Annotated in this window: 58 protein-coding genes, 2 pseudogenes, 2 riboswitches and 1 other annotated feature (1 of these 63 only partly in view); of the genes and pseudogenes, 35 read left to right on the forward strand and 25 right to left on the reverse strand. The window is 39.8% G+C overall.

The window, feature by feature from the left end; genetic code table 11:
* Positions 1 to 1,414 carry the 3' portion of an aminotransferase class V-fold PLP-dependent enzyme gene (locus tag V6B33_RS10255; RefSeq protein WP_334217641.1) on the forward strand. Its footprint begins 209 nt before the window's first position, so only the last 1,414 of its 1,623 coding nucleotides appear in the window; its start codon lies beyond the left edge, outside the window; it ends in the stop codon at positions 1,412 to 1,414.
* Positions 1,415 to 3,265, forward strand: a complete 1,851-nt coding sequence (locus V6B33_RS10260) for an LTA synthase family protein (protein WP_334217642.1) — start codon at positions 1,415 to 1,417, stop codon at positions 3,263 to 3,265.
* 116 nt (positions 3,266 to 3,381) lie between these two features.
* Here V6B33_RS10260 and V6B33_RS10265 read toward each other — a convergent pair whose 3' ends face one another.
* Together V6B33_RS10265 and V6B33_RS10270 are read right to left on the reverse strand one after the other, a co-directional pair.
* Complete coding sequence (locus V6B33_RS10265) at positions 3,382 to 4,626, reverse strand: ATP-binding protein (RefSeq protein WP_334217643.1); 1,245 nt, start codon at positions 4,624 to 4,626, stop codon at positions 3,382 to 3,384.
* 163 nt (positions 4,627 to 4,789) lie between these two features.
* Positions 4,790 to 5,782, reverse strand: coding sequence for a DMT family transporter (locus V6B33_RS10270; RefSeq protein ID WP_334217644.1), 993 nt, complete (start codon positions 5,780 to 5,782; stop codon positions 4,790 to 4,792).
* Positions 5,783 to 6,043: 261 nt separating this feature from the next.
* Here V6B33_RS10270 and V6B33_RS10275 point away from each other — a divergent pair, with 261 nt between their 5' ends.
* A complete protein-coding gene (locus tag V6B33_RS10275) occupies positions 6,044 to 8,137 on the forward strand; it encodes a peptidoglycan D,D-transpeptidase FtsI family protein (RefSeq protein ID WP_334217645.1) in 2,094 nt (697 codons plus the stop codon).
* Positions 8,138 to 8,152: 15 nt separating this feature from the next.
* On the opposite strand, the gene V6B33_RS10280 is transcribed toward V6B33_RS10275, so the two are convergent.
* Positions 8,153 to 8,833, reverse strand: coding sequence for a YdcF family protein (locus V6B33_RS10280; protein ID WP_334217646.1), 681 nt, complete (start codon positions 8,831 to 8,833; stop codon positions 8,153 to 8,155).
* Positions 8,834 to 9,115: 282 nt separating this feature from the next.
* Positions 9,116 to 9,339, forward strand: a binding site (T-box leader).
* Positions 9,340 to 9,697: 358 nt separating this feature from the next.
* Between V6B33_RS10280 and thrS the strand changes: the two genes are divergently transcribed.
* Positions 9,698 to 10,900, forward strand: coding sequence for a threonine--tRNA ligase (thrS, locus tag V6B33_RS10285; protein WP_334217647.1), 1,203 nt, complete (start codon positions 9,698 to 9,700; stop codon positions 10,898 to 10,900).
* Between the two features lie 201 nt (positions 10,901 to 11,101).
* On the opposite strand, the gene V6B33_RS10290 is transcribed toward thrS, so the two are convergent.
* Positions 11,102 to 11,326, reverse strand: coding sequence for a hypothetical protein (locus tag V6B33_RS10290; RefSeq protein WP_334217648.1), 225 nt, complete (start codon positions 11,324 to 11,326; stop codon positions 11,102 to 11,104).
* 192 nt (positions 11,327 to 11,518) lie between these two features.
* Between V6B33_RS10290 and pssA the strand changes: the two genes are divergently transcribed.
* Positions 11,519 to 12,205 (forward strand): CDP-diacylglycerol--serine O-phosphatidyltransferase, encoded by a 687-nt coding sequence (gene pssA, locus V6B33_RS10295; RefSeq protein ID WP_334217649.1) that lies wholly within the window; start codon positions 11,519 to 11,521, stop codon positions 12,203 to 12,205.
* A 20-nt stretch (positions 12,206 to 12,225) separates the two neighbouring features.
* Here pssA and V6B33_RS10300 read toward each other — a convergent pair whose 3' ends face one another.
* The 3 genes from V6B33_RS10300 to V6B33_RS10310 all read right to left on the reverse strand — a co-directional run bounded on the left by V6B33_RS10300 (position 12,226) and on the right by V6B33_RS10310 (position 14,327).
* Positions 12,226 to 12,693, reverse strand: a complete 468-nt coding sequence (locus V6B33_RS10300) for a hypothetical protein (RefSeq protein ID WP_334217650.1) — start codon at positions 12,691 to 12,693, stop codon at positions 12,226 to 12,228.
* A gap of 109 nt (positions 12,694 to 12,802) precedes the next feature.
* Positions 12,803 to 13,960: a chromate transporter gene (locus V6B33_RS10305; protein ID WP_334217722.1), complete on the reverse strand. Its 1,158-nt coding sequence runs from the start codon at positions 13,958 to 13,960 to the stop codon at positions 12,803 to 12,805.
* Positions 13,961 to 14,018: 58 nt separating this feature from the next.
* Positions 14,019 to 14,327, reverse strand: a complete 309-nt coding sequence (locus V6B33_RS10310; RefSeq protein ID WP_334217651.1) for a PadR family transcriptional regulator — start codon at positions 14,325 to 14,327, stop codon at positions 14,019 to 14,021.
* A 334-nt stretch (positions 14,328 to 14,661) separates the two neighbouring features.
* On the opposite strand from V6B33_RS10310, the gene V6B33_RS10315 reads away from it, so the two are divergent.
* Both V6B33_RS10315 and V6B33_RS10320 read left to right on the forward strand, forming a co-directional pair.
* Positions 14,662 to 15,609, forward strand: coding sequence for an esterase/lipase family protein (locus tag V6B33_RS10315; protein WP_334217652.1), 948 nt, complete (start codon positions 14,662 to 14,664; stop codon positions 15,607 to 15,609).
* On the forward strand, positions 15,609 to 16,616 hold the full coding sequence (locus V6B33_RS10320) for a M14 family metallopeptidase (RefSeq protein WP_334217653.1): 1,008 nt from the start codon (positions 15,609 to 15,611) through the stop codon (positions 16,614 to 16,616). Before V6B33_RS10315 ends, V6B33_RS10320 begins: the two co-directional genes overlap by 1 nt.
* Before the next feature lie 66 nt (positions 16,617 to 16,682).
* Here V6B33_RS10320 and V6B33_RS10325 read toward each other — a convergent pair whose 3' ends face one another.
* Complete coding sequence (locus tag V6B33_RS10325) at positions 16,683 to 17,099, reverse strand: universal stress protein (protein ID WP_334217654.1); 417 nt, start codon at positions 17,097 to 17,099, stop codon at positions 16,683 to 16,685.
* Positions 17,100 to 17,364: 265 nt separating this feature from the next.
* Here V6B33_RS10325 and V6B33_RS10330 point away from each other — a divergent pair, with 265 nt between their 5' ends.
* Positions 17,365 to 18,846, forward strand: coding sequence for a SulP family inorganic anion transporter (locus V6B33_RS10330; RefSeq protein WP_334217655.1), 1,482 nt, complete (start codon positions 17,365 to 17,367; stop codon positions 18,844 to 18,846).
* A 49-nt stretch (positions 18,847 to 18,895) separates the two neighbouring features.
* Here V6B33_RS10330 and V6B33_RS10335 read toward each other — a convergent pair whose 3' ends face one another.
* The 3 genes from V6B33_RS10335 to thiC all read right to left on the reverse strand — a co-directional run bounded on the left by V6B33_RS10335 (position 18,896) and on the right by thiC (position 23,126).
* On the reverse strand, positions 18,896 to 20,524 hold the full coding sequence (locus tag V6B33_RS10335; protein WP_334217656.1) for a M4 family metallopeptidase: 1,629 nt from the start codon (positions 20,522 to 20,524) through the stop codon (positions 18,896 to 18,898).
* Between the two features lie 626 nt (positions 20,525 to 21,150).
* Positions 21,151 to 21,318 carry a serine protease gene (locus V6B33_RS10345; RefSeq protein WP_334217657.1) on the reverse strand — a complete coding sequence of 56 codons (168 nt, stop codon included), beginning with the start codon at positions 21,316 to 21,318 and terminating at the stop codon, positions 21,151 to 21,153.
* Between the two features lie 23 nt (positions 21,319 to 21,341).
* Positions 21,342 to 23,126, reverse strand: a complete 1,785-nt coding sequence (thiC, locus tag V6B33_RS10350; protein WP_334217658.1) for a phosphomethylpyrimidine synthase ThiC — start codon at positions 23,124 to 23,126, stop codon at positions 21,342 to 21,344.
* Between the two features lie 139 nt (positions 23,127 to 23,265).
* Positions 23,266 to 23,380: riboswitch (TPP riboswitch) on the reverse strand.
* Positions 23,381 to 23,481: 101 nt separating this feature from the next.
* On the opposite strand from thiC, the gene V6B33_RS10355 reads away from it, so the two are divergent.
* Entirely contained in the window at positions 23,482 to 23,766 is a 285-nt protein-coding gene (locus V6B33_RS10355) for a hypothetical protein (protein WP_334217659.1), read from the forward strand.
* Between the two features lie 73 nt (positions 23,767 to 23,839).
* Here the strand turns inward: V6B33_RS10355 and V6B33_RS10360 are convergent, their stop codons facing one another.
* The gene (locus V6B33_RS10360) at positions 23,840 to 25,054 is read right to left on the reverse strand and encodes a S8 family peptidase (RefSeq protein ID WP_334217660.1); all 1,215 of its coding nucleotides are present in this window, start codon (positions 25,052 to 25,054) and stop codon (positions 23,840 to 23,842) included.
* 435 nt (positions 25,055 to 25,489) lie between these two features.
* Between V6B33_RS10360 and V6B33_RS10365 the strand changes: the two genes are divergently transcribed.
* Both V6B33_RS10365 and V6B33_RS10370 read left to right on the forward strand, forming a co-directional pair.
* Entirely contained in the window at positions 25,490 to 26,164 is a 675-nt protein-coding gene (locus V6B33_RS10365) for a Type 1 glutamine amidotransferase-like domain-containing protein (RefSeq protein ID WP_334217661.1), read from the forward strand.
* Between the two features lie 104 nt (positions 26,165 to 26,268).
* Positions 26,269 to 26,613 carry a hypothetical protein gene (locus V6B33_RS10370; RefSeq protein ID WP_334217662.1) on the forward strand — a complete coding sequence of 115 codons (345 nt, stop codon included), beginning with the start codon at positions 26,269 to 26,271 and terminating at the stop codon, positions 26,611 to 26,613.
* A 136-nt stretch (positions 26,614 to 26,749) separates the two neighbouring features.
* Here V6B33_RS10370 and V6B33_RS10375 read toward each other — a convergent pair whose 3' ends face one another.
* Positions 26,750 to 27,583 carry an STAS domain-containing protein gene (locus V6B33_RS10375; RefSeq protein WP_334217663.1) on the reverse strand — a complete coding sequence of 278 codons (834 nt, stop codon included), beginning with the start codon at positions 27,581 to 27,583 and terminating at the stop codon, positions 26,750 to 26,752.
* A gap of 146 nt (positions 27,584 to 27,729) precedes the next feature.
* On the opposite strand from V6B33_RS10375, the gene V6B33_RS10380 reads away from it, so the two are divergent.
* A complete protein-coding gene (locus V6B33_RS10380; RefSeq protein WP_334217664.1) occupies positions 27,730 to 28,305 on the forward strand; it encodes a GNAT family N-acetyltransferase in 576 nt (191 codons plus the stop codon).
* A gap of 230 nt (positions 28,306 to 28,535) precedes the next feature.
* Here V6B33_RS10380 and V6B33_RS10385 read toward each other — a convergent pair.
* Positions 28,536 to 29,083, reverse strand: a pseudogene (locus V6B33_RS10385) (GNAT family N-acetyltransferase).
* A gap of 286 nt (positions 29,084 to 29,369) precedes the next feature.
* Between V6B33_RS10385 and V6B33_RS10390 the strand changes: the two are divergent.
* The 9 genes from V6B33_RS10390 to V6B33_RS10430 all read left to right on the forward strand — a co-directional run bounded on the left by V6B33_RS10390 (position 29,370) and on the right by V6B33_RS10430 (position 35,790).
* Complete coding sequence (locus V6B33_RS10390; RefSeq protein WP_334217665.1) at positions 29,370 to 29,633, forward strand: CD3324 family protein; 264 nt, start codon at positions 29,370 to 29,372, stop codon at positions 29,631 to 29,633.
* 170 nt (positions 29,634 to 29,803) lie between these two features.
* The gene (locus V6B33_RS10395) at positions 29,804 to 30,442 is read left to right on the forward strand and encodes a FusB/FusC family EF-G-binding protein (RefSeq protein WP_334217666.1); all 639 of its coding nucleotides are present in this window, start codon (positions 29,804 to 29,806) and stop codon (positions 30,440 to 30,442) included.
* Between the two features lie 174 nt (positions 30,443 to 30,616).
* Positions 30,617 to 31,693 carry a 23S rRNA (adenine(2503)-C(2))-methyltransferase RlmN gene (rlmN, locus tag V6B33_RS10400; RefSeq protein WP_334217667.1) on the forward strand — a complete coding sequence of 359 codons (1,077 nt, stop codon included), beginning with the start codon at positions 30,617 to 30,619 and terminating at the stop codon, positions 31,691 to 31,693.
* A gap of 168 nt (positions 31,694 to 31,861) precedes the next feature.
* Positions 31,862 to 32,323 (forward strand): DUF2975 domain-containing protein, encoded by a 462-nt coding sequence (locus tag V6B33_RS10405; RefSeq protein WP_334217668.1) that lies wholly within the window; start codon positions 31,862 to 31,864, stop codon positions 32,321 to 32,323.
* 48 nt (positions 32,324 to 32,371) lie between these two features.
* Positions 32,372 to 33,058: an HAD family hydrolase gene (locus V6B33_RS10410; protein ID WP_334217669.1), complete on the forward strand. Its 687-nt coding sequence runs from the start codon at positions 32,372 to 32,374 to the stop codon at positions 33,056 to 33,058.
* 22 nt (positions 33,059 to 33,080) lie between these two features.
* Positions 33,081 to 33,347 (forward strand): hypothetical protein, encoded by a 267-nt coding sequence (locus V6B33_RS10415; RefSeq protein WP_334217670.1) that lies wholly within the window; start codon positions 33,081 to 33,083, stop codon positions 33,345 to 33,347.
* Positions 33,344 to 33,580, forward strand: a complete 237-nt coding sequence (locus V6B33_RS10420; protein ID WP_334217671.1) for a hypothetical protein — start codon at positions 33,344 to 33,346, stop codon at positions 33,578 to 33,580. The genes V6B33_RS10415 and V6B33_RS10420 overlap by 4 nt, the downstream gene beginning before the upstream one ends.
* Positions 33,581 to 33,852: 272 nt before the next feature.
* Positions 33,853 to 35,133 carry an NAD(FAD)-utilizing dehydrogenase gene (locus tag V6B33_RS10425; protein ID WP_334217723.1) on the forward strand — a complete coding sequence of 427 codons (1,281 nt, stop codon included), beginning with the start codon at positions 33,853 to 33,855 and terminating at the stop codon, positions 35,131 to 35,133.
* 69 nt (positions 35,134 to 35,202) lie between these two features.
* Positions 35,203 to 35,790, forward strand: coding sequence for a kinase (locus V6B33_RS10430; protein ID WP_334217672.1), 588 nt, complete (start codon positions 35,203 to 35,205; stop codon positions 35,788 to 35,790).
* Positions 35,791 to 35,869: 79 nt separating this feature from the next.
* Here the strand turns inward: V6B33_RS10430 and V6B33_RS10435 are convergent, their stop codons facing one another.
* Positions 35,870 to 36,298, reverse strand: coding sequence for a GNAT family N-acetyltransferase (locus V6B33_RS10435; protein WP_334217673.1), 429 nt, complete (start codon positions 36,296 to 36,298; stop codon positions 35,870 to 35,872).
* 21 nt (positions 36,299 to 36,319) lie between these two features.
* Positions 36,320 to 36,739, reverse strand: a complete 420-nt coding sequence (locus V6B33_RS10440; protein WP_334217674.1) for a VOC family protein — start codon at positions 36,737 to 36,739, stop codon at positions 36,320 to 36,322.
* A gap of 90 nt (positions 36,740 to 36,829) precedes the next feature.
* Between V6B33_RS10440 and V6B33_RS10445 the strand changes: the two genes are divergently transcribed.
* The 5 genes from V6B33_RS10445 to V6B33_RS10465 all read left to right on the forward strand — a co-directional run bounded on the left by V6B33_RS10445 (position 36,830) and on the right by V6B33_RS10465 (position 40,970).
* Positions 36,830 to 37,483, forward strand: a complete 654-nt coding sequence (locus tag V6B33_RS10445; RefSeq protein ID WP_334217675.1) for an RNA polymerase sigma factor — start codon at positions 36,830 to 36,832, stop codon at positions 37,481 to 37,483.
* A 153-nt stretch (positions 37,484 to 37,636) separates the two neighbouring features.
* Entirely contained in the window at positions 37,637 to 38,290 is a 654-nt protein-coding gene (locus tag V6B33_RS10450) for an ABC transporter permease (RefSeq protein WP_334217676.1), read from the forward strand.
* A 16-nt stretch (positions 38,291 to 38,306) separates the two neighbouring features.
* On the forward strand, positions 38,307 to 39,299 hold the full coding sequence (locus tag V6B33_RS10455) for an ABC transporter ATP-binding protein (RefSeq protein WP_334217677.1): 993 nt from the start codon (positions 38,307 to 38,309) through the stop codon (positions 39,297 to 39,299).
* 4 nt (positions 39,300 to 39,303) lie between these two features.
* Positions 39,304 to 40,041 carry an ABC transporter permease gene (locus V6B33_RS10460; RefSeq protein ID WP_334217678.1) on the forward strand — a complete coding sequence of 246 codons (738 nt, stop codon included), beginning with the start codon at positions 39,304 to 39,306 and terminating at the stop codon, positions 40,039 to 40,041.
* Between the two features lie 20 nt (positions 40,042 to 40,061).
* Complete coding sequence (locus V6B33_RS10465; RefSeq protein WP_334217679.1) at positions 40,062 to 40,970, forward strand: glycine betaine ABC transporter substrate-binding protein; 909 nt, start codon at positions 40,062 to 40,064, stop codon at positions 40,968 to 40,970.
* 148 nt (positions 40,971 to 41,118) lie between these two features.
* Here the strand turns inward: V6B33_RS10465 and V6B33_RS10470 are convergent, their stop codons facing one another.
* Complete coding sequence (locus V6B33_RS10470; RefSeq protein WP_334217680.1) at positions 41,119 to 41,388, reverse strand: hypothetical protein; 270 nt, start codon at positions 41,386 to 41,388, stop codon at positions 41,119 to 41,121.
* Between the two features lie 208 nt (positions 41,389 to 41,596).
* Here V6B33_RS10470 and V6B33_RS10475 point away from each other — a divergent pair, with 208 nt between their 5' ends.
* From V6B33_RS10475 to V6B33_RS22055, 3 genes are all read left to right on the forward strand, one after another.
* Entirely contained in the window at positions 41,597 to 42,487 is an 891-nt protein-coding gene (locus tag V6B33_RS10475; protein ID WP_334217681.1) for a diacylglycerol/lipid kinase family protein, read from the forward strand.
* 95 nt (positions 42,488 to 42,582) lie between these two features.
* The gene (locus V6B33_RS10480; protein WP_334217682.1) at positions 42,583 to 42,774 is read left to right on the forward strand and encodes a hypothetical protein; all 192 of its coding nucleotides are present in this window, start codon (positions 42,583 to 42,585) and stop codon (positions 42,772 to 42,774) included.
* 120 nt (positions 42,775 to 42,894) lie between these two features.
* Entirely contained in the window at positions 42,895 to 42,978 is an 84-nt protein-coding gene (locus V6B33_RS22055; protein WP_442915515.1) for a hypothetical protein, read from the forward strand.
* Here the strand turns inward: V6B33_RS22055 and V6B33_RS10485 are convergent.
* Positions 42,968 to 43,204 (reverse strand): annotated as a pseudogene (locus V6B33_RS10485) (glycosyltransferase); the annotation flags it as partial. The gene V6B33_RS22055 and the pseudogene V6B33_RS10485 overlap by 11 nt on opposite strands.
* Positions 43,205 to 43,847: 643 nt before the next feature.
* On the opposite strand from V6B33_RS10485, the gene mgtE reads away from it, so the two are divergent.
* A complete protein-coding gene (gene mgtE, locus V6B33_RS10490) occupies positions 43,848 to 45,206 on the forward strand; it encodes a magnesium transporter (protein WP_334217683.1) in 1,359 nt (452 codons plus the stop codon).
* Positions 45,207 to 45,253: 47 nt separating this feature from the next.
* On the opposite strand, the gene V6B33_RS10495 is transcribed toward mgtE, so the two are convergent.
* Positions 45,254 to 45,493, reverse strand: coding sequence for a hypothetical protein (locus tag V6B33_RS10495; RefSeq protein ID WP_334217684.1), 240 nt, complete (start codon positions 45,491 to 45,493; stop codon positions 45,254 to 45,256).
* A gap of 680 nt (positions 45,494 to 46,173) precedes the next feature.
* Here V6B33_RS10495 and spoIIP point away from each other — a divergent pair.
* Both spoIIP and V6B33_RS10505 read left to right on the forward strand, forming a co-directional pair.
* Positions 46,174 to 47,334: a stage II sporulation protein P gene (spoIIP, locus tag V6B33_RS10500; protein ID WP_334217685.1), complete on the forward strand. Its 1,161-nt coding sequence runs from the start codon at positions 46,174 to 46,176 to the stop codon at positions 47,332 to 47,334.
* A gap of 194 nt (positions 47,335 to 47,528) precedes the next feature.
* Positions 47,529 to 47,855, forward strand: coding sequence for a four-helix bundle copper-binding protein (locus tag V6B33_RS10505; RefSeq protein WP_334217686.1), 327 nt, complete (start codon positions 47,529 to 47,531; stop codon positions 47,853 to 47,855).
* A 33-nt stretch (positions 47,856 to 47,888) separates the two neighbouring features.
* On the opposite strand, the gene V6B33_RS10510 is transcribed toward V6B33_RS10505, so the two are convergent.
* Entirely contained in the window at positions 47,889 to 48,110 is a 222-nt protein-coding gene (locus V6B33_RS10510) for a Fur-regulated basic protein FbpA (protein WP_334217687.1), read from the reverse strand.
* Between the two features lie 111 nt (positions 48,111 to 48,221).
* A riboswitch (SAM riboswitch) is annotated at positions 48,222 to 48,331 on the reverse strand.
* A 222-nt stretch (positions 48,332 to 48,553) separates the two neighbouring features.
* On the opposite strand from V6B33_RS10510, the gene V6B33_RS10515 reads away from it, so the two are divergent.
* Entirely contained in the window at positions 48,554 to 49,945 is a 1,392-nt protein-coding gene (locus tag V6B33_RS10515) for a protoporphyrinogen oxidase (RefSeq protein ID WP_334217688.1), read from the forward strand.
* 118 nt (positions 49,946 to 50,063) lie between these two features.
* Complete coding sequence (locus tag V6B33_RS10520) at positions 50,064 to 50,537, forward strand: YndM family protein (RefSeq protein ID WP_334217689.1); 474 nt, start codon at positions 50,064 to 50,066, stop codon at positions 50,535 to 50,537.
* Positions 50,538 to 50,736: 199 nt separating this feature from the next.
* Here V6B33_RS10520 and V6B33_RS10525 read toward each other — a convergent pair whose 3' ends face one another.
* From V6B33_RS10525 to V6B33_RS10540, 4 genes are all read right to left on the reverse strand, one after another.
* Entirely contained in the window at positions 50,737 to 51,579 is an 843-nt protein-coding gene (locus V6B33_RS10525) for a dimethylarginine dimethylaminohydrolase family protein (RefSeq protein ID WP_334217690.1), read from the reverse strand.
* A 74-nt stretch (positions 51,580 to 51,653) separates the two neighbouring features.
* Entirely contained in the window at positions 51,654 to 52,670 is a 1,017-nt protein-coding gene (locus tag V6B33_RS10530) for a DUF3231 family protein (protein WP_334217691.1), read from the reverse strand.
* 66 nt (positions 52,671 to 52,736) lie between these two features.
* The gene (locus V6B33_RS10535; protein WP_442915501.1) at positions 52,737 to 54,101 is read right to left on the reverse strand and encodes an amino acid permease; all 1,365 of its coding nucleotides are present in this window, start codon (positions 54,099 to 54,101) and stop codon (positions 52,737 to 52,739) included.
* A gap of 21 nt (positions 54,102 to 54,122) precedes the next feature.
* Positions 54,123 to 55,367: an MFS transporter gene (locus tag V6B33_RS10540; protein ID WP_334217692.1), complete on the reverse strand. Its 1,245-nt coding sequence runs from the start codon at positions 55,365 to 55,367 to the stop codon at positions 54,123 to 54,125.
* 164 nt (positions 55,368 to 55,531) lie between these two features.
* Between V6B33_RS10540 and V6B33_RS10545 the strand changes: the two genes are divergently transcribed.
* Positions 55,532 to 55,936 carry a hypothetical protein gene (locus V6B33_RS10545; RefSeq protein ID WP_334217693.1) on the forward strand — a complete coding sequence of 135 codons (405 nt, stop codon included), beginning with the start codon at positions 55,532 to 55,534 and terminating at the stop codon, positions 55,934 to 55,936.
* A gap of 44 nt (positions 55,937 to 55,980) precedes the next feature.
* Here V6B33_RS10545 and V6B33_RS10550 read toward each other — a convergent pair whose 3' ends face one another.
* The gene (locus tag V6B33_RS10550; protein WP_334217725.1) at positions 55,981 to 57,645 is read right to left on the reverse strand and encodes a ribonuclease J; all 1,665 of its coding nucleotides are present in this window, start codon (positions 57,643 to 57,645) and stop codon (positions 55,981 to 55,983) included.
* Positions 57,646 to 57,671 lie beyond the last annotated feature (26 nt).

Here is a 57,671-nt window from a genome sequence, read left to right on the forward strand (position 1 = left end):
TCGTCCTTTTTCCCTTGACCATAAGCTTCATAACCTGGACGAATATATTCCTTCGGACAGTGTCCCATGCGAAGTTCGCCTTTTATCCGTCAGGGAAGAGTACAGAAGTACCCGTGTCTTTTATGGTTTATGCGAAAGACTGGTACATTACTGTCTCGAGATGGGTTATAATCTTGCATTGATTTCAGGTACCGTAAGGCAACTAAAACTGTATAGAAGAATTGGCTTTAAGCCCTTTGCATCACTCGTTGGGACAGAGGATGCACAATTTCAACCGATGTACTTGACTAAAGAGAGCTTTCTACAATCAACAAAGGCGTTTCAGCGGTTGATGCTTTCTGCCACAGTTCAACCACATCCCCGGGATGAGAGGAAGCTGAAGCACTCTTTCCTTCCCGGTCCGGTGCCTATGCATCCCAAAGTGGAAGAAGCATTCAGGATAGAACCATTTTCACATAGGGACATTTCATTTATTCAGGAAGTCAACGAACTGAAGCAGCAATTATGCGGGATGACCAAATCGAAGTACTGTGAAATTGTGGTAGGGACGGGCACGTTAACGAATGATATGGTTGCTCAGCAGCTCAGACTCATTAAAGGCGGAGGACTGATACTCTCAAACGGTGAATTCGGGAACCGATTAATCGATCATGCTGAAAGATCCGGATTGTCTTTCCATACACTTTCTAAGAATTGGGGAGAAGAGATAACCACTGCAGAAATCGATTCTGCCTTAAAAGCATACTCGCCTAAGTGGATTTGGACCGTCCACTGTGAAACATCCACAGGTTATTTATACGACCTCGCTGAAATTCTTTCTCTTGCGAAGGCAAATGGTGCGGAACTATGTGTGGATGCATGCAGTTCGTTTGGAATCGTACCTGTTCATTTTCAAGATGTTTATCTGGCAACCTCGGTGAGTGGAAAAGGGGCCGGATCGTATCCAGGTCTCGGAATCATATTTCATCGTGAAGAAATATGTTCCCACCAGTCCATCCCAAGATACCTGGATATCGGTTTATACTCAGAAAAGGGGAGTATTCCTTTCACTCATTCATCAAACTTGATCAGAGCATTGAAAGAAGCCCTTGCGCATCTCGATTTTAGAAGAAACCAGGCAATATCTTTTAAAGTCAGAAAAAAGTTCAACGAGTGGGGTATCACGGTGATGGGGAATGAAGGATTCTCACCCGGAGTGATTACAATTGAAACTCCCCGTGGTGTCTCAAGCAGGATCATCGGTGATGAATGTAAAGCAAGAGGTCTCTTACTAAGCTATGAAAGTGATTATCTTCTTGAAAGGAATTGGATCCAACTCGCTTTGATGGGCAATCACAGGGAGGAAGTTATGACAGAAGCATTGGGAGTACTTAAAGAAATACTTGAACCTGTCAAGGAAGCCAGGTATGTGTAAATGGATAAATTGAAACATTTACGGCAGAAAGTGAGCAAATTCAGGATGGTTGGAGCCGTATTGCTTCTTCTTTGGCTAAAGACGATCATCGTCATGGCTGCAGGTTTTAATATCACGATACAATCCTTTCTTGATGTTCTGCTGCTTCTGATTAATTCACTTGGTTCATTGATGATTGCGTTGGGATTCAGTTTTTATTTCCGTAAAAGAATCCATTCTTTCAGTCTAATAATGGCGATTGTGATTATTACTGGTGTGCTTTACGCGGATTTGCTTTACTTCAGATTTTATTCAGATTTCGTCACACTGCCTATTCTGTTTCAATTTAAGAATGTAGGGGGGATTGGACCAAGTACATTCGAATTGATGAGTCCCTGGGATTTGTTATTATTCACAGATCTCATTATTGCGGGATGGTTTCTTAAGAAGAAAAGAAAGCTGCCAACGATCACCTCAAAAGACAAATCCGCTTATTTGACCATCGCGTTTTTTATCGTTCTGATTTCTGTCGCAGCAGGACTGGTAAGGAGTCCATACTTATTTCAGGAAGCATATGACCGCGAACAGATGGTCACGGCGATCGGGCCCTATAATTATCATGTGTTCGATATTGGATATGTTCTGGGGGTTAATCTGAACCCATTGATTGCTTCGAAGACGGATACGGATTCGCCGGTTAACTATACAAAGTCAAAAAAGAATGACCAGTCAGATTTGTTCGGAATCGCTGAGGGAAAGAATGTCATTCTGATCAGTATGGAATCGACACAGAATTTTGTCATCAACAACAAGGTGGACGGAAAAGACATTACACCTTTCTTGAATTCACTTGTGGAAGACAGCTTTTATTTTGATCAGATTTATGATCAGACCGCACAAGGGAAAACATCTGACTCGGAATTCATGATCGATACTGGACTTTATCCGCTTGCCAGCGGCTCTGTATTCGTCAGGAAGCCCGAAAATACGTTTAAAAGTATGCCTCACATTTTAAAGAAAAAAGATGATTACTATTCTGCCGTCTTCCATGGAAATGAGGCATCTTTCTGGAACAGGGATATCATGTATGAGTCATTGGGATATGACCGCTTCTACTCTAAGAAAGATTATGAAGTGACTGAAGAAAACTCCGTAAATTACGGAATAAAAGATCTCCCGTTCTTCACCCAGTCCGTTTCTTATCTGAAAGATCTGCCGCAGCCATTCTATACGCGCTTTATAACGTTGACCAATCATTTTCCCTTTTTATTGGAAGAGGAAGATCAACTTATTCCACAGGCTGAAACAGAGGTGGATGTTGTCAATCGGTATGTCACGACAGTGCGTTATGAAGATGATGCAATCAAACGTTTTTTTGAAAAATTAAAAGATCAGGGTATTTATGACGATTCCATATTCGTATTGTACGGTGATCATTATGGAATATCTGAAAAGTATGAACCGGGAGTGTTTGAATTATTGGGAATGGAAGATACACCACTGAACCATTTACAGCTGCAACAGGTACCGCTGATCATCCATGTACCCGGAGTAAAAGGGAAGACCATTTCTTCAATCGGCGGTGAAATCGATATCCGTCCGACGATTCTTCATTTACTAGGTAAGAAATCCGGTGAGAATCTTTCTTTTGGACATAACTTGTTTACAAGAGTACCGAATCATCCGGTGATATTCCGGGACGGAGGATTTGTTACAGAGAAATATATGTATAAAGACAACATCTGTTACAACAGAAAGAGTGGGCAGCCTGTACTTGGAAATCAGTGCAATCCCTATAAAGAAATCGCCAGAAAAGAACTGGGAATGTCTGATGATATCATTTACGGCGATTTATTAAGATTTTTAGAATAATGTATGGTGATATACTTACCATAATATTGTTATGTAAACTCCATGAAGTAATACTCTTTTATAAGGAATAAAGAAAAGCTCAGTTCAATACCTGAGCTTTTTCTTTATTCTGCTGATTAAATCAGAGGAAATGATATTTTTACAAGCGTCCCTTTATCGGGTTCGCTTTCATATTCAATCATTCCATCCATTTCCCGTATGATTTTATTTGTCACCATACTGCCCAATCCAGTCCCTTTTGTCTTGGTAGTATAAAAAGGAAGCCCAATTTTTTTCAACTCATCTTGACTCATGCCTTTTCCGTTATCGGTAATCAAGATTTCGAGCATATTTGAAGAGGGGATGGATTTTATAACTATATCTACAGTACCTTTATTTTCTATTGATTCGATTCCATTCTTAATCACATTCATAATGGCTTGTTTTAAATACTGTTCATCACCGGTAATCCAGTGCCTGCCGGTTTCCGAGTAAGTAATCGAAACACCAGAGTACGAAGCGAAAGGCCTGAGCAGTGCAACACAGTCCTGCATCACTTCTTCCACATTCAGGTCAGAAAGCTGGAACTTCCCGGGTTTCGCCACGCTTAAATAATCAGTGATGATTTTATTCGTCCGATCTAATTCCTCGAGAATGAGAGGGGAATATTTTTTGAGTTGCTCATCGTTAGTGTTTTCAGAAAGATGCTGGATAAATCCCCTTACAGTTGCTAGCGGATTCCTGATCTCATGCGCAATTGAAGCAGCCATTTGACCGGCCATATTGAGTTTATCAAGATACACCATTTCTTCTATCTGTTTATTCGTCTTTATGAGATGTTCTATAATGAAGACCATGGCAATGAAAGTAAGATAGAACACACTGAAGTAGATAAAATAGAATGATGTATACAGAAGAGGTACAAATAAATAAATGCTCACAGTATAAATAAAAGAATAGACGATGAAAATGAGTGAACTCCACAATAGTTTGGAAGTTGACTCAAGAAATGTTTTACGGAATATGATAGCGACAAGGAACGCCAGAATGGAAACAGACAGACCGGTAAACACAAATGTGCCTCCCAGGATCCCCCTGTAAAAAAGGACGAGAAGAAGGACCAGTGACCCCGAAATCCAACCCGCATATAGGGTGACAATCAAAATTGCAATCATCCTCAAGTCAAAATGAGTATCTCCAAGCGTTTCTATAGGGTAAAGCATGCATAAAAAAGCTCCAAATGCACCAATCAGGCCATATGTTATTTTATGCTTCAAATTAAGCAGCTGATTAATTTTAAATGGAAAAAGAGTATTAGCATTGTAAGTTAACGACAGAAGGATTGTAATATTTACTAATAATGTTTTGATAAGTATAACCAAATGAAAGCCTCCAAAAATCTATAAACATGACCTAATTGTAATCTTAAACCTTCATAAGATACCAAATTAATCCGGTAATTACAAGTGAAAAAGATACAAATATCGACTTTATTGGAAATTCACCAGATAGTAAGTCCTTCTGTTGTCCTTAATGCACTTTGTACTAAGGATTTAAATGTTTATTTGTTAAAGGAACTGCAGACTGTTTACGTGTTTCTTTCATTTTAGTTTGATTAAAACTATGAAGGACCATTCCAGTAATGATGATTCCAAGTCCAATCAAACTGATTCCGTCGGGGAGTGGTGATGACAATAAAACGATTTCCCCTGCCATTACAAAAAGGACCTGTGTTGATTGAGTTGCTTCAACCGAAGCAAGTTTCCCCTGATGATGGCTTACCCGATCAGTTGCGAGGAAGAATAAAACCGTCGCAATAATCCCTGAGCTTATAGCAACAATGAAGGATTGAAGTACCTGATCAGCAGACGGGATTCCAGCATGGATATAGCCGGCAGATGCAATGATCAGCCAAAAAGGTATAGTGACAATCGTCATACCGAATACCCTTTGAAATGTATCCATTCTTCCACCGCACACTTCCATCATCTTTCTATTGCCAAGCGGATATGCAAATGCTGCGATCATGACCGGTAAAGAACTGAAAATCATTGTTTTCATTGAAAGAGATTGAGCATTGGGAATGTGGATAAACACAATACCAATCAGAATAAAGAGAGAAATAATAAGCGAGCTTAGAGGTATTTTATGCCGTACCGGCATAACCCCTGAAGATGTTTGGACCTTCTCGACGAATAATGGACCAAGCAGTGTCCCTGCCACTATGGTCAACTGCCATGTGCCGGCAACGAGCCAACCGGGACCAAACGCAGCTGCATAAGTAATAGGTGCATAAAATAACACAAATCCCACGAAACTCCATCCAATCCAAGGAATTGGGTTTTTGATGATTTCAATTAATACCTGTTTCATATTTCTCCTGGCAAGTATGATCAGGAAAAGAAATGGCACCATGAATAGAAACCGTAAAGACGAGCTCCAAAGCCAACTTCCGCCTGAAAGTTCCATCGACCTGTTCAAGATAAATGTAACAGCAAAAAACATAGAAGCGATAATCCCTAACACCAATTCCCTCATTTACCTCATCCCTTTATACATATATTGTTAATATATTAAACTTAAATTGCAAAATAGTATACTTTATTTTATGAAAATTGTAAAAAAATCAAGAAGAAGTGCACCAGCTACCTGCTGAAATCGATCATAAATATTGAAGAATCAAAAAACATTCATTAAATATTCACAGGTGTATCACTTGGGATTTAAGTGTTTTTTTGTTTAAATTTAATTGAGCAATTATTTATCAATTAATACTAATTTAAGTGTGGTGCAATAGAAATGTCAGGAAGGAAAAAAGATAAGAAAGTTCTTCCCAACAGAATGAAGATCATGTTTATTACAGTCTTCTTTTTGTTCAGTATTCTCATTGTGAGACTGGGGGAGATACAAATCGTCAAAGGGGAATCTTATGAGAGAATCGTCATTCAGAAAGAAAATACAGTGGTGAACAGTGATGTTCCCCGGGGGAAGATTTATGATCGTAACGGCAAACTGATAGTAGGAAATGCTCCAAAGAGGGCGATTACTTATACGAGGACAAACGGAGTCACCGATGAAGAGATGCTTGATACCGCGGGGAGACTCGCAAAAATGATTAATAAAGACTTTGGCGACCTTACGGACCGTGACAAGAAAGACTTTTGGATTAAATCGAACCCGGAAAAAGCAAAAGCCAAAGTGCTGTCTTCTGAAAAAAGTAGAATCGAAGAAAAAGACAATTTATCAAGGGAAGAAAAAGACAAAAGGATTTACGAATTAAAATTAGATCGAATAACAGAAAAGGATTTAACATCATTGGACACTGAAGACTTGGAAGTGCTGGCTATTTATAATGAGATGATCAGCGGTTACAGTATGACGATGCAGACTATAAAGAACGAAAATGTATCGATCAGGGAGTTTGCACGAGTGAGTGAACATTTAGATGAACTTAAGGGAGTAAATGCCGTCACCGATTGGTCACGTACATACGAATATGATCAAACACTACAATCTGTTTTGGGCAATGTATCATCTTCCCGTGAAGGAATTCCGAAAGAGAGCCTTGAAGAGTACCTTGCTAAAGGGTACAGCAGGAATGACCGTGTAGGTACAAGTTATCTGGAACTTCAATATGAGCAGATTCTAAACGGGAAAGAAAAGAGAATCAAGAATTTCCTAAAGGATGGCAAGATAACAAAGACAGAAGTTGTTCAGCAAGGTAAGCAAGGCAAAGATATGGTGTTGAGTATCGATATGGAATTGCAGAGGGAAATAGAGAAGATTGTCCGGCAAGAATTGAGGAAACATGCAGGGTCGGAAAACTCACCTTATCTGGATCGTGCTTTTGTCGTCATGATGGATCCGAATACCGGTGAAATCAAAGCGTTGGTCGGACAAAGAATGATTGACAAAGATAACGGAGAAATAGAGTTTCAAGATTATTCTCTTGGAACATTCACCTCTTCATACGAATCAGGCTCAGTTGTGAAAGGGGCGACGTTATTGACAGGATATATGACCAACAGTATAGAGCCAGGTGAAATGATCGTCGATGAACCCTTGTTTATTAAAGGAACCCCGAAAAAAGCATCGTGGTTTAATGAATACGGACAGAACACAGGTCCGATAAGCGATTTATTCGCATTAGAGAAATCATCGAATTCATATATGTGGAAGGTAGCTCTGCGCATCGCTAAAACCCGATATGTGCCACAAGCTCCCATACACTTTAATACAGATGCATTCAGGCTATTCAGGGAACACTTTGCCCAATTGGGACTTGGTGTACCTACGGGCATCGATTTGCCGGGTGAATCATCAGGCTTCGAGGGAACGGCAGAACGTCCAGGTCTCCTCCTTGACTTTGCCATAGGTCAATATGATACGTACACACCTATGCAACTGGCTCAATATGTTTCTACCATAGCCAATGGAGGAAAAAGGATACAGCCCCATATACTCAAAGAAATACGTGAACCGGCCAGGCAAACAGGAGATCCCGGTAATCTCATTTACAAAAAAGAGCCAGTTATCCTCAATCATATAGATGCTTCTGAACGGGAGTTGGATCAAGTACAGAAAGGTTTCTACCGTGTTTTTCATGGAGCAGAAGGAACGGCCAATCTGTTTAAAGATGCACCTTATAATGCAGCAGGTAAGTCGGGGACAGCTGAATCTTTTTATAAGGGGGAGAACATGGAAAAATCAAAAGCAACTTATAACACAACACTTATCGGTTACGCGCCCTTCGAACATCCAGAAATCGCTTTCTCTACAGTAGTGCCATGGTCACATCAGACACATGACCCGTATATCAATAAAACGATCTCGAAGCGTGTAATGGATAAGTATTTCCAATTAAAAAAGGAAAGAGCAAAAATTGATAATTAATGGTCAGCATCGGGGTTAACCCTGATGCTGATATTTATTTTGAGAGAGTACTAATTCATTAGAAAGGGGGACAAGATGACCCAAATTACCGTAATGAAGGATTCTTAAGTATTCCGCCCAAACCCTGTTCCTTCCAATTTCAGTGTTCATCCAACAGCTGCGGGAAACCACTGTATCACGGTATTTTGTATCAAAAGAATAAGGAATAAACGCCATTCCTTCAGGAAAGTGTTTCATGAGTGTTCTGATCTGGCGGCCAGCGGCATGACTTTTACAGATGACCAGAAGTGAATTGATGGACGTAAAGTCGATGATGTCTTTTGCGCAAATTACATTTTCGAGTGAATTCCTGGATTGGTCCTCGTATATGATTTCCTCTTCGGGGATTCCTGCCTCTAACAGATAAGAAATGATGACGGAAGCCTCCGTAACATTTGGTGATCTCCTGCCTTCCCATTCAGGGTGGGCAATCGCAGTCACGCTTCTTCCTCCAGTCACGATAATTTTTCGGGCGAGATTTCGGTTGTAGGCATCAATTGCATTTTCCCAATGTCCGGGATGGGTGCCTGAAAAAACAAAAATCGCATCGCATTTCCTGACTGTATTCCTTTCACTGAACGTCAGTGCGGTTATGTAATCCAATTGTTCTTGATTTAATTCAGGCATTTCTATTTCTTTATGAATGATTGGTTTCATTGTTTTCCTCCTGAAATTTATTTGCAGTAAGAATCGTGAAAGACTTCATTGAACTTATGTAATCGGTCTGAATTAACGCCATGAGTTTTTCCAAATTATTCCTCGATCAATTAAATATATTACAATATTGTTATGTATTGTTCAATATATTTTTAAAAAATATTACGTTTTATGCATGTTTGTGCATTTTTTGAGGCAAGATTGACATTTTGGACTCCTTGACATTTAGATAATTATTCCATATAATTCATTTAACGATTCAGAAAATATTGAATATATTAGTATAAAGCTGTGAAGAGGACATGAATGATTCTAACTTACTTTCCAGAGAACAGGGTCTAAGGCTGTGAGCCCTGAAGAAAAGAGAATGATTTACCCCCTTGGAGCTTTCATGGTGAAGGCTGCAGTATCCATGACCGGTTAATACCGTTATCTTACTTAAAGCGAAGAGAGTCGTTTGACTCCTTCGGAATTAGGGTGGAACCACGACCGCACTCGTCCCTTGTATTGGGATGAGTGCGGTCTTTTGTTTTTTCAATATTGGCTAAAGAATCAAGGATGTTTCAATGAATCAGTATTGAAAAAAATATATATAGTGCTATGAAGAGGATATGAATGATTCTAACTTACTTTCCAGAGAACAGGGTCTAAGGCTGTGAGCCCTGAAGAAAAGAGAATGATTTACCACCTTGGAGCTATTATGGTGAATGGTTCAGTATCCATGATCGGGTAAAACCGTTATCTTACTTAGAGCGGAGAGGGTCATTTGACTTCTTCGGAATTAGGTTGGAACCACGACCGTACACGTCCCTTGCATAGGGGCGGGTGCGGTCTTTTTTATATAATAATCAGGAGGGATGAACTATGTCGGCATCATTTGATTCAGAAAAAAGAAATCATCGAAAACTCGGTACTCAGTTGGAGTTGTTTATCTCGATGGAGGAAGCCCCGGGAATGCCTTTTTTCCTGCCGAAAGGGATGGTAATCAGAGATGAACTTGAAAAGTTCTGGAAGAAGGAGCATAGAAAAGCAGGGTATCAGGAAATTAAGACACCAATCATGATGAAACAGGAATTATGGGAGCAATCCGGACACTGGAAGCATTATCATGAAAGTATGTATTTTTCAAATGTTGATGATCAATCTTATGCGATTAAGCCGATGAATTGCCCGGGAGCAGTGTTGATTTATAATAGCAGGAGAAGAAGCTATCGTGAGCTTCCGATCCGGTATGGGGAACTGGGGTTGGTACATCGGCATGAGCTTTCAGGTTCTTTAAGCGGATTGCTAAGAGTCAGGTCTTTCACTCAGGATGATGCTCATCTATTCGTACTTGAGGATCAGGTCCAAAAAGAGCTGCATAACGTCCTTGATTTGATTGATGTCTTTTATTCCAAGTTTGGATTTCGATATAAGATTGAATTATCCACAAGGCCAGAGGAATATATGGGATCCATTGCTATGTGGGATAAAGCTGAAGAAGATTTGAAAAGAGTTTTACAGGATCGAAATGCAGACTATCAAATTAATGAAGGAGATGGTTCATTTTATGGACCGAAGATCGATTTCCACCTTGTGGATTCCATTGGCCGAAGTTGGCAGTGCGGTACAGTTCAACTTGATTTCCAGATGCCCGAAAAATTCAACTGTGAATATATAGGAGAAGACAATAAAGTTCACAGGCCAATCATGATTCACCGTGCGATATACGGTTCTATTGAGCGTTTCATGGCTATCCTCATTGAACATTATGAAGGGGAATTTCCGATGTGGCTTGCTCCGGTTCAGGTAAAAGTGCTGCCGATATCTCAGGCACAAATGGACTACGCTCTCCAAGTGAAGAACCTCTTGGAAAATAAAGGTCTTAGAGTGGAAATCGATGACCGGGATGAGAAAATCGGGTACAAAATCAGGAATGCTCAGATGGCAAAAACACCTTATTTAATGGTGGTTGGAAAGAAAGAAATGGAGGAAGGAAAGGTGTCCTTGAGAAATCGTAAAGGGATTTCAGAGGTTCTAATTTTGGAAAATGCCATTCAATTCATAATTGACGAAATGCGGAAGTAGAATGATCAGGGATTATCTGCGAAGATTTTTCTTTACGATGTCTTCACGAAGCCGGTTAAAAGACTAAGTTTTATTTTGTAGAGGCAGTAATGAAGAAATTATCATAAATGGATAACAACCAACCTTGACACCAATCACTCACTGTCAATCCTGCTTGGGAATGTGATGGATAAAGAAAAACCCGCTTTGATGGCGGGTTTTTTATAGGATATTGGAGTTTTTCTTCGGTTCATCCAGTGTCATCTGCTTAAGTTCAAGCTTCATTTTTTCAGTTTCGATGACAAAGTTTTCATGTTTCAATTGTTCGAGCTTCAATTGATCCTCAACTATTCGTTGTTTGATTTTTGATTGTTTGTGAATATGATCTGTAAAAATAGCAATGATAGGAATGGAAAAAATCATAATAACGGCAATGGTCCCGGTCATTTTTTGCCTCCTTGCTTCATTTAAATTATTTCATATTTATACTTAATAGTAAAATTATAACAAAATTCGAACAGCTAGTATAGCTGTAGTTATGACAATCAGTAATTTGTATAAATTTATGTCATATACATTTATGAAGGCAGAAAACATGGTATTCTATAAATACTATTAGATATAGACTGGAGAATACATATGCGACTTACTAAGAAAATACCTAATATGCTTACATTGGGCAACTTATACTGTGGTTTCTTATCTATCGGCTTTGCTGCCAACGGTCAATTCAAAAATGCAGCTGTATTGATCATTATCGGCATGATGCTCGATAGTATGGACGGAAGGTTAGCAAGGATGCTGAATGCAGACAGTACATTGGGAAAGGAATTGGACTCGCTCGCTGATATCGTAACATTTGGAGTGGCTCCTTCATTCCTGGTTTATTATACTTCCTTCCACCAATTTGGGTTATTGGGCTTTTTTGTGGCAGGATTGCTTCCATTATTCGGCGCGTATCGCCTGGCCCGTTTTAACACGAGCCCTCCTAAGTCATCCCTGCAATATTTTATAGGGGTCCCGATTACAGCGGCCGGCGGGATACTAGCCATATTGACTTTATTCGGTGATCGTATACCCAATATTGTTACATCTGTAATTTTTACTGCAATGTGTTTTTTGATGGTAAGCAGGATCCGTATTCCAAGTTTTAAAGAAATCCCTCTTCCAAAATACGGCACGATCGTCACGCTTTTTATCGGTGCACTATTGTATGTCATTTATAAAGGAACATATGAACAGTTTCCTTATTTGATTTATATCGCTGCTCCGCTGTATTTTGCATATGTGGCATATCGGTTTATCAAAAGAGGGAAGCATGAATAATGAAAAAACTCCTATGCTTATTAATTGGGAGATGGTGTGAAAACTTTTTCCTGCCATTTGTGATAGAAATAAATGATGAAAGAAATGCTGAAAATGACAAGCAAATACTGCCAAGGGGAAATGTTTTTGTATTCTGCGATGCCTAATACGTTTAATAACGGCAGGGCGACATAGCACATAAATGCGTCCATAATAAAATTAATGAGGATAAACAGAGTAAAACGATGATATGTAAATCGAAAAATCCAAAACGTCCCCACTGCAAAAATTCCATATGCGAAGCTCACATCGATCATATAGCCCCAGGGAGCTATATATTCATGGATTTCCCACCAGTCGTAAGTATATGCTATCTGGAAGATGATGGTCATCAACAAGCAGGTTAAGAACGTGACAGGCATAAACCGTCTGATCGTATCTTGTTTTGCAAAGAATAAAGTGAACCAGGGAAGTAAAAAGCCGATAAACAAAAGAATTCTCGCAGTCATGTTTAAAAACTCCAATGTGTTTGATAGTCTTTATTCTTTCGTTATGATTAAAGAGTATACATATTAATTACGATAGAAATGTCCGGGAATCTTCTTTCCCGGACATTATTTATACCATCATTTCCATCAGTATGCCGCCAGCCGCTCCGATGACGACCACGACCCACGGAGGAAACTTCCATATGACCAACATGCTGAATAATACAGAGGCAAACGCAAAGTCGCTCGGTGCCTTGATGGAGCTGGTCCAGATCGGATGATAAAAGGCAGCAATCAAAATGCCGACAACACCTGCATTCACCCCCATCAGAGCCCCTTTAATCTTAGGGTTCCTTCTTAAACTGTTCCAAAAAGGCAGTGCACCCAATATGAGCAGGAAAGCCGGCAGGAAGATAGCGAATGTCGCAATCAAACCGCCTTGCCATCCATTCAATACAGCTCCCAAATACGCAGCAAAAGTAAACAGCGGTCCCGGCACTGCTTGAGCCGCCCCATAACCTGCGAGAAATGCTTCTTCTGTTAACCAGCCGCTCGGCACGAATTCACGTTCCAAGAGTGGAAGAACCACATGGCCGCCTCCAAACACCAATGAACCCGAACGATAAAAGCTGTCAAACATAGCAATCCAATTCAGCGAGGTCACTTCCCTGACTACTGGAAGCAAAATCAGTAGACTGAAAAACAATGATAAACATACTGCGGCAAACCGTTTCGATACAGGAAAGGAAAGCGACGGATGTTCCTCTGCCTTTTGATTCTTAAATAGTACAAATCCGATAAATGCGGCAATCAGAATAATACCAATCTGAGTGAAGGCAGTCTGCCATACAAGGGTGCCGACTAATGCAAGAAGAGCGATTGCTTTTCTTTTTGAGTCAGGAGTCAACTTTGCTGCCATTCCCAAAATGGCATGAGCTACGACTGCAACTGCTACAATTTTCAATCCGCGTATCCAGCCTGCATCACCAAGATTCATTTCGTTTAATAAAATGGCAAAGATGATAAGTGCAATGACCGATGGAAGCGTAAAGCCTATAAAAGAGACGATTCCGCCCAAAACGCCCGCACGCATGACACCAATGCCAATACCGACTTGGCTGCTTGCCGGACCGGGAAGGAACTGACAAAGCGCAACGAGATCGGCGTAACTCTTTTCATCCATCCATTTTCTTCTTCTAATATATTCCTCATGAAAATATCCTAAGTGCGCGACAGGTCCCCCGAAGGATGACAATCCCAGCCTGGAAGATACCAATAATATTTCCATGAGTGATTTGATCTTCTGAGATGGCGACTTTGTTTTCAATTTATTCACCTTCTTTATCCTAATCTTTGATTTCCTTGAATAGCTCAAATGCTTTTTCACGAGCTTCTTTCAAGATGACGTTTCCTTTTTGAGTGGTACTGTAATACTTTCTGATTTTCCCTTCCACATTTCGGTCTTCTCTAATCAGTAATCCATCTCTTTCCATGGAGTGGAGAATCGGATAAAGCGTACCTGAGCTTATGGTATACCCGTGCTCCCTTAATTCCTCAAGCATCCACGACCCAAAGATAGGTTCTTCATTTGCATGATGAAGGACATGTATATGAATGAAGCCAAGAAATAGCTTCCTGAGAACTTTATCTTCCATAGGTTCACCCCGCTTTACAATATTGGTTTTCGATATCGAAACTCGATATCGGTATTTTATAATAGAAGTATAACATGGATTATCGAGATTTCAAGAAGAAGGGGATAGGTTTACACATTCTTAACATTGCAGTTTGAGGAAGGGGACTTACTCAGGAATTTCTGCATATAAACCTAAAGGATACCTAGGAAGAAACTATTACTCTTGATGTGAAGGGATTTCTGTAGATTTCTTTTCTTAGTACAATATTATCAAGTTATGAACATCGGGAATACATGTGGTATTCAGCTAATATACTTTACAGGTTTTATTCTTATTGAAAAGGAGAGAGGCTATGTATAAGAAGCTTTGGCCAATGGTTGTCGTCCTATTCTTATTGTTTCCTTCTTTGGGGGCAGCCGGGGATTTCGGGAAAGACGATCCATCCGGTGTTCCCGGACAATGGTATGTGGGTACCACTCCGTCATATATAGCACCTTCTAAACACCCGGTTTTATTTGTTCATGGGTTGAATTCGTCGTCCCATACATGGTGGAACGAAAATAATATGTATAATACCGCATATCAAAATGGCTATGAAACAGCGTTTATCGACCTTTATCCGACAAAAACGATGTGGGATAACGGAGCACTATTAGCCGGGAAGATCCGTGATATGTACAATTACTTCGGAGAGAAGGTCGTCATAGTCGCCCACAGTAAAGGCGGCATAGATACGCAATCGGCGATTGTTCATTATGGAGCATATCCATATGTTGCACGTGTGATTACGCTGTCTTCCCCGCACAAAGGATCAGAGCTCGCGGACCTTGCGTATAGCAGCTGGGCTGGGTGGCTAGCAGGGATTCTTGGGAGTAAAAGTGACGCAGCCTATTCTCTTCAGACAGGCTATATGACATATTTCCGGGAACAAACGGATACTCACAGCAATGTCGGAAGAGTCCCTTTCTATACATTTTCAGGTACAAAGTGGGGAAGCTTCGGCAGTTCACTATATTGGGGCGGTTTGTACTTAAGCTCGTACGGAAGCAATGACGGCGCTGTCACCGTAAACAGTTCCCGCCTTCCATATGCAACTCATCTGGGCACAAACACTTGGAACCACTCAACGATCAAAGAAGGTTCATCCACATTCAATCTGTTTAAGAATTATTTGAATGAGAGCACACCGGTAAGTAATGGTTTCAGTGTTCAGAATAATGATTCGATCAAAGGTTCTGCTTCAACATATATCCGTGGCGGTGCATACAATGGATCAAAGGAACAGTATCTGGAGTATTGATGGCATCCGGGATAGCGTTGACAGCTCCTAATGCACCTGTCTCAGCAGCTGGACCGGATTATAATGGGAATGAAACGATCAAGAATGAACGTCTGCACAGTTATGAAGAAATGTCTAAGCTCCTTGAACGTCTTGATGCTAAGTCAGAAGCTCTTTCAATTGAAGTATACGGACAATCAGTAAAGGGACGCGATTTATATCTTGCAAAATTTGGATCAGACGAAACCAATCCGACAATTTTATATTTAACTCAGCAGCATGGGAACGAGACACTCACAACTGAAGGCGCCCTAAAATTCATTCAACATCTTACTTCCAACTCCAAGGAAGTAAAAGAAATGTTAAATCATGTGAACATATTGGTGGCTCCTCGTTTAAATGTCGACGGAGCTGAAGGTGACGTGAACTTTTCTTTGGAAGATTACGTGTCTGGTACCCATACCCGCTATAATGCAAACGAAGTGGATTTGAACCGGGATCATGTTGACCGTGAGCAGCCAGAGACGCAGGCACTCCATGAAAATGTCCTGCAGAAATATTCTCCTGATTACATGATAGACCTTCATCATCAGGGAGCAGAAACCACTCTTGGAGATACAGATGAGCTGGTATCAGGGTCGATTTTATATCCAACCAATGAAGAAGTGGACCCTCAAGTAGTTGAAAAGTCAAAACAGCTCGGCGCAGTCTTATACAATACTGTAGAAAGCAGAGGTTTCGGGACACTCTCGAAATATATCGGTGGTTCTGCTCAAACCATTTCCCGAAATGGCTTAGCTGCAGAATATGGCATCGCTACACTGCTTTTTGAAATGAGAGGTATGGCGGATCACTACCGTGAAGACTATGTTCTGGGTCAAAAGAGCAACGGATACCTGATTAAGCAAGCAGTTATCGGAATGGAAGCGACGGCAAATGCCATAGCGAACGGCTCGATTGATGAAGCAGATACTTCATTCTGGGATACTTTACCTGAGAGTTCTTATAATAGAAGCGAAAGTGAATAATATTCTTCCATTAAAAAAAGTGCGCGTCATTCTGGACGCGCACTTTTTTATGTGAGTATTTACGAATTATTTAACAATCATAACCGGACATTTCGCACGTTTTGCCACTTTATGGCTCACACTACCCAGGACCATTTCCTGAAATGTATTCAAGCCCCGGCTTCCGATGACCAGTGCATCATATGTATGCTTGTTTGCATATTCCACAATTGCAGGACCAGGTTCCCCGTGTAAAATTATTGTTTCGTATTTTACTTCAGCATGTCTCGCTTTTTGTTCAATCATTTGAAGTTTGTGTTTTCGTTTGTCTGCTGCATCGCTGCCCCAATGTTCGAGGACATCATCCTTTGATTGTTTACCGTCAACCACATAAACAATATCCATTTGCGCACCTGTTTGAAAGGAAGCAAGTGCAATTGCCTTTTCGGCAGCTCTGATTGAATGTTCAGAACCATCAGTGGCAAGCAAAATCCTTTTAAACATTTTAATCCCCTCCAATGATTGAAATCTGTTAAATATGTTCTATTTTACACCTTTCTCACCCAAAAAATATGTATCTTTTTTTACAAATTTGAAGTTTGATAGAAAAGCGGAGAAAATCCACTTAAATGAGAGATAAATTGTTATGGTTTCGCTTTCATTGATGGTTCACAAAAAGATAAATCCATTATATAATGTGCCTTGTGTAAAACGGCCCCGACTTTCATGAGAGTTGAAAGTCAAGACAAAACAATAAAAGAGGTGCATTATGAATTTATCTTCAAAAATTAAATATGAATGGTTTGGAAATATCCGCGGAGACATCCTTGCAGGGATGGTCGTAGCGATGGCATTGATTCCAGAAGCGATTGCATTTTCGATCATTGCCGGAGTAGATCCGATGGTCGGGTTGTACGCATCATTCTGTATTGCAGTTGTCATAGCATTTGTCGGTGGACGTCCGGGGATGATTTCTGCAGCGACGGGTGCGACCGCCCTTGTGATGGTTACGTTGGTTGCAGATCATGGACTTCAGTATTTGTTAGCTGCAACCATCTTAACAGGAGTCATCCAAATTGTTATGGGTGTTTTGAAATTGGGACGCTTGATGAAATTTGTTCCACGCTCTGTGATGGTCGGTTTTGTTAACGCACTTGCAATATTGATTTTCACATCCCAATTACCTCACTTTGTTGGTGAAACATGGATAATGTATGCGATGGTGGCTGCTGCTTTAGCAATTATTTATATCTTGCCTCGCTTTACTAAAGCTGTTCCATCACCTTTAGTTGCAATTATTGCAGTGACAATATTTGCTGTAATGACTGGAAGTGGTGTTCGCACGGTGGGAGATATGGGTGATTTGACTCAGGCATTACCTCTCTTCTTAATTCCGGATATCCCGTTTAACTTTGAAACATTGCAAATCATCTTCCCATATTCTCTTTCAATAGCAATCGTTGGTCTTGTCGAGTCATTGCTTACTGCTTCTATTGTAGATGATATGACGGACACGACGAGTGATAAGAATAAAGAAGCTAAGGGACAAGGGATTGCCAATATTGTATCAGGATTTTTCGGCGGTATGGCTGGATGTGCAATGATCGGACAATCTGTAATCAATGTTAAGTCTGGTGGCAGAGGAAGGCTTTCAGCGTTTGTGGCCGGAACCTTCTTGATGATTCTGATTCTTCTACTGAATGACTTCTTGGTACAAATTCCGATGGCAGCTTTAGTGGGTGTCATGATTATGGTATCTATCGGTACATTTGACTGGGGATCTGTTAAAAGTCTTCATAAAACACCTATCACTGATACGATGGTTATGCTTGCTACAGTCATTACTGTCTTATTCACGCATGACTTATCAAAAGGTGTCCTGGTGGGTATCATCTTGAGTGCTGTATTCTTTGCCTCTAAAATCTCAAAAGTCAAAATTACGACAATGGCGTCAGAACAAACTCATAAGAAAGTATACCGGGTATCCGGACAGCTTTTCTTTGCATCTGTCACTGAGTTTGTTGAGAGTTTTGATTTTACAGAAGACGTAAAAGAAGTTACATTGGATTTGACGAATACTCATTTATGGGATGATTCTGCTGTAGGTGCGATTGATAAAATCGTGCTGAAATACCACCAGAACGGTGTTAAGGTAAACTTGACTGGACTAAACGCAGAAAGCAATAAATTAATGGATAAACTGGCTATTCATAATAAGCCGGGTGGTCTTGATAAAGTTGTAAATCATTAATAGATCAAAAAAACCAGCAGAGATAATTCTCTGCTGGTTTTTTAAAAGATTAATAGATTCCTACTGCATCAAATGAAAGATTTACTGCATTCACTTCAGTGGATCCGCTTCCATAAAGGTCTGTTGCCGCCTGGACAGCAGCTGCCCTGGCCTGGCTGAAAGTAGAAGAAGAAGTGAGGTAAACAGTATTCATGCGATAGTAGATGTCACCAAGCTTCTCACGTCCGATACCTTGTACGGACACTCCGTAGAAAGTTCCACCTTCACTAAGAAGATAAGCTTGCTTGTTGATGATTCCCGAGTTGATATGAACTCCTCCATTATCCTGGCTTCCTGTGTAACGTACAGAGTAGTGATCCGGATCGCCATATTTGCTCGGGTCGCTCATGGACCTGAGGGCATCTCCGCTTGTACCAGGCGTGTAGATATCTTCTCCAATTTCAAAGTCAGGGTTGATACCTTTTTCATATTCCACAAGTGTTCCGAAGATATCAGAAATTGCTTCATTCAAGGCACCTGATTCGTTCTGGTAGACCAGGTCTGAGGAGAAGTTGGTAACGGCATGTGTCAGTTCATGCGCGACAACATCTATCCCGCCGGAAAGCGGTGCGAATGTAGTTCCGTCCCCATCACCGTAAACCATTTGTGAACCGTTCCAGAATGCATTGTTGTAACCGCTGCTGTAATGGACGGAAGATACAAGTTCAGCTCCATTGTTGTCATAAGAATTCCGATTGAATTTTTCTTTATAAAAATCATATGTTTCACCAGCATAGTGATGTGCATCTACAGCAGCCGCATCGTAGGAAGCATTCAATACATTATCGCTATCCTTCCAAAGTGTTCCTGGCAGGAAAAATTGAGGGAAGAACGTTCGGTTATTCATATTATATGTGTAGATTCCTCCTCCTCTCGTATTATCCTGAAGATAATAGGATCCATTGGATAGAGTAGTGTTCAGTGACTTAGTGTCACCAAGCACACCTTTGCCTGTACCTACTTGATTAGTTCCGTTTACTTCGTGCATGTCATTATATTTATTGAGGACTTCACCGGTTTTGGTGTCAATGAAGTAATTCCAATTGCCCGGTTCGGGCTGAAGGAAATTCAAGTTAATGAAGTAAGCGTATTTGGCAGAATCACCATCAGTATAAATAACAAGTTCTGGCTTTACCTTTTTCTCCAGGATAGGGTCGAGCCCTAAATCCTTTTTAGCGATTTTAAGTGCTTTATTCGCATTCACTTTTTTGCCTGCCTTTAAGCTTTTCTTATCTAAGTCGGCAACGACAGTACCTGAGAAGGCCTGAATGACACCATCTTCTTTTACTACAGCTGATTGAGTGGACCCCCAGACAGGGACACCTTTATACATTTGCTGAAAGCGGACGACTGTGAGCCCCAGTTCGTCCTTTTCCACGGATAAAACCTTGAATTGTTCATTTGCCTCTTCGGCAGACAACTTAAATGTTTTCCGGTTATTTTCCAAATAAGAAAGTACAATGGATTCAGCCTTTCCTTTAGATGGAGCAGAAAGGGCTCCTTTAACAAACTCCGGTGTCCCTGCTTTTTGGTTCCATTGAATAGTTGATTGTGGTTGTGCAGCCGCATTACCGGTTCCAATCATCCCCGTCAACAAACCAACCGACAAACCAATACCTGCTAACTTTTTCTTCTTCACATGATCTCCTCCTGTTTTTATTTCTAAAAATTCTGTCAATAAAATCGTATCATTCTATCGAGTCTCTGGGTATTGAGAAAAACAGGGTCTATATGAGTAGAAAAAATAGAGTATATTCGAAGAGAATCAGGAAAATTTTCATGAAATAGAGGCATAATCGGCAAAAGAAAATTCAGGGTTTAAACTGGATAAATATGTAAAAATTGATAGAAGGGAATAATCTAATAGGGAGTGGTCAGATTGACGAATGATTTTTACTGTGATGAAGTATTGAGTGGAAAGACTGAAGTGAAGATTGTTTTTGAAACTAAAAATACATTGTTCTATTAACATACCACTCTTATTGGGGTACCGTCAGGAAAATGCGGATTGACAACGCTAAGTCCATTTTCAAGACGATCCCCCGTTTTTTACAACGCTAAGAAATTTTCAGTAGTCTTAGAGATCTAATGAGACGACTTTCTCTGGATTAAAATGGTAAGTTAATATGTTCCAGCCTAAGGTGAGATATGAAGTAATAAGTCTTCATTAAAACTACCTGTCCGTTTTTGATATTCAACTGCTTTAGTTAGATGAAAAGTGTACCAGATACTGAGGTAGTATTAGGGCAGGGTAGCTTTACACTGCTAATAGTATAAAACAATTACCTTATTACACTTGATACAAGTTTCATAATATTGATTCCCTTTAAAATGATGATCACAATTTTGTTGAATCTCTTTTAAGCTTTTTTCCAAAAAAGCAAGGTGAGTTTTTAATTGATTGATCTCCTCTTCAATTATTTGGATCTTCAACGTAAACCTCCTAACAGCAAGAGTTATTGATATAGTTTACCACCAGATTCCTTAAACTCTTCAGCTTTTTCCTTCATTCCTTTTTCTATTGCTTCTTTTGTATCAAGCTTTTTTTCTTTCGCGTAGTTACGAATATCTTGAGAGATCCTCATGCTACAAAATTTCGGTCCACACATTGAGCAAAAATGTGCTGTTTTTGCACCTTCTGCAGGTAACGTCTCATCATGATATTCTAAAGCGCGTTCAGGATCCAATGATAAATTAAACTGATCTCTCCAACGGAATTCGAAACGAGCTTTAGATAAGGCATCATCTCTTTTGTGTGCTCCTGGATGGCCTTTCGCTAAATCAGCAGCATGTGCAGCTATTTTATAAGTTATTACACCTTCACGTACATCATCCCGGTTTGGTAATCCTAAATGTTCTTTTGGTGTTACATAACAAAGCATAGCCGTACCAAACCAACCAATCATGGCTGCACCAATCGCAGATGTAATATGATCATAGCCAGGAGCTATGTCAGTTGTAAGTGGCCCTAGAGTGTAGAAAGGAGCTTCCTTACAAACCTCAAGTTGTTTATCCATGTTTTCTTTAATAAGGTGCATAGGTACGTGGCCTGGACCTTCAACCATTACCTGTACATCATGCTTCCAAGCAATTTGTGTTAGTTCTCCAAGAGTTTCTAATTCCGCAAATTGTGCTTCATCATTGGCATCGGCAATTGAACCGGGACGCAGACCATCCCCTAAAGAGAATGCAACATCATAAGTTTTCATAATCTCACAGATTTCTTCAAAATGAGTATATAAAAAGCTTTCTTTGTGGTGGTGAAGACACCATTGTGACATAATAGAGCCGCCTCGGGATACAATACCTGTTAAACGTTTTGCTGTTAACGGAACATATCGCAAAAGAACACCAGCATGAATTGTGAAGTAATCTACGCCTTGCTCGGCTTGCTCAATCAAAGTATCACGGTAAACCTCCCATGTAAGGTCTTCGGCAACTCCATTAACTTTTTCAAGTGCTTGATAGATAGGAACGGTTCCTACAGGAACAGCTGAATTGCGAATAATCCATTCCCTTGTTGTATGAATGTTTTTCCCTGTTGATAGGTCCATAATATTATCAGCACCCCAACGTGTGGCCCAAGTCATTTTTTCGACTTCTTCTTCGATGGAGGATGAAACAGCAGAATTCCCAATATTTGCGTTGATTTTAACATGGAAATTACGTCCTATGATCATTGGCTCTGCCTCAGGATGATTGATATTAGAAGGAATAATTGCTCGTCCTCTTGCAACTTCTTCACGCACAAATTCAGATTTCATATTTTCCCTTAATGCGATAAATTCCATCTCGGGAGTGATGATGCCCATTCTTGCATAATGAAGCTGTGTGACATTTCTCCCTTTTTTTGCACGTAATGGTTTACGCTTTAGACCAGGGAACACATTATGATTAGCACGAGGATCATTTTCATCCCTATATCCATTGTCTTCAGCCTTAATTTCTCTTCCTTCATATTCCTCAACATCCCCTCGTTCATGAATCCATGTGCTTCGAAAAGGAGGAAGACCTTTTGTAATATCAACTGAATAATTAGAATCCGTATATGGTCCGCTTGTATCATAGACACGAAATGGCGGATTTTCTTCTTCACCAAAGGCACCAGTTGTAGGACTTAGTTCAATTTCACGCATTGGTACCTTGATATCGGGTCTTGAGCCTTCAACATAAACTTTTTTACTACCTGAAAAACTAGACATGATGGAAATTTTTTTTTCGTTTAATGAAGTTGTTGACATAGAATAAATCTCTCCCTTTTTAAAATTAAAGGACGGGATCTAGAACAATAAAAGAGGATTAAAGAAATGAATTAAATAAAAAAAGCCGAATCCAAAAAGGATGGACCGGCTTTTGTATGTAGAAGTTTATTCAATACATGATTATTTTTTCTAACTTCCCCACGCTAGTATGATCTAGATCAGGTCCAAAGGGTCAAGAAACTTTAACGTGTTTCTCTCTCAGCCCAACTTATTGGACTCCCCTAGTTATTTCTATTTAATTTGGTTTTAGTATACATGAGTCTTAAGTAAAATAAAAGGAACATTAAAAAAAATATAAAAAACGATCTTTTAAAAGGGAACTTTATCCCGAATAGTGGACATTTTAGAAATTTCCTATTCTGGATACAGTTCATTATTTAAGAAGTTGGTATTTTTATTTGGTTTCCTTAATCCGAATTTCTCTTATTACAGAGTAAATATTGTAGCCATCCCTAAGAAACACTTCCCATCTTTAACTACAATGGAAGAAGGAGGTCAATCTGCTTTCAATGACTTGATGGACACTGTCGGAACAGTTGCAGGGAAGGCCGAAAAGAAATATGGGGCATGCAGAGTGATCACGAATGCAGGAGTATCAGGATTCGAAGCATCTTCATAATGCTTCAGGTGAGATTATAAAATAAAAAAATCCCTCACAGCCTGATTGGCAGGAGGGATTTTCCAAATTCAGATCAGTATCTTACCGCATCATATGAATTGATTCTGCCATGTTGAGTGTAAGTACCAGTTCCACTTACATAATCGGCAGTCTGTTCGATTGCCTGGCGGATTTGGCTATTGCTGCGTCCCTGACTTGCAAGAAGCCCCGCTAATCCTGCAACGTGCGGGGAAGCCATTGATGTCCCTGACATGTACGCGTATCCGTTATTTGGTACGGTTGCAGCAATGTCAACACCCGGGGCAGACACATCTACCCATGAACCGTAATTTGAGAATGAAGCTCTGCGATCAGAACTGTCCACGGCACCTACTGCAATTACATTTGAATATGAAGCCGGTTCAAATGTAGTTGAGACCCCGTCATTTCCAGCTGCAGCAATGACTACACTTCCTTTGTTCCATGCATAGTTAACCGCATTTTCCAATGTAGTCGTTGAGCAATCACAACCCAGGGAAAGATTGATGACCTCCGCACCCTGGTCGGCCGCATAACGTATACCATCAGCAATGTCTGTTAATGAACCGTTCCCACTTGCATCCAGGACCCGGACTGCAAGAATTCTAGTATTGGGAGCCATTCCAGCAATTCCTGTACTGTTATTTGTTTCAGCAGCAGCAGTACCTGCTACATGTGTACCATGGCCATTCAGATCCATCGGGTAGTAATCATTGTCGACAAAGTCATAACCGCGGATGGTTTTACCGTCAAGATCGGGGTGATTATAATCCACTCCCGTATCAAGTACTGCTATTTCCTGGCCGCTGCTGCCTTTGGTGTAATCCCAGGCATAATTGGTGTAAGTGTTTTGGGGACCGTATTGATAGCCTTGATAATAGTAGTCATTCGGAGTCCAGGTAGAAGCAAGTTTATAGTTGGGTTCAGCGTATTCTACATTAGGATTTTTATTTAAAGCTTTGACCGCAGCCTCCACATTCCCGACCTTAAGGACTTTGTAAGGTGACTTGACTGCATCTGTGTCTTGAATTTCTGTGGCATTCATATTTTTAAGTGCGCTGCCTTTTAATGATTTTGATGCTGAATCTTTAAACTTTACAATCACTTCACCTTTAACATACTCATTTTTTTCAAGACTTTTACTTACGGCTGGTTTTTTTGCAGCATTATCGAGAGGGTTTGAATCTTTTGCGAATGCGCTTCCGCCAAAGCTTGGAAAGATGGCGAGTGAAGCAGCTAATGATAGAGCGGCAATCTTTTTAAATTTCATAATCGTATTCCTCCATTTTCTTTTTTTAGAGTGGACTCAAAACGGTAACGACAAATTTCTGAAATGAATTAATACCCTTTCGTTTTCCCCCTTTCGAATAATAGATGGGAGATGCTGATGAAGATATTCCTTGTATGTAGTGCATCTCGCTAAATAGGATTCTAGCAGACTATCTGAAAATGCAGAATCCCCCTTGCAGGCGGGAAAATGGATTTATTAGGAAATCAAGAATGGAAAAATTAAAAAATGCCCGATTTCTATGAAAAATTTCCTCAAACTTCATGTTTTAATATGTTATGTATAGGAAATCAGTCATGTCTTTTCCCAACCTCGATTTTCAATTTTTTTGTTATTCAAAGATTGTTTAAAGAAGTGGTGGAGAATTCTTACAATTAAATGGTAGAATGACAATATTGGATAGGAGGAGTGAAAGCATTGGGACATATCGTGATATCTGGTGGAGGAGATGCTAACCAAACAAGAGAAATTGATCGGCATTTTGCTTCAATACTACATCCGGAACTTCCGCTTTTATATATCCCTGTGGCCATGGAGTTGTCAGTAGCATCCTATGAAAGTTGCTATGAATGGATCACGGGAGTCTTTCGTCCATTGGGGATAGATAATATCGAGATGTGGACAGATTTAGAACATAAGAGTGTGGCAGATTTACAGAATTATTCTGGAATTTATCTGGGCGGGGGAAATACATTTCACTTATTGAGAACCATGAACGGTAACCACTTTTCTAATGTGATTAAGACATATTTGAAGAATGGGGGGACCATTTATGGAGGCAGTGCAGGGGGGATCGTTTTAGGCAGCCATATTATGACAGCGGAAAACAGTGACTCAAATAAGGATTGTTCAGGAGATTATGCGGGTCTTCAGCTCGTGGGAAAGTATGCGATTCAATGTCATTATGAGGAAGATGACCGATCATTCATTCTTTCATTCATCAATAGATATCAACTGCCTGTCATCGCTCTTTCGGAAGAGACGGGGTTATCTATTCAAGATCAGAGAATAAGGGTGATTGGAAATAAAGAAGCAGCAGTGTATGATGAAAAGGAAATCCGCGTAATCGGAATAGGGGATATAATTTTGTGACCAAAGGAACTGTAGATAAATAAAATCGACAGAGCCACCAGTCCTGAATGCATCTGAAAATACTTCCAGTAATTTAATTTGCGGTATAGAAAAAGGTGACATAGATGAATGTAAAACTACTGTTTTTTCCAGCAATCGGGATCTTGATCATGCTGGGTATGTTCTTAAGTGATGATGCCCGTACACTACATATTGAACAATCAGATCTGCCTGTAAACAGGACACTTGCCGTTGACATTTCCAAGCGGTATCTCGCAGGATGGTGGAGAACAGAAGAAAAGCTTGATTCTGCACCGTTTGAAATGAGAGATGTGCATGAAATGAGCGAAGAGATCGTTGTTGAGCTTTCCGATGAAAGAGATCCATCGTCTTGCAAGGGATTTGAAGTGGTAATCAACAAGAGTAATGGAACTGTCAAAAATAAAAAAGAAATCCTTTCTTGCCGTTAATGATACAATATAAGTTCTGCAGAAGATTACTCAATGGACTGTACTTTCATCAACCTTCATAAGAGCTGAATCTGCCAATCACAAAAGTGCCCGTTTTCCACTGTTCTAATTCAGTGAAAAACGGGCACTTTTGAATTTATTTCGTCAAATTTAATTGACGGCCTTGAATCGCTTTATTTAAAGATTGATAGATTTTAATATTGGTTAGGTTGATGCCAACTTCTATAAATTTCAAGCTCATTTCAGCACGCATGCCTGATAGCGTAGGTTCGATTCCCAGAAGTTTAAGGCTGTCGATGAGTTTCATGATCCCTTCCTGAAAGAGAGGATTTACTTCATAAACGCCAGAGAGATCAATGATCAATTGATGGATGGACAATTTTTTGCATTCATCCAGGACATGCGAAATCATCATGTCTGCACGAACTTCGTCTACCTGACCGATAAGCGGAAGGATGGCAAGGTTTTCAAAGATCGGTACCACAGGAGTCGAAAGGGAAAGATACTTCTCTTCAGATTTTTTCAATTGCTGCTTTGAATAATCGCTGTATGCTTCACTAAAGGCTGATATCATCGTATTGAAGACCTGATCAATTTCAATATTTACTTTTACAAGCATCTCATTCGGAAGAGAATGATCATTCCAATAAATGATGCTGGTTAGAATCGCTTTTTTATAAAGCGTCACTTTGCTTATTGTCGTCGAAAGAGGTGTGCCATGCTCGGTAGCAAGCTTTCCCACTTCTTTTCCCCATGAATAAACCGCTTGTGAATTGTCATGATTATTTAACAGACTTTGACCTGTAAGTTCCACTAATTGTTCGAGATAAGGCAGCAGATCTTCTAAGAGCTCTTCCGGATAGGTTTCAGGGTGGTGAATATGAAGTTCATTAAAAATTTCGAGAGACAAGTTTCTTTTATTCTCTATTATTAGATCACCTGTTGAATGGTTGATATTGATATAAGACATGCGAACCTCCAGAAGTAAGTTATTTCTTATATTATAATGTATAGGAAATTTCAAGTATAGAAAAAATTTACAAGGAAGCAGATACTATATTATAATAGCAATAATTTTAGAGTCAAAAAATGCAAAACTAAATGGGGGCCATTATCTTGAATCCAGTAATGTTAGAAGTTCCAGACAATATTGAAACAGAACGTCTAATCTTGAGGATGCCTTTACCAGGCGATGGGAGGGTAGTGAATGAAGCGATTAAAGCATCTATTGCAGAATTAAAACCTTGGCTTGGGTTTGCACAAAATCTGCCTTCAATAGAAGATACAGAAACAAATACAAGGAAAGCACATGCAAATTTCATTACCCGCAAAGCATTAAGATATCTCGTGTTTTGTAAAGAGACAAATCAATTTATTGGATCTACAGGGTTTCATATCATAGACTGGGATATTCCAAAATTCGAAATCGGATATTGGATCGATACCAGAATGAGCGGAAAAGGTTATATGAAAGAAGCTGTACGGAAACTGACTGAGCTTGCGTTGAATGACTTAAATGGAAAAAGAGTGGAGATCCGGTGTGAGAGTGGAAATTTGAAAAGCAGAAGAATACCTGAGCAGCTTGGATATGTATTAGAGGGCATTTTGAAAAGAGATGAATTGTCAGTGGACGGGAAACGAGTAACGGATACATGTATATATGGAATGGTAAAGGAAAAGAAAGAAAGGTAAAAATTTATTTTAATACAAAACTTTCATCATGATTCCGATAATAAATTAGGCAGCAGGGATAAACACTCCTGTTGCTCTTTTTATCCAAAAATAAATGATGATTTTGAAAAACCCTATTCAATCAATGATAGTAGCAGTTGCTAGCAAAATGATAGACTTCTGCTGTTTACCGCTAGCATCCTTTTTACAGACATAGAATAATAATCAATCATTTATAGATGATTGTATTGTTACTGATTCTGCATTTTTTCCCATTCATTCTTTAAAAGGCTGTAGGTTGCAATGTCCTCATAATGGTCATATATCCACTGACCGTCCCGGGTTTCGCCTTCTTTTGTGAAACCAAGACGTTCAGGTATTCTGATGCTTTTACAATTGTTAACGGAACACTGTATTTCTACACGATTGAGATTTTGAACAGTAAATAGATAGTTTAGTAGTACAGAGACGGAAGTGGAGATGATTCCTTTACCTTGTTCATCCTCGGACAAAAAGTAACCGATACTAGTAGAATTTGTCTTCCAATCAATATAATGCAGGCCTATCATTCCTACCAGTTCTCCTTGATAACGAATACCTGCATCAAATCCATTATTGTCTGCATAATTACGTATCCAAATTGGAATGATCGTTTCGAAATCTGAAGGGGAGCATCTTTTATCTACCCAAAGCAGCCATTTACGCAAGTGCTCCCGATTCGAATCAATCAACTCAAATATTTGTGATGTTGCTGCAAAAGTTCGATCGAAATATCTTTGTTAATGTTAAAAGAAAACATATTGCCACCCCCTTATAAATTTAGAAAATTATACCATGTGAGTTGGTTTAGATGCTAACAGATTTTTTCGAATTAATTTATAATTGACACAGAACGCGACTGGAGGTGGTATCATGGTAACGAGATTATCGAGTACTGGAGCGTCTCATGCAAAGCCTGTTACTCAGGAGGCGATACTTTGCATGGGGTGGAGGAGAGACTGATCGCCCACACATGCTTTTCGCATTTCTGATGATGTGCTTTGCACCTTATTTAATCGATCCATCAAAATAAGGGGCTGACGTCAATGAAATACGTTAAAGCAGAAAAGATTTTACCTGAAAGCTTATTAATCGAAATCCAGAACTATATTCAAGGAGAGACACTCTATATTCCCAAGACAAAAAAATCCTACCGAAAATGGGGAAGTCGATCCGGCGCAAGAGTGCTCCTTGATGAGAGGAATTCATGTATTCGCGAGGATTTCAATAGGGGAGTAAAAATAGACCAATTAGCCGATAACTATCATTTATCCTGTGAAACCATCAAGAAAATCGTTTATAAAAAGTAAGACATCACACACCGGCAAACTCATTTGCCGGTGTGATGAATGATGAACCATTAATACAAATATTTGGTTCATGGCAAGTTTGATTGAAAATCATCCTATACATATAGATAAATAAAAAAATGCGATATAATAATGAATGAGTTAGCGATTAATATATGGGAGCGATCAAGATGGAACCATTTATTCGTAATGATCAATATAATTTCATCAATTATCAAATTCAGGTGCTTATAAACGGATATTCAACAGTCAATGACCTTGGAGTTTTAGATGCACTGAAATCATTGGTGAGAGATAAAGTATTCAATCTCTTTGGTGAACTAAACGCCGAACAAGAGCAAATACTGGAGCCGGTCGTGTATGTAAAGGACTCGGAACAGGGGCAGGATTATTTAACGCGATTAAGAGAATTTGTCATTCCATTTCAGTCAGTTAACGAGACAACTTTGAAGAAAATGTTTCCAAAAGTAAAAAAGCTGAAGATACCTCGTTTAGATGAATTGGATTTTAAAGAGCTTTCGTATCTTGGCTGGAATGACTATGGGCAGGAAAGTAAGTATATCGTGGCTCAATATGACGGAAAGCTGAAGGGCTTCAAAGGCACGTTTAAAAACAGCAGTAAAAAAGGGATATGCACGATTTGCAACACATTTGGAAACATGGGGATGTATGTATCGGAATCAAAAAAATCCTCGAAAGGAACCTACGTCAAGAAAGGGAACTATATTTGTCAGGATAGTATGGAATGCAACGGTAAACTGAGAGACTTAGTAAAACTTAATGAATTTATAGAAAGAATGAATCATTGACCTGGCCGGGAAATTTTCCAGGTCTTTTTTTGACCCCACTAGAGAAGCGGACATTTTTTACGAATATACGGAATTCCAATATTGTGTAAAGTTGATAAATCCCTTGAAACATGGAGACACTTTAAGTAGTATAGATAAGTAGAAAATTGTAGAGTATCGAAATGAGGGTTATTAATGGATAAAATTTCCATATATGGATTAACATTAGATCAACTGACCTCATGGCTGGTCGAGCACGGTCAGAAGAAGTTCCGTGCCGCTCAGGTGTGGGATTGGCTATATAAAAAAAGAGTGACTGAATTTCAACAAATGAAAAACTTGAATGGCGATTGCATTCAATTACTGGATGAACATTTCCACATTCAGACTCTGAAGCAGGAAATCAAGCAGGAATCAAAAGATGGAACCATCAAATTCCTATTCAAGCTTGAAGATGGTAACTTGATCGAGACCGTATTGATGCGTTTCAATTACGGATTAAGTGTATGTGTGACGACCCAGGTCGGCTGCAACATCGGCTGTACCTTCTGTGCAAGCGGACTTTTGAAGAAGAACCGGGATTTATCAAGCGGGGAAATCGTCGAACAGATCATGAATGTTCAGCATCATTTAGATACACAGGGCAAAGATGAGCGTGTAAGTCACATTGTCGTGATGGGTATCGGTGAACCGTTTGATAACTATGATAATATGATGGACTTCTTCCGTGTAGTGAATGATCAAAAGGGACTTTCCATCGGTGCGCGCCACATTACTGTATCGACAAGCGGGCTTGCGGATAAGATTTATAAATTCGCAGATGAAAACATTCAAATCAATCTTGCAGTTTCATTGCATGCTCCGAATAATGAGCTCCGTACGAAGATTATGAAAATCAATCGTGCGTATCCTCTCGAAAAGCTGATGCCTGCAATTGATTACTATCTTGAAAAAACAAACCGACGAATTACATTCGAGTATATTCTATTAAGAGATGTGAACGATCATAAAGAGGAAGCCCTACAGCTCGCCAAACTCTTGAAAAATAAGCGTCACTTATCCTACGTAAACTTGATTCCATATAATCCTGTAGACGAACATAATCAGTATCAGCGCAGTACAAAAGATGCGATTGTAGGCTTTTATGGTACACTTCTTGACCATGGTATCAATTGTGGTGTCCGTGTTGAACAAGGTACAGATATCGACGCAGCATGCGGTCAATTAAGAAGTAAGCAGATTAAGAAAGATAAAGAAAAAATTCGTTCATAATAGCGAATATTGAAAAAAACACACGAACTCTTCTGAGTTTGTGTGTTTTTTTATTAAAACCCGTCTTCACCGCTAACGATATATAATAATTATTTATTGAAAAACAATAAACAAAAGAATATAATGGAAAAAATGGGTAAGAAGAGGTGTATAAAGAAACGGGTAACTATGGATCTTTTGAAATCATCCATCATCTTGATAGGACTTGTTGTTTTATTTTTAAGTATATTTGGTCTGCCTAAGCTTGCAGCATATTCGGCGTCCGCCAACCCTGAGTTTGCTTATTTGAGATGGCCGGTACTATTTGGGTTATATTTAACTGAAATACCATTTTATCTTGCACTTTATCATTCAATCAGACTAGTTGGATTCATTGATCAAGAGACCGCATTTTCAAAAGAAGCAGTAAATAAATTAAAACTGATCAAGATAAATGCATGGAGCATCACTCTGATGTATTTGGCTGGCGCCATTCTTTTGCTGACACAGAAGGCAATGCATCCTGGTGTTGCTATCATATGGGGCATCATCATCTTCGCATCGGTGATCATTTCCGTGTTTGCATCAGTCTTACAGGGATTGCTGAGCCATGCAAGTGCTTTAAAATATGAAAACGATCAGACAGTTTGACCATCGGCATGTACAATAAATCATTATAACGAAAGGTGATGGCAGTAAATGAAGGTTGACGCAGTAATCTTCGATATGGATGGAACGTTATTTCAGACCGATCGAATATTGGAAATATCTCTTGAAGATGCATTTGAGCGTTTGAGAATTAGTGAATTATGGGAGGGGGAGACCCCAATCGAGAAGTATCGTCAAATTATGGGGGTGCCTCTGCCAAAAGTCTGGGAAATATTGTTGCCCATCCATACGGATGAAGTGAGGGAAAGTGTAAACGAACATTTTCTTGAAAGGTTGGTCACTAACATTCAATTGGGTAAAGGAGCACTGTATCCGCATGTAAAGCAGGCAATAACGCATTTAAAACAGCAGCAGTTGAAGCTTTTCATTGCAAGTAACGGGTTACCTTCATATTTAGAGGCAATCGTGAGTCATTACCGATTAGATCGTTGGGTAGATGGAGTATTCAGCATTGAAGAAATTGACTCATTACATAAATCCGATTTGGTGCATATGATTTGTGAGAGATACGGCGTTCAAAGCGGAGCGATTGTCGGAGACAGGATATCTGATATTATTGCTGCAAAGGATAATGGTTTACTGGCTATCGGATGCCGCTTTGACTTTTCACAAGAGCAGGAGCTGTTACAGGCTGATGTAATCATAGATGATCTGCTGGAGTTAAAGACATTATTCCCTGTCGGGGATGTTACAGATACTTCACCCGACTGCGAGTGATTCAATTGATCTGGGGGATTGGATGATGAAAAAAATCAAGCTGGCAGTATGGCTTGTAATTATTAGTATATTAATTCTTGCAGCTGGATGTGGGATGAATTCAATAGATAAACTTGAGCTCTACGAGAATATTGAAAGTACTGACTTATCAGGGGAAACTATGAAATCAGTATCATTATCTTCAACAAAAGAAGCTGTAATAAATAATTTCGGGGAGCCGAAAAAAATTTCTGAATTCCCAATCCAAAGATCACATATTTCGTCTACAAGGATATCGAATTCGGTTTGAAAAATAACGAAGTATTCCGTTATTTCTTCTCTGAGGATCATCGTACATCCAAAGGAATCACAGTAGGAGATTCACCTGTTAAAGTAATTGAATCATATGGTCCAAATTATTATGAAAGAACCGAAACAGGAACGGAAATTATAGGTTATTTGGACAAGAAAAACGGAATCAGCATCGAATTCAGCTGTCATGAAAACAATCTGGCAGGAGCTATTCTAATGAAAATTAAATAAATGATAAAGGTACATCCCTCACTGATATAATGATGTGAAGGATGGACTTTTGGTATGTTTGAATTTTGTGTTAACCTAGAAATAGATTGAATTCTTCGTTTAATGAAAATGGGATATGGTGCAAATAGATGATCAACTGGTTGCCTGTACAAAATTCCAGCTCAAAATATAAAATAATATGATGAAAAAGAGGTGCTGCAGTGGAGGCAAAACATCATGATATCACGGTAGTCGGTGCTGGGGTCAGCAGCATTTTCTTCGCGTACACATTAATGAATATGAATAAGCATACACGAATACATATGATCGATATCGGCAAGACGTTGAATGAGCGTGAGTGCGGGCTTGATGAAGGAAAAGAATGTACTTGCAGCGGAATTTGCAGCAAGTATGCAGGATTTGCAGGACTGGGAAAGTCAGAAGGAAAATTTAATTACACGAATGATTTTGGCGGAGAACTCCACAGGAAAATTGGTGAAGAAAATGCACTTCTCCTGATGCAGGAAGTGGATGATATTCTATGCCGGTTTGGTGGAGAAGCAAGGAAAAAGTACAGCACCAAGAATGCATTTCTTTCCAGCAAAGCAAAGAATCTTGGTCTGAATGTATTATCAACAGAGGTAAGGCATTTAGGCTCAGGTTTAGCACAAGGAATTTTCCGGAAAATGTATGAATTCATGCGTGATAGGGTTACGTTTACATTTGAAACGAAGGTGGAGTCTATAAAGAAACTTGATGAGGGATTTGAGCTTCACACCAATCGAGGGTGTTTTAAAACAAGTCGCATTGTGATCGGCACCGGAATGAGCGGTAGTGTCTGGCTTAATGACATGATGGAGTCGTTCGGTGTCCATCCAGGTGAAACTCGGCTCGATATGGGGTACCGGGTGGAAATGAAAAGTGACCAGCTGCAATCCATCCTTCAAGACACATTCGAAACAAAATTGAAAATCGAGAGGGAAGATTACGAAGCCACTACGTACTGCATGAATCCCCATGGAAGGATCATCCGTAAATATCAACACGGTCTGGTCATGGCCGATGGACAAAATGCACTGGAAAAAGAGGCTCCAAGTGATAACCTGAATTTTACGTTGTTCATTCCTCAATATTTTCCCTCATATGAGGAGGCTTTTGATGAAGCGGTAAAAGTGATTGGTGGAATCAATGAAAGAAAAGACAGGATCGTTGTTCAACGGCTGGAGGATTTCAAGATGAACAGGAACACTGAAACACTTGCACACAATGAAGTGGAACCATCCCTCGATGCTGAATGCGGTAATGGACGAAAAGAAGTACCAGCTCTATATGCGGATGCACTACTTGATTTTTTTGATTCGTTGAAAGCTTTAATAGGTAAGGAGATTCATAGTGATACACTTCTGTATGGCCTTGATGCAAAGTTTTATGAGCCAAAGTTTTATACGAATGAATATCTGGAAAGTGAAATCCCAGGTATTTATTTGACCGGTGATTGTTCCGGTGTCACTCATTCTCTGTCCCAGGCTGCAGCGAGCGGCATATATCTTGGTAAACATCTGAGACATAAGTAATGGATGTAAAGGTATATCTTACACGCATCCTTTGGAAATCGAGAGGGAACCAGAAAGGAGAAAGAAACAATGGATGGAAAATCTGTTCTTAAATCCATTATACAAAAGAATAATCATAAACTGATCGTGATTGGGATTGATGGATTAAGTCGTTCAGGTAAAACCACATTTGTAGAAACTGCAGGGAAAATGCTGAGGGAAAACAATATAGATTACATTTGTTTACATATGGATGATTTCATAGAAACACGCATAAAAAGATATGATACCGGTTTGGATGAATGGAGAGAGTATTATTACTTGCAATGGAATGTAGAAAAGTTGAAAGTGAATCTTTTTGAAAAACTTAAGGAGTCTTCTCGGATGACCTTGCCATATTACGACCACGAGAAGGATATCCAAGTCTGGATAGATTTGAAATTACCCTCATGCGGCGTGATTTTGATTGAAGGAGTATTCTTGCAAAGGAAGGAGTGGAGGGACTATTTTGATACGATCATTTACTTGGAGTGTGAAAGACAGGTCCGATTTAGCAGGGAAAGTATATCCACCCAGAAAAAAACAAACAAGTTTATGAACCGTTATTGGAAAGCGGAGGAGCACTATTTGCGATATATGCACCCCTTGCGTAATGCCGATTTTGTTATAAGATCTTAGAAAGAAAATACATAAAAACCCCTGCTCAAATAAACAGGAGTTTTTATGTTAACGCAAGTATCCCCCGGGAATTCTTTGCTCACAGTTCCTTCACGTACACATAACTTGTTTTCTTATAGTCCATTTTGTCTTCATAGAATCGATGGGCATCCAGCCGCTGCATACCTGAGGAAAGGGAAATGATATCATATCCATTGTTTTTAGCCCAGCATTCCACATAACTGAGCAGCTTTTTGCCATGTCCATTCGAACGAACACCAGCATCTGTCACTAAATCGCACACCCATATAAATTTACCATTGTAAAGCGTTACCATAGGCATAAACCCCGTCACAGCGACAATCTTTCCTTCTTCATACAAAGCAGCAAGTTTATAACCGTCTGTATCGGAAGCTTCCTTTATTAAATTTAAATACCCAGATTCATCCAAATGAGGACGGAGCTGCTTCAAGATGGGGTATCCATCCAGCCACTCCTTTTCACCATTCAGCTGCTTGATTTCTGTCATCCGTTTGCTCCTTTTCGTTTTTTAAAAGTACTGTTCCTGTTTTTTTCGTACTTCATCCCGGTGGAATGGAGAACCTTCTACTTCATTCACGACGCTGAAGGGATTTCCATCTAGATCGAAGAAATCGAAGAACTTCATTCCATCAAAGTTATCGATCTCGGTTGTTCGAACGCCATTTCTGTTAAACCGGGCATGAGCTTCATCTATATCTTCCACCAAAAAATTAAAATAGGAATTCTTCCTGTTCCCTTTGATGGTGAACTCGGTCGGCTGCGGTTTGTCCACTTGAATCAGACCCAGCTGAGTAGGGCAGGAAGGAAAGTAAAATCCCGCACCTCCTTCCCATTCATCAATTAAATTTACATTTAAAAACTTTTCATACCATTTCATAGATTTCTGTAAATCGGTTACAGGAACAAACACACAACCTACTTTGAACATAAAAAACACTCCTTATATTATTGATATCACTTTAATAACGAATATAATAGACTAAAAGTTACAAAATATTATAAAAAATTGAGGGATAAAATGGTATTCGAAAATTTGGATAAAACGATCTCACAACTTTACCGACACTGTTTAAAACTGACAGGTTCCCCATGGACAGCAGAAGACCTGACACAGGAAACAATAATGAAAGTATACTCGCTTAAGAAAACCGAACCTCTTAGGGAATTCTCTATTAGTTTTCTATATGCGGTTTCGAAAAACCTTTTTATCGATGAGGTAAGAAAGAAAAAAGATGTCACCTCATTCCAGGAAGAGCTTCACCAGTATAGAGTGGACTTTACAGATTGCGAGGGTTTAATGGAAGAACTGCTGTTGAGATTGCCGATCCGTCAGGCAATTCTTATGACATTGAAAGATGTATTCGAGTATCGGTCACAGGAAATAGCTGACATGTTGAGAGTCAGTAATGAGTCTGTAAAAACCGCTCTTTCACGCTCGAGATCCAGTTTAAGACAAAAGCAGGAAATTGAAGAAGCTCAATTTCAGCACGAACCGCCAACTAAAGAATTACTGAAAGAATTAGCGGGGGCATTACAAGAGAAGAATCCTGCTGCTTTATTCGCTATCTGCCGTCTTCTGGAAACACGGAATTTTTTGCTTTCAAGAGTTACTGGAACCAGGTATATGCATGTATCTGATCCCGATGGAAATATCTTGGAAGTTGTGAGCTGAGAAACTGAAAACAGACAAGTAAAAACGGATGATTAGACACGAGGGTTCTAAGAATGTTACGGTTATATGAGGGTATACTAAAAATCGACTGGGCTGCTAGCCTGTTCGATTTTTTTTTGGCCCGAAAAATCTTATTAAAGGGAGGGTAAATGGATGGATGAATGGATGAAATTTCTTGAGGTGAATTTTCCCCGGATCATCGAATTGACGATTGAGCATGCGACGCTTGTAGGATTAGCAATCATTGTCGCACTATTAATTGGTATCCCTTTGGGAATTTACTTGACGACCAATAACTATCTTGCTGAAACTGTACTTCAGATTGCTTCAGTCATGCTGACAATCCCAAGTATTGCGTTATTTGGAGTCATGATACCGATTTTTTCTATAATCAATCAAGGAATAGGCTTTGTGCCTGCTTTTGTTGCATTGGTTCTCTATTCTCAATTACCGATCATTAGGAATACATATACGGCAATCAATAATGTAAACCCGGAAATGAGGGATGCGGCAAAGGGTCTCGGGATGAAAACTCATCAAAGACTATTCCGCGTGGAAATACCAAATGCGTTCCCACTCATCATGGCAGGGATTAGAACGGCAGTCGTGCTCAATATCGGAATCGGTGTCATTGCTGCATATATCGGAGCAGGAGGTCTTGGCGTCTTGATAACACAAGGGATTTCCAGAGGGGATAATTACTTAATCATCAGCGGATCGGTGGCTGTAGCAATCCTTGCAATGATTGCTGACGGCATTCTCATGTGGATTCAAAAACGATACACACCAAAAAGTATAACCAATTAAGGAAAGAGGTGAAAAGATGATTACGTTCAAGCAAACGACGAAAACATATGAAGGCGGGGTAACTGCCGTCAACAAGGTGGATTTCACAGTAGAAAAAGGGAATATCGTTGTTCTTCTAGGTCCTTCCGGCTGTGGTAAAACCACTCTGCTTCGTATGGTGAACAGATTAGAGTCGATCAGTGAGGGGCAAATCATCATAGACGGCGAGGATTCGATGAGTCTGAATGAAATTGAATTAAGAAGGAAAGTTGGATATGTCATTCAGAGCAACGGACTTTTCCCTAATATGACGATCGAAGAAAATGTAATGATTGTCCCTGATTTATTAGGGTGGGGGAAAAAAGAAAAACGAGAGCGTTTCGATTATCTGATGGATATGATCGGTTTAAGTCCTGATAAATACAGAAAACGGTATCCGCATGAATTATCAGGTGGTCAGCAGCAGAGGATTGGTGTCATTCGTGCTCTTGCGGCAGATCCCCCGGTCATGCTCATGGATGAGCCGTTTGGTGCACTCGACCCTATCATCCGGGAAAAGATACAAGACGAATTTCTACAAATTCAAAAAGAAGTGAAAAAGACGATTCTTTTTGTCAGCCATGATATAGACGAGGCAATCAAAATGGCAGATAAGATCGTTCTTTTACGCGGTGGGGAAATAATGCAGTATGATTCACCTTCAGAAATGCTCGTGCGTCCGAAAAGTGATTTCGTTTATGAATTTTTCGGAAAAGATCGTGCAATAAAGAGTTTGAGTCTTCATACGATTGAAGATTTAAAGAATATCATCGGTCTTGTAGAAATCGATGAATCCATTCAGGATACGAAGACCATCAATGTGCATCATGACCTTAGGAACACACTTTCCATGCTCTTGAATCAGGAAGCAGAACAAGTGATTGTCCTTGATCATGCAGGAAGTAAGCTTGGTGCGATTACCATCGACCTTGTCCAAAAATACCTTCACTATGAAATCAAAGGCAAATCCTCCTCAGCTGTGAAAGGGTGATTCAATGAACAAGAAGAAGCTAGTCAGTCGAATCGTCAGCTACAGTGTATACGCCCTGGTCCTTCTCTTTTTTATCTGGGCGATTCAGAATCGATATTTCGAATATATATTCAGTGAAACCAATACATTTTTATTACTTCTAAAGCAGCATATCCAGCTTGTAGCAGTCTCATCTCTTCTGGCGATTGTTGTCGCTATCCCTGTTGGGATAATCATTACAAGGAAGTCATTCAGAAGAGCTGAGTGGGCAGTTTCCAATACTGTAAACTTTGGTCAGACAATTCCAAGCCTCGCTGTTCTTGCATTAATGATCAGTGTACTAGGTATTGGTTTTAAAACAGCGATTTTTGCATTATTTATTTATTCATTGCTGCCTATATATAGAAATACGGTAGCAGGAATCGACTCGATTGATGAAAACCTGATCGATGCAGCCAGAGGGATGGGGATGACACCTTCGCAGATTCTTTTCAAAATAGAATTGCCCAATGCTGCATATTCCATTTTGGCAGGAATCAGGACCGCAGTTGTATTGAATATTGGAACCGCGGCCCTTGCATACGTTGTCGGTGGTGGTGGACTCGGTGTTTGGATCTTTACAGGAATCCAATTGTTTGATAACGGATACTTGATTTCAGGAGCCATTCCGGTCACGCTGCTGGCCATTACAGTCGATTATCTGCTGAGAGTGCTGGAACGGGCAGTCGTTTCTAATGGAATCAAACAAACCGGCGATATGTAAAAGATGTGGAGGTAATTTAGTTGATAAAGAAATTTGAAGCTCTCATGGTGATAGTTGCTTTAACGGCTGCGCTGTCGTCGTGTTCCAATATAGGAATAGGCGGAAAAGAAATTTCGGTTGGGGGAAAGAACTTTACAGAACAATACCTGCTTTCTGAAATGACTGCTTTCCTCTTGAAAGAAGAAGGTTTCAAGGTGAAACAAATGAATAATCTCGGCAGTACAGTCGTTCGGAAAGCCCTTGAAAATGAGCAGGTAGACTTGATGTGGGAGTATACCGGGACAGCCCTCATCACCTATATGGGTAAAGAACCGATGTCTGATCCTGAAAAAACGTTTCAGAAAGTAAAAGAACTGGATTCCAAGAATGGTATTCATTGGATGAATATGTCTGATGTGAATAATACGTATGCACTTGCCATGACAGAAGAAAAATCAGAAGAACTCGGAATCGAGTCAATCAGCGATCTGGCTTCTTATGTTAATGAACATCCCGGGTCGCTGACCATGGCTTCCGATGCAGAATTCGCTAACCGTCCAGACGGGCTGCCCGGTGTTGAAAAGAAGTATGGATTCAGCTTTGGTACAGGAAACATCAAACAAATGGATATCGGACTCACTCAGCGTGCACTTGATAATGGACAGGTGGATGTATCGGTTGCGTTTGAGACAGATGCCACCATTAGGGAATACGGGTTAGTCACATTGAAAGATGATAAACGATTTTTTCCTCCCTATCGCGCTGCAGTAAGCATCAATAAAGAAGTTTATAAAAAATATCCTGAAATTAAGGAAATAACTGCCCATCTGGCAAACAAACTGGACAGTGACATTATGCGTGAACTGAACTATAAAGTAGATATAGAAGGTAACAGTGTGTCAGTAGTCGCCCATGACTGGCTCGTTGAAAACGGATTATTGGAAGACTAATGAGAAAGTCCCGCAATTTTTGCTGCGGGACTTTTTAAATACATGATCAATAAAGATAACGGACACAATTAATGTTCCAAGTGCAACAGAATGAAAAAGAGTGAGTTAAGATTCTTGCTTGTCTTATAAATGATGAAGTTATGGTTTATCAAGTTGAAGTATTATTGCTTTCATTCAATTTTTTTAATTTTTCAGTTGAAGAGTTATCTTTATAATAGTTTTCTAATATTTCCAGTATTTTTTCTTCTGACAGGCCTGAAAAATCAACCAGCATCGAAATTGTAGGCTTGATTGAAAGTGACTCACAGGTCTGGATGGTTGAGAGGATGAGATCATGATAATGCTGCTCTCTTATTTCCGTTTTTTTGCGATTTTGTTCGTTTCTATTCGATTGATTCTGATCTTCTGATGATTCCATAGAGTGAACCTCCTAGCTTAAAAAGGAATTGTATAAGGTTTATCCATAATTTTGTAAAGATAAACATATGATGTTAGTTATTTGATTAACTTACAACTTATTATTCGGTAAACAATCAGAACCTTCTGATTTTCGCGGAAGTTTCCTTCAACACAAAATGAGGTATTGTATTAAAGCAATAACCAGGCAATGTAAAGGAGGAGAGAATATGAAAAAGGCGATGTTGATCGTGAACCCTTCTTCAGGTAAAGAAGAGGCACTCGATTATGTTCAGGAAATAGAGGAAATATTAATTGAACAAGGATATGTGGTAAGTGTGAGCCAGACCGAGAAAGAGTTGGATGCGACTAAGTTTTGTCAATCGGCATGCAAGGATGAATTTGAACTTGTAGTTTCGCTTGGGGGGGATGGGACACTCCACGAGACAATCAACGGCTTGATTGATGAACATCACCGTCCAATTCTGGCTATTGTTCCTATGGGAACGGTGAATGATTTTGCAAGAGCATTGAATATACCCTTGAACCCTCGTGAAGCAGTACAGTTATTGAGAAATTCTCAAACCCGTAAAGTGGACATCGGCACATTCAATAATGATTATTTTGTGAACATCGTTGCAGTCGGCGCGATTGCGGAAGCTACATACAACGTCTCCCCTGAGGAGAAGACGAAGCTGGGTCCACTTGCATATGGAGTGGAAGGAATGAAAACGCTCGCTTCAAATCCTTCGTATCCCATGACCATTGAGCATGACGGGGAGTTGTGGGAAGGAGATTCACTTTTATTCCTTGCAGCATTGACCAATTCAATCGGGGGATTTGAGAACCTTGCCCCTGATGCAGATGTGGATGACGGTGTGCTCCATTGCTATGTCATTCACGATATAAATGTACTGAAGCTTCCAGTAATCTTAACGTCCATTCTTACAGGTAAATTAAAGAAGAATAATGATGTAACATATTTTAAAGCCAGAAATATCCGGTTGTCTTCACCAGAAAATCTTGTAACAAATGTGGATGGCGATGAAGGTGAGAGGCTTCCGATTGAACTCGGAATTATACCGAGTCACATTGAAGTCATGGTTCCGGAAAAGAAATGATACAAGTGAGGTACCGAAAGTGATACATTTTTTTATTTTGCGATGGAATTATATGTTAAAATTAAAATATTTACTTGATAAGCGGGGGAAGTAAGATGAATCGGCAGGTCTTAAAAGATGTCAAAACCATAACGGGATTCCTATCTGCTTTTATATTATGTATCACGGGAATTATACTGGCAGCAGGTGATCGAGAATTCTGGGTTGTACCGGTTGTGATCGCTTTAATCCTGTTAAGTTACAGTGTAAGAAGGGCGGACAGGGTTTATAGAGAAATAAATGGATGAAGAGTAGATACCATTGAGCTTGTGCATTAAGAATGGAATTTAAACAGGATAGAAATGGTTAAATGAAATCTGAGAAACAAAAGATGGTAAGCTGCGAAATTATATGAGCCATGGGATCAAGTGCTGATAAAAGAACGTCAACAGGCAAGGTTATTAGTGAGACGATTCAATTATACAACGGAAATGGAGGATTTCCCGCAATGATGATGTGCTCTGTCAATAACTCAGCCAATTGATTTCCTGCTTTTTCTCCGTAATAGGGTTTTATGGCATTTCCAATGTCCTTTTGATTCTGCAGAAGTCTTTCCAGCACCTCATCTTGATCTTCGAGACCGTCAACGGCGCTGACTATATAATTATGTGTCCAAATGACATGGTCATTCCAAAGGTTGCGCATGTCATCTTTAAGCTTAAGAGCATTGGTACTCATAGTCTTATCATTGGCCGCGAAAGTTTTTGGGAGCTGTCCGGCCATGGACAGTGTCATTAGGATGACAGTAGATACAATCAAATACTTTTTCACATTCATCTACTCCTTTTTTAGTAATTACCTTTTATTATTTACTAAATAATTGAGTTGATTCCAATAAATAACGTTTGCAATCTGATAATCAAATAGGGTAATGACCATTTTTTCAAATAGCAAATGCTTGTCTGCACAAGAGGCAGGGGTTGTACATATAGTGAAGTAGAGAAACAATCAAATCGGTAAAAATGAATGCAGTTATTCAAAAGCGGCTTGTATGAAAACCTTTAGTCACCGTAAGCGAAAGCTTCATTCGTTTTTACCCATGAACAAGCTTTCTCGTCTATTCACTTCCGCCGTATAGACAAGAGTACCTCCTTATTTGTTCGTGATGCAAAAGTGCTCCCGCAGCCCAGGAGCACTTTTGCTATTTGCAATGCCTCCCATACGGATTCAGCCTGGGTAGAGGAGTGTTTTTTACATAAATACCATGGAGCCAACTTCACTTTGAATGCCTTAGAAAAAGGTTTATACTTTTCTATGTTCATCATGGTTCATATTGGGTATTATATCAATGACGAAATCAAGCAAAAGAGAGTTGAGAATAATGGCACCTTCATCTACAGAATACGAATTGACACTTGAGATTATACAAAGTCTGAAAGAAGGCAAAAAAAGTGGGTTTCAGGATATCATCGATGAACTGCAGCCATATGATATGGCACAGCAGTATCAACATATTCCTGCAAAACATCGAAATAAATTCCTTCTCTATTTAAGCATCTCTCAGCTTACAGAGTTGATGAAGGAACTTGATAAAGAAGTTCAGCTGGAAGTCCTGCAGAAGCTGGGGATTGAAAAGTCGACCAAGGTGCTTGATCTGATGGAAAATGATGATCTGACCACACTTTTATCTGACCTTGATCCTGAACAGATAGAAGAACTGCTCTCGGAAATGAAGCAGGAAGAATCAGCGATGGTTCAGCACATGATGAATTACCCTCCGGAAACCGCGGGGCGAATCATGAATAACCGGTTTGTATGGATTTCGAAACACTATACAGTAAGGGAAGCAGTCGATAAATTGAAGCACTTTGCCGAACTTGCCGAGTATTTGAATTATCTTTATGTCATTGATGATGAGAAAAAGCTTGTCGGTGTTGTTTCGTACAAAGATCTGCTACTGGGCGAAATGCAGGATGAAATTGAAGACATCATGTTCTCAAGGGTAGTCAAGGTAGATGTACACACTGACCAGGAGGAAGTGGCAAAATTGATCAGCCGTTATGACTTTGTTTCGATACCGGTCATTGAAGATGATGATAAGCTGATGGGGGTCATTACGGTTGATGACATTATCGATGTGGTAATACAAGAGGCAAATGAAGATATCGAGAAACTTTCTGCTTCTGGTAAAGCGATTGATTTCAATACGAGTCCATTGGTTGCTGCGTATAGGCGACTGCCGTGGCTGATTTTACTGCTGCTGATCGGCCTCGTCTCGGGAAGCATCATTGATGGATTTTCAGATACGCTTCAGTCTGCTGTCGCACTTGCATTTTTCATGCCGATGATCGCCGGCATGACGGGGAACACGGGTACTCAGTCTCTTGCAGTTGTGGTAAGGGGACTAGTTTCTCAGGATTTAGATGTCAAGCAGGTTGTAAAGCTCATATTTCGTGAATTGTGGGTAGGGATCATCATCGGTCTCAGCTGTGCGTTCTTGATATCAGCCATTGCATTCATTTGGCAGGGAAGCTTTATTCTTGGGATTGTCGTAGGGAGTTCCCTTTTGATAACGCTCATAATCGGAACGCTTGCAGGTACCATCATCCCGCTTTTACTGTATAAGTTTAATATTGACCCCGCTGTAGCTTCAGGTCCGCTTATCACAACGATAAACGATATTTTTTCATTACTTGTCTATTTCGGAATTGCAAGCATGTTTATCACAAAGCTGTCCTAACCAGAAACCGCCCCTTCATGCTTAGAGAACGGGGCGGTTTGTCTATATCATACTTCCAATGGTTGTTGATTCAGGTATTGATCAATAGTATCTGCCAACTTATTGATGGCTGTATATTTCTCTGTACGCTGTGTTTCAATATAAGTTAACAAGAACGTTTCAGTATCAAACTGGTATATGACGGACAATACAGGTGTCTGATCCTTGGAACAGAAAGTGTGTATAATCTCACTTTCCTTAAAATTCATTTGAGTGTTCAGCATTCGTAAGACTGTATCGAATGACATAAAACGTCTCCCTTCTAGATTATAAAGGGTTGACTAAATAAAGTCTTGAAGACCCAAAATAATTTAATCTTGATTAAGTATTAATTATATCATAAAATAAATTATTTATATACCTTACATAAAAATCTGTCGGAAAATACTGAATTATGAAACGAAAAATCAATTTTCATAAAGGTATTTGATCATTGAATCTTTATCCCTTTCTTCTTCGTAAAATAAGGAGGAGGACAGCCATGAGGAAATTCCCGAGTTAAAAGAAGTTATTGAAAAAAAAGAGATCCGAGTGAACAATCAACAAAGCAACTGAAAAAGATGATGAATATTGCCTGAATGTTTTTGTTAACAGGTCCCGCTATTAGGCATAACTGCTCACTTTAATTGGAATGTTCAGAGGTATATGTCATTGAAAGCATACAACTCCATTGGGAATCGAATTCTATTCATTTATCCTTCACAGTGATAATTACCTCCATTTTATATTTTTCAATTATAAGACTATACTTTTTCGAAAATGGTAAAATGCTTTTCATGGTATCGATATCAGCATTGGCCATTTTTTCGTTGATTCTATTTTTTATGTCCTCGCTGTGCTATAAGAATGAATCCTCTTCTATTATTCTATATTCTTCTTTTCGCGCATATAGTGAACTAGTAAATCTTATTTATATAGGAGTTCATTCATGGCGTATAAATCCAGAAAAGATAGCACCCTGCCACTACTAGTATTCGTGACTGTAAAATCATTGGCGAGAATGATTGCAGTTGGGGTCATTCTCGTATATCTTTCAGTCTGGCTCATTTCGGCCACGACGATTAAGTTGAAAGTGGACACGCTGTTCTATTCGACTATGTCGGATATGGTGCCGAAAGAAACCCTATTGAAACTTCTTTCTGAGGAGATCACCTATTTACGGGTGATGAATGAAGGAGAACTGCAATCGGATTTTAACTGGCTCGAAAGTGTGACGAACGTGTCGTTGTTCGATCCCCGCAGTTTGTTCGGCAGAGAGATACCTGGGATTGAGAATTACCATACTCAGATTGCCGTAGCCGGAAAGGGAACGGACATAACTAACCTGCCATTGGAGTCACCGGCACCGACAGATGAGCAGCTGAAGAACCAGGAATTTGATCAGAACCAGATTGATCAGGCTAACTCCGACGGCAGTGAGGATATTAAAGAAATTGATAAGAAATCAATATTTATTTATCATTCTCACAGCTGGGAAGCCTTTAGTCCTCTAATAAAGAACAATCAGTCCGAAGATCCAGCAAGCACGAATGAAAAAGTTAATGTCATAGCAATCGGTTCAAAGCTTCAACAAGAACTTGCTGAAAGAGGGATTGGAGCCGTCCAGGATAAAACGGATACGACAAAAGCTTTAAAAGAAAAGAATTGGACCTATAATGAATCATATAAATTATCAAGAGAGCAGGTTCAGGAAGCTCTTGCCGGGAATAATGACCTTCATTATCTCATAGATATCCATCGTGATTCTCAGCCACGGGAAATCACCACCAAAACAATCAACGGCAAGCCATATGCAAGGCTTTTCTTCATCGTTGGTAAAGAAAATAAGAATTTCGAAAAGAACCTTGCCATCGCGAAAGAGTTGAATACTGCGCTTGAGAAAAAGTTCCCGGGGATCAGCCGAGGAGTCTTTGTGAAAACGAAAGCCGAAGGAAATGGTGTTTATAATCAGGATTTGACTGAACGAGCAATGCTGCTGGAATTCGGTGGGGTGGAGAATAATTTGGTCGAACTCTATAATTCGACGGAAGCCTTTGCAGAAATATTTGCAGAATTTTATCATGAGGATGTTGTAGAGGTAAATGGATAGTAACAGTACATTAAAAGCCGCTGTTAACAGGCGGCTTTTAATTATTTCTACGTTTATTGCAAGAATTCTGCAATAATTTCGGGTACCAATAGAGTAGTCGGTTTAATCTCATTAATAGAATCCACACCTAAGTGTTTAGGTATGGAAAAAACCGGTTAAAGAAGAATAGGACAAAAACAAGGAGGAACGAATTAATGTTACACGAAAAGTATCAATCACTAGTAAAGACATTGCACGATTGCATGGAGGCGTGTAACCACTGTTATGATTCATGCCTGGGTGAAGAAGATATAAAAATGATGGCGGAATGCATTCGCTTAGACCGTGAATGTTCAGACATGTGTGGATTTTTGGAACAGGCACTGTTAAGAGGCACGCCTTTTGCATCCGAACTCGCTTCGGTATGTGCCGCCATCTGTGAATCTTGTGGAAATGAATGCAAAAAGCACGACCACGACCACTGTCAAAAATGCGCTGATGCCTGCTTCAAATGCGCGGAAGAGTGTAAAAACATCGCATAAGATCAATTTTATACAGGCCCGTTCTTTTAGTGTTTAATGTGCTGAAGAACGGGTCTTTACATTCTTCCAGTGAATGGATGATGTGCTGCTGTGAGGGTGGCATTGGCATTTGACTTCCTTATATTCATCTTCAAGTTCCTGGATAGTCAGTTCGAATAGTTGTTTATCGTGTTTCTTAAAAATATTATACGTAATCAGCTTGTTGATCAATTCCTCACGTCTTTTCTCTAATGCATGACGAATGATTTCCCCCATATTTTTCACTCCTAAGTTGAATGATAAGTCGGAGACATGGCCTGTATTTCTTGCATAAACACAAAAACCTTCCCCTAAGATAAGAAGAAGGTTGTCACAATGCAATACTTCATCTTATCTTTCAAGCATGCCGCCTGTTGGAATTAGCACAGTGTTTCACATATGTGAAATCTGTTGCTGAGGCGTCATCGGGCCATTCCCTCCACCTCTCTTGATAAGCTATTATTTACTTTTTATTGTTAGGTCCATTTTAATACATAGTATTCATAGTAGTCAAGTATGAATTAAGGTCGGATCGGTTATAAGTGCAGCCCTATTTATGCATTTTTTCCTCTATACATAATTCCTTTTTTAAATGACACAATAAATTCCCTATTTGTTTATGATTTCACAATAAAAAATGATAGTCTAGTGGTATAAACCTACTTATGGAGTGAGAAACGATGAAAAAGGTTGTTGTAGTTGGCGGTGGTATTACAGGACTGACCACGCTGTACCATCTTGATAAATTTAAAAGAACGCACGCTCTAGCTATGGAATTGACACTGGTTGAACGCGATGTGGAACTTGGCGGCAAGATTAAAACCGTTAAACAACGACCATTCATCCTTGAAACCGGTGCTGACTCTATTGTTGCACGAAATGAAGGGGTGCTGCCTTTTATAGAGGAATTACAGCTTGGGGATGAATTGGTTTATAACGAAACGGGAACCTCGTTTATATATACAAATGGAAAGCTGCACAAGATTCCAGAAGACTCTGTTTTCGGCATACCTATGAGTGTTGATTCTTTAATGGAAAGCACCCTCGTTTCTGAAGAAGGAAAAAGGAAAGCACTTTTGGATCTGGAAACACCGAATACATCATTTACTAAAGATAGTTCAGTCGGTGAGTTCCTTGAAGCATTCTTTGGCGGCGAACTTGTGAAGAACCAGATTGCTCCTGTATTGTCGGGAGTGTACTCAGGAAAATTGGAAGACTTGACGATGGCAACGACACTGCCGTACCTACTCGAATATAAGAATCGATATGGCAGCATAATCAAAGGTTTCGAAGCAAATAAAGAAAAATTCAAAAGTTCATCCAACGGGAAATTCATCTCTTTTACAAGCGGATTATCCGCACTTATTGACCGGTTGGAAGCGGTCATAGCGAAGGCTGAAATAATAAAGGGTGAAGAAGTAATAAGTGTTAAAAAAGGAGATGGAAAATACCAACTCACTTTGACAAACAGCAAATTGATTGAAGCAGATTATGTGGTGTTCGCAACAACCCATGACGTGACTCGGAAAATTTTGAATGATAGTCAATTAAATCACGACTTTGACCGTTTGAAAAATTCTTCCCTCACTAGCATTTATATCGGGTTTGAACTGAAAGATGAGATTCTTCCGGAAAATGGCACCGGTTTTATAACTTCCCACGGCAGCGATGTCGTTTGCGATGCATGTACGTGGACAAGCAGAAAATGGAAGCATACATCAGAACGGCAAGAATTATTAGTAAGATTATTTTATAAGAGTTCTAACGCTTATTATGATGAGTTAAAGGAACTAAGTGAAGAAGAATTAACAAAGGTTGCACTGGATGATATCTTCAAAAGTCTAGGAATTGCAGAACCACCTGCATCTGTAAAAATCACGAACTGGAATAACTTGATGCCCAATTACCATTTAGGACACAGTCAAGCGGTCGACTCCCTCCAGCAAAGACTGAAAGACGACTATCCTAACGTTTTGCTGGCGGGGGCATCCTATTTTGGAGTTGGCATCGGCGCCTGCATGAAGAATGGGAAAGAAACTGCTGATGCGATAACAGAAATGATTACAGGGTAAAGTCTTGTTCACTTTCCCCATTATTGAATTTGTAAATCCTTGAATAAAACTGCGCTTTTTTTATTAAAAAGCATAATTTCTTCAATAAGGAGAATCCTAAGCGCAGGAGGGATTATACATGAAACATGTAAAAGCTTTTGCCATAAAGTTTGCAGCAACATTTGTCATTTTATATTTGATTCTGGCGGGTATCGATGGTATTTCATTTGGTGATGTATTCTTGATGTCCATGGTATTGGGAGCACTTGCGTATGTCGTTGGGGACTTATTCCTGCTGCCGAGAACAACGAATACAATTGCGGCTATGGCTGATTTCGGCCTTGCATTCGTCGTCATTTATTTTATGAGTGATGGCCTGTCTGATGGGGGACCATACCTGACAAGATCAATTCTGGCTTCCCTTGGACTTATGGTGTTTGAATTATTCTTTCACAGGTATCTTGCACATAATGTGTTTCCGGATCATGGGGAAAAAGAAACAAAAGAACCGGCCAACCTACAATATCAAACAGAATCTTCAGAGGAAATCCATCCTGATTTCTCAGAAAAGATGACTGATGAGTTTCACTTGCAAAACAGAGACAAGGAATAGAATAGATCTACTTTGACTCTCGCATATTGATAATAGGCAAACTGAACATGATTAAAAAAATTGTTTGAATGTGACAGTAAAGCCTTATCATTAAACAGCGCAACTCCAAGGGCTCGGAGTTGCGCTGTTTATTTTATTCCCATCATTTATCAATACCTTTAATAGCAGTGAAATCTTATAAAGGGTTCATAACTTACTGTCATATTCCTCGATTCAAAGGGAGTGTACAACATCTGAATGAACCACCAGACTTTATGATTTCATCGAACTCGACTTCTATTACTTCATACCCCCGATCACGAAGCTGTGAGTTTACACCTTCATTCACAGGCATGCTGATGATTTTCTTATTCCCTATAGAAAGAACATTTACTCCCATTGTAAATTGTTCCTCGCGGGTAACGTCAATCAACTCAAATTTAGAGGCTAGCCGGTCCACGTCTTCCTTCATTAATCCCTCACGATGGATAAGTGCTTCACTTTCGGAAATGATGTTGAAGATACAATCCAGATGAAGGATGTCTTCACGTATTGACATTGAAACTATACGATAGTCGGGAAGGAAGGACTGGATCTTTTCAACAGCACCTGCAGTCGTTCTGTCACTTAAGCCGATGTAGACAGTATCCCCGTGTACAAGCACGTCACCTCCTTCAGTTTCATCTTCAATAAGATCTATGTACTCAAACCCATTATCGTCCAGCCACTTTTTCAGTTCTCTTTCTTCACCTTGTCTGACCGGCATTTTCATATCCGAAATGAATAGTTTTTCACCAATAGTAAACCCGATATCTCTTGTAAATACTTGTTCTGGATACTCTTCCTTAGAAGGCAGTATGTGAGTTTCGATTCCGTTATTTAGTAAGACTTTATGAAAATTCGAATGTTGGATGACGGCTTTTTTTACATCGATGTTATCTTTATGATAGCGTCTTTGTGTCTCGTTTATCACATGGATAATTTTCATATACTTCGGCGGACATAAGATTACGTTGTGCAATGTGTCGTATTCATTATGACATACTGATTGGTTTCGTTTCATATAAATCCTCCTTGAATCATTTGTATAATGAATTTGATTAGTAAGTGAGGAGACAGAGGCAACATAACCTGCTTTTACTCTTTCTTTTCAGAAAGTTTTTCCTTATCAATTGTCCCTGGAGGCTGCTCAAGCCACTTGTTCTCGATCATAATATAAGCTCCGTCCTTGGCATATTGTGCAATTTCCAACGATAAGCGTTCATAATTCAAGATTAAATCTGAGCGCTGGCTTGCAGCAGCAGCTGTTGCGTAATTGCCTGTACCTGTGGCACTGAGCAATGACATATGAAACAATATCAACTGATCGGAAAAAGGGGGTACAGTTGAATCTGTAATGGAAATATCTGATGGTGCCGGAGCATGGATATTATTATCCAATAGCATGCTTGAAAACACCTTGACATGTTTTTTTGATATTTCGCTTCCTCTCATCAGCCAGTTCTGAACATCTTTTCTTGGAGAGGTCTGAGCAAAACTCAAAGCCAGCTTGGCTCCCATGATATTGGTTTGAATATTCATGGCGAGATGAGAGATTTCGACAACGTTCAGAGGCCGTTGTTTACTGAATAAACTAAAGCCGCTCAAATACTTCCTGCTGTCCACATAGTCCCTTTCGGAAGGATAGGCGATATATGGCGTGCGAACAAATAATCCTTTGGAAAGTGCTATGTCCGATGCTTTATCATACAATTCAGAGGTTTCTTGAAGACCATCCATATAATAGTTGCGAATATCTTTTCTTGCACTCATGGAAATGAATCCACCATAACCGAGAAGTCCGACCCTTGCCATGTGGTTGATATATGTCAATTTGAACATGTCCGTGTATAATCTTGGTGCGTTGAGGTTCACGTGCTTCTCAATAGGAAAGCCGATCGGTACGGGAATATCCTCATCTATAAAAAATGCTTCTATTTTATCCAGGTGTGCAGAAGCGATGCCTAGCGTATGTTTCACAAGTTTATGAATTTCTTCATCTTCTGTATGCTCAAGGAAAAACGACATTATGCACTTAGACATAGAGTCGTTCATATAGGATGTCCATAAACATGCAATTTCTGATGAAGTGAGTAATATCCGATTCTGAGCCATACATTTTAGCCTCCATAAAGTCAAAATAATTGTATATATTATTTGCACTTTTGGATATTCTATACCTCAGGTCGGCTGCTCTTTCTTCCATTTCTTATTCATAATAAATGCAACAACAGCAATCAATGCAACAAACAATAAAGAGATATAGAAACCGGATCGGATACTTTTCTCCATGATCGTCCCTGATACCGCCGCAAACAGCAATAACAATCCAAACACACCCATGACCTTCCCAAATATTTTTTCTTTCAGTACTTTGAAAGAAGACAGAATGATAAAGGCCCAGTTATAGAGAAGGAGTATGCCCGCAGCTGTTGTGATGTATTCATACACCTTACCCGGTAATAGAAGTGCCGTCACAACAGAAGCAACCAGCCCTGCAGTGGCGAGTGCCAATGAAGGCAGGGGAAGATTTTTATGTTTCTTCATTTTCTTCTGAAAAATCTTTGGGGCATCACCATCCTTTGACAAGTTGACCAATAGAGTGGTCACTCCAAAGAGTGCAGCCGTCAACGTAGAGAAGCCTGCAATGATTATGGCTCCATTGAATACATGAGGAAAAAAGGGCAGATTGTGATTACTTAATGCTGTGACAAAAGGACTCTCCTTGTGACTGAAAGAGTCCAGAGAGATAAGCATGACTGCCAGAGCCAAGGAGACAGAATAGATGACCATTAATGCAAGAAGCATTACTTTGCCCGCTTTCGGCGCTTCCTCTTTATTCTTTAGTTCCATGGACATCAGACCAATGACTTCAATACCGCCATAGGCATAGAACGCATAAATCAAGGAAGACCAGAAACCTTTGAATCCTTTCGGGAGCAGAGAATTTTTGTCCAATTCAATTCGTGGAATTTCACCTTTGCCATCGATCATACCAATTAAGGCAAGCGTGGCTATCACAATAAACATAATAATGGCAGCTGTCTTAATAATGGCAAATATATCTTCTGCTTTATCAAACCCTTTCGTTCCAAGGAGCACAATCAAGATGGATAGGACGGAGTATCCGCTGGCAAACACCCAGAGCGGGAAATGGGGAAACCAGAATTGGGACAGTATGGCGAGGGCTGTCAGCTGACTACCCATTATCAATATATTGGAACACCAATAATTCCATCCGCAGCTAAAGCCTGCCCATTTCCCGTAAGCTTTCGTTGCATAATAACAGAAAGACCCTTCCTGTGGGTCTTCTGCAGTCATTTTCGCAAGTAGATTATAGACAATGTACGTTCCGATTGCAGCAAGGATGAATGAGAATACAATGGAAGAACCTGTCTGTCTGATGCCGATCGCAGAACCAAGAAAATAGCCCGTACCAATCGTACAGCCGACTCCGATTAAAGAGAGATGCCACCAACTCATGCTTCCTTTACCGTCAGAACCAGAACCACTTGTATTCGTGCACCCAGCAGTTTGATTTTCCATTTCATCCTTCCTTTCTTAAGACTATAATGTCGCTTCTTCTAATTGCGGTTTTTCCTCTGTTTTGATAAACATAAATACCATACCCAACACGACTAGAGCAATTATACCTGCAGCAATAAAACTGCCGTTCAGAAAATTCTTCATAAATATTGACACCAAGGGAGGACCTGCCGCTACACCGATAAAACGGGAGGAACTGTAAAATGAAGAAATTGTTCCCCGTTCCTCTTTCTCAATATTTTCAGTGATAATCGCATCCAAGGTAGGCAACAGTGCCCCGATTGAAAGTCCAAGCAAGCTGGTCACTACCAGAAGCATAATCAATCGATCACTGGCAAACCCCACAAAGGATACACTTGCAGCAATGGCCAGCAGACTGAACATGATGATTTTTTTCATTAATTTCAAGTCCCCTTTTATCTTCCGACCGGTGATGAAAGAAGAAATACATAGAGCAAGTAGTGGAATCGCCAATACAAACCCTTTCTTTACCCCGTACAAGTTGTGTGTCTTCTCCAGGATGTCAGATAGGAAAAAGAGGACGGCAAATAGTACATACATGGCAAAAATGCCGACTGTAAACACAGTGAAGATCCATTTACCTTCATTAGTGAAAATTTTTTTTGTCTTTTTAAGGAAAATTTTTAATTCCACTGGTTCTTCTTTTTGCTTAGGTGCCTTTATAAAAAATAGGACCAATAAGATTGAAATCAAACTGAAAAAGGAAATCGAAAAGAATGGCAAATACCATAAAAATGCGGCAAATAGTGCACCAAGAATGGGACTCAGTACTTTCCCGAACGTGTTGGATGTTTCTATGATCCCGAGACAGGAACTTGTTTTTTCGTCGTCATCCTTGTAAAGATCACCGACAAGGGGAAGTATGATTGGGGCTGCACCAGCTGCACCGATTCCTTGAAGTACCCGTCCGATAATGATCCACGTAAACGGCTCATTAATTTTCCAGGAGGCATATCCAGCAACCAGTCCTCCGATCAGCGCAAGAATCAAGCTTGGGATGATGACGATCTTTCTCCCGAAGCGATCAGACAAATATCCAGCAACTGGTATAAGAAATATGGAAGCAATTGAATAAGAAGTAATGATCATACTTGTTTGAAAAGAAGAAATGCCAACCTTACTTTCAAATATAGGCAGGACCGGTATCAGCATCGAATTTCCCAAAGTCATTACTAAAGGGATGGAAGCCATGCTGACAACACACCAATTACTGACTTTATTATCGCTTTTGCATTGTTCGTTCATGTCGACACCTCATAGTGGATTCTATAGATTACTACTAAAGTATTTGGAAATAGGGCAAAGTTCATTCATTACGGGATTGGCTAATTAATTCCAACAAAGAAAAGTCAGGATATTAATTCGCGACCGGAAGAAGGATAGGAATAATAAATCATGGAGGAAGAAATATGAGAAAAATCTTATTATTGACAGTAGTAATCTATTTGTTTTCGAGTCAACATGCAGCCTATGGGAACGCAACTTACAGATGGGAAGTGAAGTTCAAGGATATTTCAGATGGAAGACAGACGATCATGATAAAAAATACCGGATCAAAGGTTCACGCGGTGAAGGCAGAGGTAAAGAGCCAAAAAGTAAGTGGGGCAGAAATTCCATTAACGCCTTATATAACAAGAAAGAATGTAAAAGGAAATGAAACATTTTCATTTGAAAATGTGGACAATGCACCGGTATTGTTTGTGAAAATCACTTGGAGGGACGAGTTAATGAAGATGAAATCCAGTCGTTTAGCATCCGGTGAAAAGAAAACCTTTATCCTGGAAAAAAGAGGAAGTGAGATTACAATAAAATGAATGAAGCAGCTTCCCTTTAAAATAAGGAAAGCTGCTTCTTTAATTTATATTTCAATGATCACAGGGAGGATCATTGGTTTTCGTTTAGTGTGCTTAAAAAGATACTGGCCAACAGACCTCTTTATACTTTGCTTGATGACACTCCATTGCCTTCGTTCTTCTTGGGGCAGCTCGCTGAAAACCTTCTCTGCCAGCGTATTCAGGTCATGAATGAGCCTTTCTGAGTTTTTAACAAATACAAATCCACGGGTAATTGTGTCAGGTCCTGAGAGAATCCTTTGATCTGACTTGTTAAGGGTTATGATGATGACGACCATTCCATCTTCCGATAGCTGTTTTCGGTCTCTTAACACAATTGAACCTACATCACCAACACTAACTCCATCAACGTATGTATCGCCTGAAGGGACAGAACGTGTTTGTCTTGCAAGACCGTTCTCGATATCAACGACTTCACCGTTTTTGATGATAAATGTATTACCTTCTTCAACACCAACGCTTTCAGCAAGCATGCGATGGTGGTGGAGCATTCGGTTTTCACCATGAATCGGGATGAAATAAGTAGGCTTGATTAATGTTAGCATTAATTTCAAGTCCTCCTGATATCCATGACCTGAAACATGCATGCCTGTAGTGCTTCCAGAACCATATATAACATTTGCCCCCAAATGAAAGAGATTGTCGATGATTCTTGATACCGACTTTTCATTACCGGGAATCGGAGAAGCAGCGAGTATGACAGTATCACCGGGATAGATCGACACGTCGCGGAATTGACCGGATGAAAGTCTGCCAAGTGCAGCCATCTGTTCCCCTTGACTTCCAGTACAAAGGATTGCCACCCCGGAAGGATCGTGAGTGTCAATTTCCCCGGATTCAATTAACATACCTTCGGGAATATCTAAATATCCGCGCTCCATGGCAACTCCAATGACATTTACCATGCTTCGGCCAAGAAGCGCAAGTTTTCTATTTGTCAGTATGGCTGCATTCACAACCTGCTGAACACGATTGACATTGGAGGCAAAAGTAGAAACGAAGATTTTCCCTCCGGCTTTTATAAATGCCTCATTCATATGCTCTCCGACCATCTGTTCTGATGGAGTCAATCCCGATCGTTCAGCATTCGTACTTTCGGATAACAGTGCAATTACCCCATTCCTGCCGATATCTGCAATCTTGTGCAAGTCAGATCGCTGATGATTCATTGGGGTTAAATCAAATTTAAAATCACCGGTGTGGACAACCTTGCCTTGAGGGGTATGAAATACGACCCCGAGACAATCAGGAATACTATGACTGACACTGAAAAAAGATACACCGATTGACCCCAATTGCAGAATGGTACTTTCATCAATTGTCATTAATGCGGTATCTCTTAGCAAACGGTGTTCCTCCAGTTTCAATTCAATCAAGCCCAGCGTAAACCTAGTAGCATAAACCGGAATGTTCATTTTCTTCAAGAGGTAGGGGATGCCGCCGATATGATCTTCGTGACCATGTGTTACAATCAGCGCCCTGATTTTATCCCGGTTTTCTTCTAGGTATGAGACATCAGGAATGATCAGATCGATTCCGGGAAGGCTCTCATCCGGAAATTTCCCTCCGCAGTCCACAATTACTAAATCCTCATCGTACTGCAAGACATACATGTTTTTACCGATTTCATTTATGCCGCCAAGGGCAAAGATAGAAAGTAAGTTGTTCATCATAGGTCCCTCCAATTGATATTGTG

The organism is Mangrovibacillus sp. Mu-81, assembly GCF_036867415.1.
GTDB lineage: Bacteria > Bacillota > Bacilli > Bacillales > Bacillaceae_B > Rossellomorea.

Excerpts from the sequence above, each read along its gene's own strand:
- V6B33_RS10260 (WP_334217642.1), top strand. The coding sequence starts at position 1,415 with ATGGATAAATTGAAACATTTACGGCAGAAAGTGAGCAAATTCAGGATG.
- V6B33_RS10270 (WP_334217644.1), bottom strand. The coding sequence starts at position 5,782 with ATGAGGGAATTGGTGTTAGGGATTATCGCTTCTATGTTTTTTGCTGTT.
- V6B33_RS10275 (WP_334217645.1), top strand. The coding sequence starts at position 6,044 with ATGTCAGGAAGGAAAAAAGATAAGAAAGTTCTTCCCAACAGAATGAAG.
- V6B33_RS10280 (WP_334217646.1), bottom strand. The coding sequence starts at position 8,833 with ATGAAACCAATCATTCATAAAGAAATAGAAATGCCTGAATTAAATCAA.
- thrS (WP_334217647.1), top strand. The coding sequence starts at position 9,698 with ATGTCGGCATCATTTGATTCAGAAAAAAGAAATCATCGAAAACTCGGT.
- V6B33_RS10290 (WP_334217648.1), bottom strand. The coding sequence starts at position 11,326 with ATGACCGGGACCATTGCCGTTATTATGATTTTTTCCATTCCTATCATT.
- pssA (WP_334217649.1), top strand. The coding sequence starts at position 11,519 with ATGCGACTTACTAAGAAAATACCTAATATGCTTACATTGGGCAACTTA.
- V6B33_RS10300 (WP_334217650.1), bottom strand. The coding sequence starts at position 12,693 with ATGACTGCGAGAATTCTTTTGTTTATCGGCTTTTTACTTCCCTGGTTC.
- V6B33_RS10305 (WP_334217722.1), bottom strand. The coding sequence starts at position 13,960 with ATGGAAATATTATTGGTATCTTCCAGGCTGGGATTGTCATCCTTCGGG.
- V6B33_RS10310 (WP_334217651.1), bottom strand. The coding sequence starts at position 14,327 with ATGGAAGATAAAGTTCTCAGGAAGCTATTTCTTGGCTTCATTCATATA.
- V6B33_RS10315 (WP_334217652.1), top strand. The coding sequence starts at position 14,662 with ATGTATAAGAAGCTTTGGCCAATGGTTGTCGTCCTATTCTTATTGTTT.
- V6B33_RS10320 (WP_334217653.1), top strand. The coding sequence starts at position 15,609 with ATGGCATCCGGGATAGCGTTGACAGCTCCTAATGCACCTGTCTCAGCA.
- V6B33_RS10325 (WP_334217654.1), bottom strand. The coding sequence starts at position 17,099 with ATGTTTAAAAGGATTTTGCTTGCCACTGATGGTTCTGAACATTCAATC.
- V6B33_RS10330 (WP_334217655.1), top strand. The coding sequence starts at position 17,365 with ATGAATTTATCTTCAAAAATTAAATATGAATGGTTTGGAAATATCCGC.
- thiC (WP_334217658.1), bottom strand. The coding sequence starts at position 23,126 with ATGTCAACAACTTCATTAAACGAAAAAAAAATTTCCATCATGTCTAGT.
- V6B33_RS10360 (WP_334217660.1), bottom strand. The coding sequence starts at position 25,054 with ATGAAATTTAAAAAGATTGCCGCTCTATCATTAGCTGCTTCACTCGCC.
- V6B33_RS10370 (WP_334217662.1), top strand. The coding sequence starts at position 26,269 with ATGAATGTAAAACTACTGTTTTTTCCAGCAATCGGGATCTTGATCATG.
- V6B33_RS10375 (WP_334217663.1), bottom strand. The coding sequence starts at position 27,583 with ATGTCTTATATCAATATCAACCATTCAACAGGTGATCTAATAATAGAG.
- V6B33_RS10390 (WP_334217665.1), top strand. The coding sequence starts at position 29,370 with ATGAAATACGTTAAAGCAGAAAAGATTTTACCTGAAAGCTTATTAATC.
- V6B33_RS10395 (WP_334217666.1), top strand. The coding sequence starts at position 29,804 with ATGGAACCATTTATTCGTAATGATCAATATAATTTCATCAATTATCAA.
- rlmN (WP_334217667.1), top strand. The coding sequence starts at position 30,617 with ATGGATAAAATTTCCATATATGGATTAACATTAGATCAACTGACCTCA.
- V6B33_RS10405 (WP_334217668.1), top strand. The coding sequence starts at position 31,862 with ATGGATCTTTTGAAATCATCCATCATCTTGATAGGACTTGTTGTTTTA.
- V6B33_RS10410 (WP_334217669.1), top strand. The coding sequence starts at position 32,372 with ATGAAGGTTGACGCAGTAATCTTCGATATGGATGGAACGTTATTTCAG.
- V6B33_RS10415 (WP_334217670.1), top strand. The coding sequence starts at position 33,081 with ATGATGAAAAAAATCAAGCTGGCAGTATGGCTTGTAATTATTAGTATA.
- V6B33_RS10425 (WP_334217723.1), top strand. The coding sequence starts at position 33,853 with ATGAATATGAATAAGCATACACGAATACATATGATCGATATCGGCAAG.
- V6B33_RS10430 (WP_334217672.1), top strand. The coding sequence starts at position 35,203 with ATGGATGGAAAATCTGTTCTTAAATCCATTATACAAAAGAATAATCAT.
- V6B33_RS10435 (WP_334217673.1), bottom strand. The coding sequence starts at position 36,298 with ATGACAGAAATCAAGCAGCTGAATGGTGAAAAGGAGTGGCTGGATGGA.
- V6B33_RS10440 (WP_334217674.1), bottom strand. The coding sequence starts at position 36,739 with ATGTTCAAAGTAGGTTGTGTGTTTGTTCCTGTAACCGATTTACAGAAA.
- V6B33_RS10445 (WP_334217675.1), top strand. The coding sequence starts at position 36,830 with ATGGTATTCGAAAATTTGGATAAAACGATCTCACAACTTTACCGACAC.
- V6B33_RS10450 (WP_334217676.1), top strand. The coding sequence starts at position 37,637 with ATGGATGAATGGATGAAATTTCTTGAGGTGAATTTTCCCCGGATCATC.
- V6B33_RS10455 (WP_334217677.1), top strand. The coding sequence starts at position 38,307 with ATGATTACGTTCAAGCAAACGACGAAAACATATGAAGGCGGGGTAACT.
- V6B33_RS10460 (WP_334217678.1), top strand. The coding sequence starts at position 39,304 with ATGAACAAGAAGAAGCTAGTCAGTCGAATCGTCAGCTACAGTGTATAC.
- V6B33_RS10470 (WP_334217680.1), bottom strand. The coding sequence starts at position 41,388 with ATGGAATCATCAGAAGATCAGAATCAATCGAATAGAAACGAACAAAAT.
- V6B33_RS10475 (WP_334217681.1), top strand. The coding sequence starts at position 41,597 with ATGAAAAAGGCGATGTTGATCGTGAACCCTTCTTCAGGTAAAGAAGAG.
- V6B33_RS10480 (WP_334217682.1), top strand. The coding sequence starts at position 42,583 with ATGAATCGGCAGGTCTTAAAAGATGTCAAAACCATAACGGGATTCCTA.
- mgtE (WP_334217683.1), top strand. The coding sequence starts at position 43,848 with ATGGCACCTTCATCTACAGAATACGAATTGACACTTGAGATTATACAA.
- V6B33_RS10495 (WP_334217684.1), bottom strand. The coding sequence starts at position 45,493 with ATGTCATTCGATACAGTCTTACGAATGCTGAACACTCAAATGAATTTT.
- spoIIP (WP_334217685.1), top strand. The coding sequence starts at position 46,174 with ATGGCGTATAAATCCAGAAAAGATAGCACCCTGCCACTACTAGTATTC.
- V6B33_RS10505 (WP_334217686.1), top strand. The coding sequence starts at position 47,529 with ATGTTACACGAAAAGTATCAATCACTAGTAAAGACATTGCACGATTGC.
- V6B33_RS10510 (WP_334217687.1), bottom strand. The coding sequence starts at position 48,110 with ATGGGGGAAATCATTCGTCATGCATTAGAGAAAAGACGTGAGGAATTG.
- V6B33_RS10515 (WP_334217688.1), top strand. The coding sequence starts at position 48,554 with ATGAAAAAGGTTGTTGTAGTTGGCGGTGGTATTACAGGACTGACCACG.
- V6B33_RS10520 (WP_334217689.1), top strand. The coding sequence starts at position 50,064 with ATGAAACATGTAAAAGCTTTTGCCATAAAGTTTGCAGCAACATTTGTC.
- V6B33_RS10525 (WP_334217690.1), bottom strand. The coding sequence starts at position 51,579 with ATGAAACGAAACCAATCAGTATGTCATAATGAATACGACACATTGCAC.
- V6B33_RS10530 (WP_334217691.1), bottom strand. The coding sequence starts at position 52,670 with ATGGCTCAGAATCGGATATTACTCACTTCATCAGAAATTGCATGTTTA.
- V6B33_RS10535 (WP_442915501.1), bottom strand. The coding sequence starts at position 54,101 with ATGGAAAATCAAACTGCTGGGTGCACGAATACAAGTGGTTCTGGTTCT.
- V6B33_RS10540 (WP_334217692.1), bottom strand. The coding sequence starts at position 55,367 with ATGAACGAACAATGCAAAAGCGATAATAAAGTCAGTAATTGGTGTGTT.
- V6B33_RS10545 (WP_334217693.1), top strand. The coding sequence starts at position 55,532 with ATGAGAAAAATCTTATTATTGACAGTAGTAATCTATTTGTTTTCGAGT.
- V6B33_RS10550 (WP_334217725.1), bottom strand. The coding sequence starts at position 57,645 with ATGAACAACTTACTTTCTATCTTTGCCCTTGGCGGCATAAATGAAATC.